Here is a 55623-nt window from a genome sequence, read left to right as displayed (position 1 = left end):
CAGTGGACCGTGTCAGCGGTGTGAGCGGCCTGCGGTGATCGGGTCCCCGAGGTTGGTGCGCGCCTGCACGGTGAACTGGCGAGATGCAAGGTCTCTGAGTAGGGCTTCCAAGTGGCCAGCGCTTTTGTTGGTGAAAACGAGAAGGTCCAAGAGATGCTGGGCAAGCCGCTCGGAGGCGACTTCCTCCCGCAGCAGGTCGTGCATGATGCCGTTGAGGGTGCTGCTGAGGCTCTTGATGAGTTTTAGCTGGGGGTACAAGCAGCGTACGGAGCCTTCGATGTTGGCCAGGGATTTGCCGATGACGGAGACACTGGGGGAGACCTGGATGCCCCGTTTGCTGGAGTGCTGGAGCACAGACATGAGGGCCACGCCGTAGTGGAGCTCATCGAGGGTGGCGTTTGACCATAAGGGCACCTTGCGGGAGAGATCTTGGACGAAGCCGGCGATGTTGCTCCACGGAGTGGCGGCTCCCATGTGGATCCATTGGCGGGCGAGGGCTTCTGCGTCGTTGCACATCATGCCGATCAAAACCCCCAGCATGGCCATACGCGTGCTGCGGTCGAGGCGGCCCACCATGCCCCAGTCGATGACATGGGCGATGGCATCCTGGCTGATGAGGATGTTGCCGGGGTGCGGGTCGGCGTGAAAGCGGCCGGTGACGAAGTATGAACGGAACATGAAATCCATGAGCTGCCGGGCTATCTGCTTGCGCTGCTTGACGGTGAGCGCATCGACCTTGACGTGATTGATGCCGACGGCCGACCAGCGCCGGTGGCGCTCGTATACGGTCTTCCATGGTCCGTAGCGTTCAGGCAGGTCACGCCACTGCACCCCGGTTCGCACCCGGTGCAGGATGCCGTTGACCACCTGGCGATGATCGCGCCACCGCCCGCAGCGCTTGTTGCCCGTGGGCAAGAGCGGCTCCAGACGTCGCCACTCCGCCTCTGTCAGATCCCTCCGACCAGTCACGCAAGAGCCAACGAACCAGTGGGCGACAGGGGTACGGTCAGCACCTGCGATGCCACCACGCCAACTCCGGCTCTTCTGCCGGTTCGTGATGCGTTCGCCCGAGGAGCACCGCGTCCAGGAGCTCGACCTGCACCCGGAGTTCGCTGGCGGCCCTTGGCGGAAGCATGAATAGAGCGTCTTGCAGCTTGTCCCGGGCCCAACCCTCGCCGCAGCAGGAGCAGGTGAACTCCGTCTCCCGTTGCCTCCATCGGCGCCTCGTGCCGTGGACGCGCCCGGACCACACGCTCAGCGCCACCGCCACGATGCCCGGAGACAATCGCTCCCGTTCGAGTACACGGACAGCGGCATTCGCCGCTCCCGACAGACCTGGGACATCGCGATACCGCACCCAGGGTCTGCCCCAACCGCGTTCCCGCGGCCGAAGTGAAGCTGGTGTTCTACGAGGCACGGCCCCTTCGGATCCAAGACATGGACGGCATCATCCCACAGCCCAAGATCGGCCGGACAGAACCTAGCGGGGCGGCCCCACTGGGCGAGGAGCCGTCCACGTGTGGACAGAGGTCCGGCCGCAGGCTCGACCGCATCCGCGGGGTACGGCACCGGGGCGGCCGGTCGGGGACCCAACCCGCTCGTGGAGGCGCCAGCTGGTGACGGGAGTCGTATGTATGCGGTTTTCCGCAGTGCCTGTACGTAGCACCGCCATGCCATTCTGTGACCGCCACCGCACTTCGCGGTCCGGTGGTCCGGCGGCACCCAAGCGGCGGGCGACCGACCGCGAACATGTAACGCCGAGAAAGGGATTGTCATGCGAAGAGGAATTCGGAAGGTCGCGGTCAGCGCCGTGCTTGCGTCCGCTGTTCTGATCGGCGGTATCGCTCAGGCACATGCCGCCAAGGCATCGGTCGGCAACACCGACCGGGCGAGCACCTCCGCCGCACCCGCCGGCCGGGAAGGCCCGGCGGCGGCAAACATCTGGATCTATGGCGGCAATTACCCCTCATATTTCGCGGCGATGGCAGCGTACGCCACTCTGGTGGGCTTTGGAATGGCCAGTCAGTACATGATCGAGGCCACTCCATACGAGACATACGACCTCTACTACCAGTGATCCCCTCCGCGTCGGGCCATGAGCCCGTGCGTAGTGAACCGGACCAGCGCGGCGCACTCCCCGCCGCTCGAACGGAATGGGTAAAACCATGAAGAGACTGACTCGCATCACTGATGTGCGCCGCGCCGCGGCGGGCGCTCTCACTGCAGTCCTGATGGCGGCCGGGGCGGTCGCCCTCGCCCCGGCGGCGCAGGCGGTGGACGAGCGGCCCGGGACTCGGGCGGCTACTGCCGAACAGCGCCCCACGAAGTCCGAGAACAAGGCTAAGGGCCAGGTGGGTGTCACCGCAGCCCGCTCCACCCAGGTCAAACTGATCAACTATTCCGGGACCAATCTGGTCAAGACATGGGATGAACTGCCCCACGGCTGCTGGACGACCGACATGCTGCCGCCCGATACCGTCGCCAATGGCGCGCAGCCCATATGGCAGAGCGAATCCTGCGGTTTCATGACCGGAACCGAGGGGAAGGTGACCTACGCGCTCCCCGGGGGCGGAGAGGTCCGCATGCACTGGAATAACCCCTACTCGGGATCCAACAGCTACAGTTGCGTCGTCCCGGCGGGATACCAGTGCGACAAGTACGGCGGCAGTGGGAACAACGCTTCGGTGACATTCGACCTCTGGAAGAAGGCATCGGCAGCGAAGAAGGCGCCCGGCGCGACCAAGGCCCGGGGCGCGGCGGCCAATCCGCTCACGGCCAATGCCGCGCGCAGCACCAATGTCACCCTGACCAATGTCTCGGGGCGGCTGCTCACTCGCTCCACCTCGCAACTGCACTGGGGCATCTGGTCCACCAACATGCTTCCGCCCTCCATCATCCAGTCCGGTATCTCCGGCAACTGGCAGAGCGAGTCCGACGGCTTCATGACCGGCACGGAGGGCGAGGTGAGTTTCAATGTGTCCGGGGAGACCAACAAGGTCAAGGTGTACTGGAACAACCCCTACTCGGGCAGCAACAGGTACTCCTGCACCGCTCCGTCCGGATTCGATTGCACCCATCAGGGCGGTAGTGGGAACAACGCCACGGTTGCCTTCACTCTGACGAAGCAGTGACAGTGCAGGCCTGGGCGGCCCCGTCCAGGGGATGAGTGCGGCGACCCCCGCCCGGCCCCACCGTCCGGACCACTCACGGATGCGACCGACCGTTCATGAGACCTCCGTGCCCCGCCGGATCACCGGCGGGGCACGGTGTGGTGTGCGGCGGGGGCCTGCACACGGCAATCGGTGACGAAACGGGGTGTCACTCGTTCACGGGGCCCGCCTCCCGCGCCAGCACCGCCACGAGCTGGGTCCGCCGGGCGATCCGCAGCTTCCTGTAGGCGTTGGTGAGATGCATCTCCACGGTGCGGCGGGTGAGACACAGCGAGGAGGAGATCCGTGCGTTGGTATGTCCCGCGGCGGCCAGTTCGGCGACCCGCCGTTCGGCCGCGGTCAGCGCCTGTCCGTTGTTGGTCTTCCGGGCGCCGCCCCGACGCAGCGCCTCCTCGGTCAGATCCAGGAGACGGCGGGCCCCCGACTTCTGCGCGGCGAGCCGCAGCGCCACGGCGTGCGCCTCGCGCAGGGTGTCGCGGCCCTTGCGGCCGTTGCCGGCATCGAGGCGGGCACGGCCGAGATCGACGAGGGTCTCCACGAGTTCCACCGGCGCGGGGGCCGAGCCGAGCAGTTCTGCAGCCTCGGTGAGGGATTCCAGGGCCAGCCTGCCGCCGAGAGCGGCTGCTTGGGCGCGCAGCGCCCGGCCGATGGTGCGCCCGGTTCCCCAGAGGCGGGCGTGGCGGAGTTCCTCCTCGGCGAGCTCGCGCGCCTCCTCTCGGCGTCCGAGCCGCGCCAGGGCGAACGCCGCCCCCGAGCGCCATGGTGTGGCGACCGGGCTGACGAAGTCACGGGCGCTCTGGCCGGCTCCACAGGCCAGGTGACCTTCGAGGGCGGCCCGCCAGTCGCCGTCCGCCTCGTGGAGCCGGGCGCGCGCGTAGCCAAGTTCGTTCCACTCCCAGGAGGTGTCGGCGCCGGACGGCTCGGTGACGGTCACCGCCTCCCATGCCTCGGCGCGCGCCCCGATCTCGGACCGGGCGAGCGCCACCATGGCCGCCAGATGGGGCAGCCGGACGCCCTGCCCGGCGGACAGCTCCACCCAGGCGACGTTCTCGTCGATGACGCGGCCGAACTCGCCGGCCCAGAGCGCCGCCTCGGCCCGTACGCTGAGCAGGCACTGGAGGCCCATGTCCGTCAGGTCGGGGGGGATCGGCGAGGAGGGCAGGCAGCGGGCGGCAAGTGCGCGCGCTTCCTCCAGACGGTCCGCCCACTGCAGAAGTGTGGCCGCGCTGCCGAGCCAGGCGGTGCGCAGGCGTTGGTCCACCGGTGCCTCCAGGCGCCGCTCGACCCTGGCCACCGCCTCCGCCGCCGAGCAGAGTCCGGCCCCGGCCTCGTACTCGGTGATCAGTCCGCACACCAGGGGCTCGATGGTGGGGGGAGCCACCGGGGCGAGCGCGCGCAGCGCGGAGACGGCGTCGCGCCAGGCTTCGGCTTCGTGCGAGGAGACGAGGGCGCCGAGCGCTTGCAGCACATGGACGAGCTCGTCGTCGTTGTCGGCGGCCCGGCCGACCTGGCGCAGGATCCGTAACGCGGCGTCGGGGTCCCGCCCCGCGACCAGGCCGGCGCTGAGCGCGCTCGCGGCGCTCGCGCGTTCCCGGAGATCGGTGTGGAGCTCCAGTCCGGTGTACAGCCAGCGGATTCCGGCGGTCACGTTGCCGGGAAGCTCCAGTGCGCCGAGGCGCATCGCGAGACCGGCGCGGCGGTCCGGGGCGAGCGGCCCGCTCAGGGCATGGCGCAAATACCCGGCGGACTCGTCGGGCCGGCCCGCGCGCAGCGTCTCGTCCGCCGCCTCCTCCAGGGAGCGGACCATCCATGCCTCCCCGGGCCGGTCCACATACAGGAGCCGGGCGGCGACGGCGGTGGCGGGCGCGCCCTCCTCGGCCAGCACTTGGGCTACGCGGGTGTGTAGCACGGCCAGTTCCTCGGGTTCGGCGGCGGCGAGAACGGCCTCCCTCGCGAGAGGGTGGCGCAACAGGGTGCCAAGGCGGTGGCCCATCGACGGGGAGCCGGGTGCGGGCCGGGCCGGACAGAGGCCGGTGTCCCGGTCGGAGAGGCCCGAGGCTGTCTCTCCCCCGGCCGCCACGGCGAGGGCTAGGCAAGCGTGACGAGAGCGCGGATCGGGGAGACCCCGGATCCAGCCGGTGATCGTCTCCCGGTAGCGGCTGCGCTCCGGCGCCAGGGACGAGCGGGAAGACGGTCCGTCGCGGAGATCGGCGACCAAGGCGCGCACCAGCGCCGGATTGCCCGCACCCGCCTCGATGCAGGTCGTGGTCTCCTGGGTACTCAGACCCGCCGCCCGCGCGATACGGACGACCGCGGGGGCGCTGAGCGGGCGCAGCTCGGCGGAAGTGCCCGTGTCCGCGGCTAACGCCGGGGGATCGGTGTAGCCCTCGCAGGTGGTGGTCACCAGGAGGACGGGAAGCTCGGCGATGCGGCGCGCCAGATAGCCGATCCAGTGCCGGGACGGTTCGTCGGCGTGGTGCAGATCATCCACCGCGAGTAGCACCGGGCGCTCGGTGGCGAGGCGGGCCAGCTGGGTCACCAGCCGGTGGTACAGCCACTGCTCGCTGTGTCCGGTGGGCGTGCCGAAAGGGACGCCGCCTATGTCCTCGGTTAAGAGCCGGCGGACGAGACCGTACGGGAACGCGGCCTCCTCCGGCGCGCCGCGCGCGTGCTTGACACGCATGCCGTCGGCGGTCTGCCGTCGTACGACCTCGTCGAGCAGGGCCGTCCTGCCCATGCCGGGCAACGCCCCAGTGACCCGTATCCAGCGTCCGTTGCCCGCCCGCGCGGCTTCCCCCGCTGCGGTGGCCGTGCCTAGTACCTCGTCCCGCTCCCACAGCACTGATCCCCACTCTCCTCGTTCTCGGCGACAGGATCTCTGTTCGGTTCCGGTTGTGTCGTTCCGGTGTGCAGGAGGTGTTATAGAGCGGATCGGTTGTCGGGACGGCCTCTCGGACGCGGAAATGAGCGTAAGGCGTCGTGCGGGATCACTTCGTTCCTCCCTCGCTGTTGGCGTTGCTGTGGGCGCCGGGGCGGGCGCTCCCCCTTCCTGCCCATCCCCGCATGCCGCCAGACCGGCGGATGATCTTTCGGCTGGTATGCCACCCCCGCCCGCGCGAAAGTGTTCGGGGTGATCGCGAGGCGGGGGAGGGAGCGCGGTGCCGGAGCCGTCATGGCGGGCGGGCACAGCGGACGGCCAAACCGTGGGAACACGGCCTGGGCAGCCAATAGAGGCCATTGCCGCCCACCGCGCCATCTGGAACAACACCTGGCAGCACACCAGCCCCGAGATTCGAAGTGCGGCAGGGTGCCGGTCACGGAGAGGAGGAGCACGACGAGGCGGTAGCAGGGGTCCGGCCAGGACGAGTCGGCGGTCCGCCACGCGGTGGCGACGGCGTCTGAGGAGGAGGGAGTCGAGGAACGAGCTGTCACCGAAGACGCGGATGGCGCTCCCCCGGGTCCAACAGAGCTTCTCGTAGCCCCGGCCCGCAGGCGTCCGACCAGCCGGCCGGGGTAGGCGGCTGACCGGCCCGCGCATCGGCGCGGCCGAAACTCAGGAGAGGACACGATCAGCGTGAGCGACGCCGAGCACCCGAAGCAGACCCCCGACGGAGCGGCCGAACTCCTGGTTCGCTGCTTGGAGAACGAGGGCGTCGAGGTGGTGTTCGGCGTACCCGGCGAGGAGAACATCCGTTTCACCAATGCCCTCGCCCGCTCGGAGAAGATCCGCTACGTCCTCACCCGGCACGAGCAGGCCGCGTCTTTCATGGCGGAGATGCACGGTCGACTCACCGGCTCGGCGGGTGTGATGTCCGCGACGCTGGGGCCCGGCGCGATCAACCTGATGCTGGGCGTGGCCGACGCTATGACGAACAGCACGCCCGTTGTCGCGATCACCGCGCAGGTCGGCAAGGAGCGCAACTACAAGGAGTCCCACCAGTTCGTGGACCTGGTGAGCATGTTCACCCCGGTCACGAAGTGGTCGGCGGAGGTCCCGGCTACCCAGGCCATTCCCGAGATGGTGCGGCGAGCGTTCAAGACCGCGGAGTCCGAGCGGCCCGGTGCCGTCTACCTTGCCGTGCCCGAGGACGTCGATGAGGCGACGGACGGCTCGGACCTGCGTCCGCTGCCCAGGAACATCGTGCAGCCCGAGGCACCGTCCCCGAAGCAGATCAAGCGGGCGGGGGAGTTGCTGCGGGAGGCCCGCCGGCCGGTGATCCTCGCCGGACACGGCGCGGCGCGCGGCGGCGCTGAGGAGTCGCTGGCTGCGTTCGCCACCGCACTCGACGTGTCGACGGCGACCACCTTCCACGGCAAGGGCGTCCTGCCCGACGACCACCCGTGTGCGACCGGCACGTTCGGCTTCATGCGGCGCGACTACACCAACTTCGGGTTCGAGGAGGCCGACGTCGTCATCGCCGTCGGCTACGAGCTGCAGGAGTTCGACCCGTCCCGGATCAACCCGGACGGTGACAAGAAGATCATCCATATCCACCGCGTCCCGGCGGAAGTGGACGACAGCTACTCGGTCGACGTCGGCATCATCGGCGACATCTCCGCCTCCCTCGACGCCCTCGCCACGGAACTCGACGGCCTGCGCTGGACCATCGACGACGAGGACACCGCGGCTATCCGCACGCTGCTGGCCAAGGAGCTCGAGCAGGGCGCGGCTGACGAGCGCTACCCGCTCGCCCCGCAGCGCGTCATCGCCGACACCCGCGCCGCGCTCGGGCGCGACGACATCGTGCTGGTCGACACCGGCGCGCTGAAGATGTGGATGGCCCGGCTCTACCCGACGTACGCGCCGAACACCTGCCTCATCTCCAACGGCTTGTCCACCATGGGCTTCTCGCTGCCCGGCGCGCTCGCGGTTCAGCTCGCCAGGCCGCAGACGAAGGTGTTGGCGGCTGTCGGCGACGGCTCGTTCCTCATGCACTCCCAGGAAATCGAGACGGCGGTTCGGGAGAACATCCCGCTGACCGTGCTGATCTGGGAGGACAACGGCTACGGGCTCATCAAGTGGAAGATGGACTTGGAGGCCGGGGAACACTCCAACATCGACTTCGGCAACCCGGACATCGTCCAGTACGCCCGCAGCTTCGGCGCGAAGGGCTACCACATCGAGTCCGCCGGGGAGCTTTTGCCGACGCTCCGTGAGGCACTGGCGGACCCGGGAGTGTCAATCATCAATTGCCCGGTGGACTATGCCGAGAACATGAACCTCATCGAGCACCTCGGGCACCTCGACTCGGCGCTCTGACCCGCCCGCGGCTCGGCCCTACCGTCGTACGGGCCGCGTGGCGGCCCTCCTGCAGGGGCGGCGCCCTCGGATCTGCGGCATCGCGTGGCATCTCCGCGGCGCGGGGTAGATGGCCACCGTGAGGATCGGACAGTCTGGGAGAGGAACTTCTATCGTGCGTGCTCGGAGCATAGGTGCGGCAGCCGCCACGGGGTTGGCGCTGGTGGCCGCCCGCGACCTCGTGCAGAAGAAGCACGCGCTGCTGAGGAACTTCCCCCTGGTGGGACACGCCAGGTATGTGCTGGAGACGATCGGCCCCGAGCTACGGCAGTACATCGTGACGTCCAACGATGAGGAGCGTCCCTTCAGCCGTGACCAGCGCAGCTGGATCTACGCGTCGGCGAAGGGTGAGAACAACTACGTCGGGTTCGGCACCGATAACGACATCGAGCACATACAGGGTCATGCATACGTGAAGCAGCGTACGTTCGCCGATGTGCTGCCCGATCTGAGCGACCCGCAGGCGGCGTTGCCCTCTGCCAAGGTACTCGGCGGACCGCGCGGCCGCGCCAAGGCGTTCCGCCCGGCGAGCGTCATCAACATCTCGGCGATGAGCCTCGGCTCGCTGTCCGGCGCGGCCGTCACGGCGCTCAACAAAGGCGCGGCGCTGGCCGGGACGATGCAGAACACCGGCGAGGGCGGCCTGTCGCCCTACCACCTCAACGGCGGGGACCTCGTCTTCCAGATCGGTACGTCGTACTTCGGATGCCGTAACGAGGACGGGACGTTCAACCTCGACAAGCTCAAGTCCGTGGTCGCGGGCGCGCCCGTTAAGGCGATCGAGATCAAGCTCTCGCAGGGCGCGAAGCCGGGGCTCGGCGGCATGCTGCCGGGTGTAAAGGTGACCGACGAGATTGCCGGGATCCGCGACATTCCCGCAGGCAAGGACTGCGTTTCGCCGTCGCGGCACACCGCGTTCCACGACGTCAATTCGATGCTCGACTTCGTGGAGCTGTTGGCTACGGAGACTGGATTGCCGGTCGGGATCAAGAGCGCCGTCGGGGAGATGGACTTTTGGGAGGAACTCGCCACCCTGATGGAGCGGGGCGAGAGAGGGGTCGACTTCGTGACCGTCGACGGTGGCGAGGGCGGCACCGGGGCGGCTCCTCTGATCTTCGCCGACTCGGTGTCCTTGCCGTTCCGTATGGGCTTCTCCCGCGTCTACGGCGTGTTCGCCGAGCGGGACCTGACCGACGACATCACCTTCATCGGCTCCGGCAAGCTCGGCCTGCCCGAGAACGCCGTCGTCGCGTTCGCCCTCGGCGTCGACATGATCAACGTGGGCCGTGAGGCGATGCTGTCCATCGGCTGCATCCAGGCCCAGAAATGCCACACCGACAAGTGCCCCACCGGCATCGCCACCCAGAACCCGTGGCTGGCGCGTGGCATCGACGTGCCCTCGAAGGGCATCCGGGCTGCGATGTACCTGCGCACCCTGCGCAGGGAGTTGCTGAAGGTCTCGGGCGCCGTCGGTGTCCCCCACCCGTCGCTCATCACCCCCGCCGACATAGACATCCTGAACGGCGACTACGACGCCCGCAGCCTGGGGGCTGTGTACGGCTACAAGGATGGCTGGGGCTCTCTCGGCCCGGAGCTCGTCCATGAGATCGCCGAACTGCTCACCCCCTGAGCCAGCTACTCGGCCACCTGCCTTCAACCGTCATCCCCTGCGCAGCACGTCCACCGAACGGAGCGCACCGAGTCGACGATGGCGCCCATCGCGGTGCCCACCGGCTGGATTCGGTGCGCACCGGGTGCGCAGTGCACCGCGTGCGCGAGCGCCAGGTGCTCATCGCACATCGCCTCCTGGGTGTCGGCAGTGTTCGGGTGCTCGCGGTCCGGGATCACGTTCACCGTGAACCGGACGATGCCCGGCGCCGCCGAGATGGGGGATTCCCGCGCCCGGTCCCGCAGCTCGGACAGCAGCGCGCACCCGACCATCCGCTTCGCCCGTTGTCCGCACACTACGCAGGTCAAAGACCACGTTCGGGCGACTGGCGTCGCCACTTTCTGTTCTCGTACCCGACAGTTGTCGCGCACGTGTGCGCCGACGCCCAGCTGTCAGGACCCACGACGAGCCTGGCAGAGGCGTGAAGCCCCTGGCTGTTGAGGTCATATACCGAGGCGACCTCGGATGTTCCGAAGCCAGGTCGCGTGCTGCTCGGTGGCCGCCGTAAGGACATGCCGGTCATAGGCAGGGCACAGAGGTGAGGCGACTGCGGACACGACAGCGACGGGCCGTGGCTCGCGCAGGCGTGAGCGAAGGCTTGCTCAACGCTCCGGACGCAGTCGTGGAACGGATCGGCTTTCTCTGATGCGCAGGATCAAGGCGACCGCGTCCTCCGAGCGGGTTCCGGGGGTCAGGATTTCCTGAAGGAGGAGGCCGCGAATCGCGGCGATGGTGACGGTGGCCACGTCCTGCGCTTCCTTCTTCTCGAGCCCTTCGCGTTCCGCGAGTGAGGACAGCATCAGGGTGAGGTCGCCGATGGACTCCACGAACCCACGGAAGTCCTCGGGGCCGTACGCGGCCAGTCCGACGACGTAGAAGAAGCCGCGGGCGCGCGACAGCTGCTCCGGCCGGCTGTAAGTACGCCAGATCGCCACGACGAGATCGTCGAAGGTGCCCTGCTGGGCGGCCTCCAATAGTGCCTCGTTGTCACGGGATCGCTGGGCCGTGAGCATGGCGGCCAGGACGCCCGGGAGTGACCCGAAGTGGTAGCGCAACAGGGCGTGGCTGGTCTCGATCCGGGCGGCGACCTCGCGGAGCGACATCTCCGGCGGGGGAAGGGCCTCGCCGAAGGCGTCGAGAAGCCGTGCCAGGAGTCGCTCGCGCGCGCTGCTCTTGCGTTCTGAGGTTGACAGGACCACTCCCACAGTTTATCCATTGGAAAAGAAAAGGTTGGCGGTTCCGTGTTGCTTCGCACATGGTCGCAGCCGGCACGCAACGGCGGAGGATCGACTATGGGACCTGTACATGTAGTCGGAGCGGCGGTCATCGACGGATCGGGGCGCGATCCCAGCAACAACGACATCACTGTCGAGAACGGCCGCATCACCCGGCCCGGCGCCTCCAGCGCGCACGGCGAGCGTCTCGACGCCGAGGGACTGACGATGACGCCCGGCCTGATCGACGCTCACGTTCACCTGGGCCTTTCGAGCCCGATCCAGCCGCACTTCTCGTTTCAGGTAAGCGCCGCCGAGATCGCGGCGGACATCTTCGCCACGGCCGGCGCGACGCTCGACGCCGGCTTCACCACCGTCCGTGACACCGGCGGGATCGACGGCGGTGTCGTCACCGCGATCGCGAAGGGCAAGGTCAGAGGGCCGCGCGTCCTGTCGTGCGGACCTGTTCAGTGCCAGATCGGCGGACACGGCTACTACGGAGCCGAATGGGAACCCACCGAGCTGTGGAGCAGCCACCACATCCCGGGCCTGTGCGCCCTCTCCATGATGGCGGGCAACGCGGACGAGCTGCGACGCAACGTCCGCGAAGCCTTCCGTCGCGGAGCCTCCTTCCTGAAGCTCTGCGTCACCGGCGGAGTGGTGGGCGCACATGATCGACTGACCGACACCCAGTTCACCGTCGAAGAGATCGCCGCTGCGGTTCAAGAAGCTGCGGCACGGAACACCTATGTGACCGTTCACGCCCACAACAACGAGGGCATACGCAATGCGGTCGAGGCCGGGGTGCGCTGTGTCGAGCACGGCACCAGCCTCGACGAATTCACAGCGGTCCTGATGGCCGCTCGCGAGGTCGCCCTCGTGCCCACGTTCGCTGTCGTCGAGCAACTGCTGCACGACACCGCCGGAGCCGGTCTCACAGAGTCGACCCGCGACCGAGTCGAGGGCGTACGCGAGCAGATGACGAAGGCCCTCGCCGTCGCCAAGCACGCAGGAGCACGGATCGGGCTGGGTTCCGACCTCATCGGTCCGGCCCAGGGCCGCCGGGGCAAGGAACTCAGCCTGCGTGCAGCCCTCGAAACGCCGATGGAAGCAATCGTGGCGGCGACCCGGACCAACGCCGAGATTCTCGGCCTGTCCGGCCAGGTGGAGGTCATCACTCCCGGCGCGCAGGCAGACCTCACTCTCTGGAACGGCAACCCGCTCGAAGACCCAGAACTGTTCTCCGACCCCAACAACGCCGTCCTCGTCATCCAGGCCGGCCAAATCGTGAAGGACCTCAGATGAGCACCATGTGGCAGGGCTGCCTCCCCTACACCGACTACTTCGAGATGCGCTCCAGCGGTGGGCACGACTACGGCGTCTGGGTCACCACGCCACCGAACTACGATCCTGCCGCGGCACAAGCACCTGTCGTGTACGTCCTCGACGGCAACTGGACCGTGGGCATGACCGCCCCACTCATCGTCACACAATTGGACCCCATGCAGTCCATTCGGCCCTACGTCCAAGTCAGCGTGGGCTACGCGGGCGAGGAAGCAGAGCATTGGGAAAGCCTGCGCAACCGCGACCTCGTGCCCCCCGGTGAACCCATCGCGAAGGAGTACGTCGATGCGGTGGAAATGGGGATCGAAACAGGCACGATGACACGCGAACAAGCCGACGTCTACCTCGCTGAACTGGGCGACAGCCGCGGGGACATGTTCCTGAACTTCCTCACCGACGACCTGCACCCGCGGATCGAACGCGACTACGGCACAGCCCCGAGCGGTCACGGTCTCTTCGGCTACTCCTACGGCGGACTCTTCAGCCTCTATGCTTGGCTCACCAAGAGCACCTTCTTCGAGAGCATCGGCGCGGGCAGCCCCGGCATCATCAACGGGGACAGCCAGGTCTTCGCCCTTCTTCGAGCCATGGGTGACACCCTGCCTGCTGCCAAGCTTCACGTGACCTTCAACGACCGGGAGATCCTCGGAGACCTGGCGGTCTACCAGAATCTCGCGAAGAACGCGGCCACGTTCCTTCACCGCATCCCCTCACGCAGCGGATCCGTCACCAGCGCACTCATGCACGAAACGCACGTGACCGGGCTGCAGGCATCGTTCCTCAGCTATCTCAGGACCTGCCGTGCCCAGTAACCCTGACCGCCACGGCACTGCCTGACTGGCGCGCTGGGTGGCGCTCGCGGGCCCGCGCCGCCGCCCAGCGCGGGTGCCATCCATGTCGCATTCATGTGTGAGACAACTTCTCTGGAGGTGTGCGGGTGACCGAGCGGGACTTCGCCGGCGCGACGACCCCTGCCGTGGGTATCGCCGGAGTACTCAGGCGACGGCTGCCCGCCGGCCGGGTGGTGACTGATCCGGACATCGTCGCCGGTCTCTCCCACGACCAGGCGGTGTGGGCGCCTGTCGGCCGAGCGGTGGCCGTCGTGCGAGCCAAGAGCACCGACGAGGTCCGCACCGTGGTTCGTGCCTGCCTGGAGCAAAGCGTCCCGGTGGTCGCCCGCGGCGCCGGTACTGGATTGTCAGGGGGCGCCAATGCTGTCGAAGGCTGCGTGATCCTCGCGCTGGACGGCATGGATCGGGTGCTGGAGGTCGACGAGCTGGAGCGCATCGCCGTCGTGCAGCCCGGTGCGGTCAACGACGACCTGCGCGCCCACGTAGCGACGCTCGGCCTGTGGTACCCGCCTGACCCCGCCAGTTCGCCCTGGTCGACCATCGGAGGGAATGTCGCGACGAACGCCGGCGGAGTGTGCTGCCTCAAGTACGGCGTCACGCGCGACTACGTCCTCGGTTTGGAGGTCGTGACCGGCACGGGCGAGGTGGTCCGGCTCGGGCGCCGTACGTCGAAGGGAGTCGCCGGCTACGACCTTGTGGGCCTCATGGTGGGCGCCGAGGGCACGCTTGGCGTCGTCACCGAGATCACGGTCCGGCTGCGACGACTGCCCCCGGTCGGCGTGACCGCCATCGGCTACTTCGACAGCGTCGCGCAGGCCGGTGATGCGGTGCGTGCGACCGCTGCCGCCGGGCTACGGCCGGCCGCGCTGGAACTCGTCGACCGGCACTGTCTTCGCGCGGTCGACGCCTGGAAGAACATGGGGCTCTCCGCCGAGGCGGACGTGGTCCTTCTGGCCCGCTTCGACGATGAGGGCCCGGCCGCCGAGGACGGTGCCCGCCGCATCGTCGACTGCTTCCGCGAGGCCGGCTCCACCTGGGCGGACCGGTCGGAGACAGCCGAAGAGGCCGAGATCCTCTTCGCGGCCCGCCGACTGGCCTTCCCTGCGCTCGAGCGGCTGGGGCCGGTACTCACGGAGGACGTCTGTGTGCCCATCGGGGCGGTGGCGGAGATGCTGGCCCGCATCGACCGGACCGCGGAGAGGCACCGGATCACCATCGCTAACATCGCGCACGTCGGCGACGGCAACTTGCATCCGCTGCTGGTGACGGAACACGGTGACGCGGCGGCTCAGGTCCGAGCCCGCGCGGCGTTCGACGACATCATCGCGGACGCCCTTGAACTGGGCGGGACGGTGACCGGCGAGCACGGTGTGGGACTGCTCAAGCGTCCCGGCCTCACCCGTGAACTCGGCCCCGCCGTGCTGGAGATGCATCGCGCGGTGAAGCGTGCTCTCGACCCGGCCGGGATTCTCAACCCCGGCAAAGTCTTCGGGCCTGCATGATCCTGGTGAGGATCGTTGAGGAAACACGGACCGGATTCTGTCCGGGGCCGACTCCTCCGGCGGGCTTCGTCACGCCGGAGGAGCCGCAGCTGGTCGGCCCCCATCGGCGGGAAATGAAAAGGGCCGTCCCGAGCTGTCTCTCAGGTCTCCCTGATCTCTACGGTCAAACACCCCTTCTTTCCCGCAACCCGCGTCCCCCTTGTCGTCCTGCGCCAAGGACGCGGCGAGGATTCCTTCGGTGACTCGTGACGACATGTCGGCAAGCGTCCGCGAAGGAACCCTGAGGTTCCTTCGATTACCCCACACGACATGACCATAGGCGACATGGATGGGCATCCCAGGATGCCCATCCATTGATCATTTCCGCAGGTCAGAGCCCTGCGGATGGTACGCCCTCTCTATGCACTGAAAAGCCGTCACCCAGCCCTCCCGCCGCTCGGGTGGCCCTGCGGACCTCGCGCAGGCGCTCCGGTCCTCGGGGGGTGTTACTCACGCTGGCGCTCAACGCGGGTGCAGTCCCTGGCTGATGACGACAGCAGCAAGGCACGGCCGTCGCCCGACATGGTTGCGGTGGCCCTGGCGGACAGTGACCAACCGCGGGCCCAGGGACTGGCGTTCCATGGTTGATGTTCCATCAGGATGCCGTTATCGCCTGCGTAATTTCATCGCCCTCACACGCCGCGTGAGTGACGTCGTCACCCGTGCCGCCGCGCAGGCCGATCCAGTCCACCCTGGCCGTGGTGATCGGTTAATCCCGACCCTGCTGAGCTGGAGGACACGCAGGCACCCGGCCGCGGAACACGGTCTGCTCGCCATGATGTGCCTACGCTGAACGCCAGATGCGGCGCCCCTCCCGGCGCAGCACCGCTTTCTTCCCATGCGGGGCGGCTTCAGCGCGGTGGGCGGAGAGCCGGTCGAGGTCGTCCAGTGTCCAGGTGGCGGCGCCGGACTGCCTGCGGCTGATCCGGAGCGGGCCCGGTAGGCCTGGGTGATCTCACGGACGCGGGTCAAGTCGTCCAGGTCCGCGTCGGCCAGCCGCGCAGGAGGGTGCCGCGCTCGGTCGGCGGGAGGTCAGGGGCGGCGCCGTCTCATGGAAGCGACCCCCTGCATAGCCTGCCGGGGGTCGCTTTCATGAGAGTGGCACGCCGGCAGGTCGTGCTCAGTCGGCTTGGACTTCGCGATCTTCTTGATCTCGTGGCGCCTGCCCGATGCCGATCCCCGTCCACGTCGTGGGCGATCGAGTTACTGCCCGAGAAGACCGGCGGCCGCGGGATCTCCGTCGTCTACAGGTTCAACGCCGACTTGGACGCGGCGCTGATCCGCCCCACCCCGGGAAGCAGTGGGCCGAGCGCGGCGGCAAGCACAAGGATGGCCGACGCGGAGGCGCGGGTGCCGTGCCCGCAGCACAGTGTCTGGCCCGGGTCGGGGCTGTGCCCCTCCCGTGGGGAGGCCGGGAGGGACGTTCGGGCCCTGCCCGCTCTACAGGCGGGCAGGGCCCGATGGATGCGGGAAACGGGGAATCCTGCAGGACCAACGATGCACCGGTTCAGGCCACATGGACAGTGCTGTGACCGAAATCAATCCACCACGTGTCTCCCGCTCGACAGCCTGACGGCTCTCGGTGTTCCGGCCGAAGCCGTGGTGGTGTGTCATGGGGAAGGTGCTGAGACGACCGCTCAGGAGGGCGCTCGGGTAGCGTGAACGTCCTGGGCAGCCCGCCCTTGTATTTCGGGTAGAGCGAGTCGAAGTCGTTGGTGTTGAAGTTGTGGATCACATCGCGGACCCGGTCGTCGCTGGTGAACGACACTTCGGCGATCTTCGCCAGGGGGATCCCCTGCGCGGACAGCAGAACCATCTGGGCCCGCCGCCAGGTCACCACCGACCCGGTGCCCCTGCGGACAATCCGCAGCAGTCGCCGGCCCTCGTCATCGTCGATCTCCCGGACCTGCACTCGTTCAGCCGCGTGATCATTCTGGCCGTCCGGTTGCCGCGCCGGGCGACACCGGCCTGTTGACCGGACTACGGGAGGACACGCCGGGCGGGAGCGCATCCCCGCTCAGGCGCCGACGGCTTCTACGACTGGGCGGTGGCGTCGGACCGCCGCTCGGCCAGGGTGCAACCGGTTCCCGCCCGGAGCCGGCCGGGTGGTCAGTCCAGTGCGGGACGTGTGCGGCGTGGTGCTATGGCCGCCCCCGGCCCGCCCCCGCTGCACCCGGCCAGCAGCCTCGGAGCCTGCCCGGCCACCGAGGCTGCCGGACCGGCCGGTCACGTTGGGCCCCCTCCCGGTCCGGCAGCCCCATCCTCGGCACTGCGTTCTCATGGTCCGCCCAGACGATTGCGGGTTGCGGCATTGCGCGGCGCAACGCCGCGGCTTCGACGGCCTTGCCGATTCGGGAGCCGAGGCGTTCGCGTCGATGGGCGTGCAACGGAAGCCGCCGCCTCGTGCTTCCACCGCGCGGCGATGACTCCCGGCGAACTCCCGCACCCGCCCTGGCCCGTGAGGACCAGGGCGGGCCCGGTGTAAGCACGGTGAGATGCCGGATGGGCCGTGCTGGTAGGGAGCGCCGGTTGCGGCTTATGCGCGGTGGAGTTTCCAGTCGGCGACGTTCTGGGCCCGGTTGTAGTAGGCGTTGGTGCACACGTCGTACTTGCCGCCGCCGGGTCCGCCTCCGTTCGTCTCCAGGAAGCCGCCGTTGTCGCCGTAGGTGTTCCACAGGTGGATCACGTCACCGGTCCGGACCTGTTGGTCACCGGGAGTGGAGGACTGGGCGAAAAGACGCCAGCGGCCGGTGCCGGGAGCGCGGTCCTGGTCCTTGGACGTCGAGACGTTGTACTTGCCACCGCTGTTCTTCTGGTCGACGGTTGCGTGCCCGTTGGTGTCGAGGTAGCCGCCGTCACTGCCGTACAGGTTCCGCAGGTAGATGAGGTCCCCGCTGACCACGGTGGCACCCACGGCCTTGCCGGCGGCGGAGAGGACCTCCCAGGTACCCGTGCCCTCTCCGCGAGTGCGCGAGTCCGCCGTGGACACTGCGTACTTCGCCCTGCTGTCGCTGCTGTGGCCGTTGGTGTCCAGGTAGCCGCCCGCCTAGCTGTTCTAGCCGTTCTGCAGGTGGACCTTGTCCCCGTACTTCAGCTCGTTCGCCACGCTTTTCCTCTGGTCGATGTAAGGCATGCGAACGGCTCTGGCCCCGGTGGCCAGGTCATCCCTCCGCAGCGATCCGAGGGCGCCCCCTTCCAGGCCGAGCAGGGCCACGTTGACGCCGCGGGCAGCCAGTTCCTTGGCGATGGCCTTGCCGAGTCCGCGGGCGCCACCGGTCACGACGGCTGTGCGACCGCTGAGGATCCGCTTGCGGTCAGTCATGGCGGTTCTCCAGGTGTATGCGCGGATGGGCGCCTGCTCGGAGGCTCACCAGATCGCCGGTCGCCGACCAGAGCCTGGTGGTTCCGGCTGGGGCGACAATCTCGTCATGTCAGGAATGAATACCCGCACATGGTGGATATGACCATCGTGGCGAACCCCTCGCTGACCACCAGCCCCGTGCGTTGCGGCCTCAGCGCTCGCAGCGGCGGGCAGGAGGTGGTGGAGGCAACACAGAGCCGAGCAGACGTCCCGATCGCCCCGGATGCGACGCATCGGCGCAGTGCGGCGACGGGCCCGGGCTGCGCGCCCGACCACACGCCAATACTCGCGACACGTCGGTCGAAGCGGTTGCGAAGGCCCTGCCCCTCTCCTGGCCGAGCACGAGCGCATGGTCATGGGAGACGCGTTCGCGCACAGCGCCTGTCAGCTTTGAAAGGGACCGAGGCAGGAGAGGCGCCTGGTCCTGCGTGACACCAAGACCTGCGGGAGTCCCGTACCTCCACTGTGGGAAAGGTAGCTCCTGCTGGGGGCTCCGGCTGGCTCTCGAGCGCTATGGTGCGGTGCTGAGGGCCCGATCAGTGGATCATGGGTTCGTCGGGATGCGGATGGCGAGCACGGCGACGTCGTCGTCGTTGTCGGCAGGTCGTGAGTGTACGAGCAAGTGGTCGACCAGGTCGTCGAGTTGTCGATGGCGCAGGTCGGCGGCGTCGTTCTTCAGCGTTGCAGGCCCGCGTCCATGGGTTGGCGGCGGGACTCGATGAGGACGTCGGTGTAGAACAGGATCGTCGTGCCGGGGTGCAGGTGGACGTGGCCTTGGGGCCGCGGCCGAGTGCCGCAGGTGCCGAGGAGGATCCCTTTGCTGTCGCCGAGGAAGCGTGTCCTGCCGGCGGGGTCGAGCAGCAGGGGAGGTGGGTGGCCCGCGTTAGTCCAGTTCAGGGCCCTGCCGCCGGATGGGGCGGTCTCCAGCCTCGCGAGGACCAGGGTGGCCATGGAGACGTCGGTGATGTGGCCCATGGCCTGGTCCAGGCGCTGGACGGTGTGGTGCGGCGGGCCGTCCTGGGCCCAGGTGTAGGCGCGCAGCATGTTGCGGAGCTGGGCCATACCGGCAGCGGCTTCCAGGTCGTGCCCGACGACGTCTCCGACGACCAGTGCGGTGTCCCCGTTGGGGAGAGGGAAGGCGTCGTACCAGTCGCCACCGACGTGGGAGGCGTCCGGGGCGGGAATGTACCGTGCCGTCATCTCCACGCCGGTCAATTGCGGAAGCTGGGGCAGCAGGTAGCGCTGCATGGTCGCGGCGACCTGGCGTTGGCGCTGGTAGTGGCGGGCGTTCTCCAGGGCGATGCCGATGCGTCGGCCGATGTTCTCCAGCAGGTCCAGGTCGGCCGGCATGAACGGCTCCTCGGCAGCCGTGCGCCCGAGAGTGATGGCGCCCAGGACCTCGCTCGGCCCCTTTACCGGGGCGATGGCCGCCGTCTCGATGCCGGTGACGGCGAACAGCTTCCGCTGCGCCACTGCAACTGCGCTGTCGGCCGGTCCGGCATACGTCTTGGGTCCGGCGAGGGCGGAGGACACGCCGCGCAACGCCTTGGACAGCGGCGTGGGGGCTTGCGAATACGCAACGCACTTCCCCCGTTGTTGTGCGTTCCTCGGGCCAAACACTGTGACTGGTTCGGGGGGGCGGGCTGTTGCGGAGGGGGAGAGCGAGCGGTGCCGGAGCGCGAGTACCAGCGGCTGATGGAGCGCTACCGGAGGCGGCGGACCCGGCGGGAGCTCGGGCTCGAACCCTGGTCGCTCCCCTTCGGCCGGGGCGGGCGCGGATCCGAGCGGGTCCGGCAGGTCGACGTCGACACCGCGCTCCAGGGGTGCGCGGGCACGTACCAGAAGATCCGCGCGGGCCGGTTGCGTCCCTCGCCGGACCTCTACCTGCGTCTGGCGCAGCTGCTCGGCTTCAGCCACGAGGACACCGCCATCGGGCACCTGGAGCTGTTCCGGACCGAGCCGGTGCTGCCTCCCGCAGTGCCCTCGCCGCACCTGGGCCGCCTGATCGGCGGTCAGCGCGAGATCGCGTGCGCGATCACTCCCGACGGGCGCCGGGTGGTGGCCAACGCGGCCTTCGCGGCGCTGTTCCCCGAAGGCGGGCCGCCGGCCAACCTGTGGCGCTGGGCGCTGTTCAGCCCCGACGCGGAGGAGCTGCTGCTGTACTGGGCGCAGGCATGGGCCCCGCGCCTGCTAACCGAGGTCAAGCTGATGTGCCACCGCGCGCAGCGGGACAGCGCGGCTCTGAGCCTCCTGTCCGAGGTCGCCGACGACGCCCGGCTGCGGACGGTCGAGGAGACCGGCAGAGGGCTCGACGGCGCGTCCCTGCCACTGCGCCACCCGGCGCTCGGCAGCGGGACCGCGCACCTGCTCACCTCCCGGACCACCGGCGCGAGCATCCTGACACTCATTTTCGAACCCGACGCTGAGGAGCTGTGATGGACATCCTGATACCGGAGGACCCGGTGTTCATGACGCGGTTCCTGGAGATGGAGGAACCCCTCCTGCACTCCCTATACTACCTCCACCTCGATTACCTGCTGATGGACTAGGCCGAGACGATCCGCCGGGCTTACGAGGGCTGGGGCAGCATCCAGGCCGCGATGCCGAAGTTCCTGAGCTGGCACACGCCGACCGCATTCGAGCTCGCCAAGCCCCGCTGGGAGTCGGAGGGCTACCGCCTCCACAGCCCCAAGGGTGAGCAGCTGATCAGCCTGTTCACGGTGGAGGTGAGCGTCGAGAGCATCAGCGACCTGACGGCGTGCCTCGCCCTGCTTGAAGGGGCCGAGAACGACCTGGGTGGGCCGCTGGCCGGCGCGCTTCAAGAGATCAGGGAACCACGGGAGCGGGACCTGGTCGACAACTTCCGCCGGGTCCTGCGGGCGTTGCAGATACCGGCACCCCCCGCCCTGCTCGCGGCCCTGGAACAAGCGGCACCAGCCGGACCGCAGCGGGAAATCTCCCTCGATGGTGGGCAGCACGCCGAGTACGTGGCCTACCGCGACAAGTTCTGTTTCGCCCTGAGCACCGGCGAATGGTTCATGTACACGATGCACCGGTCCCTGTACCTCTGACCCGTCACTCCGGCCGCCGCCCCGCTCGGCGGCCGGGAGCCGATTCCCCCCTTCACGGCGCTGGTCAGGCGCCGAGCATCGGGTGCGTCGCCAGAATCTCCTCGGATATACCGAACGCCCCGGTCAGGGTGAGCGCGTGCGGCTCCAAGGTGCCGAGGACCTCCTCAACGGCGTCGGGCAGGCTCTCGACCTGATCGGCGGTCACCCTCCCCCGTGCCAGCAGGTCCCCGCTGTGCGCGGCGATCCGGCGCAGGGCGAACAGGGCGTGCAGAGCGCGCAGCAGATCCGCCGGGAGTCCGGAGGGCACCTGGGCGGCGGCGGTCAGCAGGGCCTCGGCGGCGAGCCGGTGCACGTGAGCGTCGGCCAGGGCCACCGCGGGCGTCACCGTGGAGTTCCAGCGGGCCAGGGGGGAGGTGGCGCGCTTCCTGAGGCGGGCCTTCGCGCGGGTGTGGGAGATGCGCTCGATGTCGGCCAGGAGGTCCTGGAGGAACTGGGGGTCGGTCAGCTCCCGGTCCTCGGCCGCGATCTCGCTCTCGGGTTTGAGGTCGACGCCGCCTAGCAGCATCTCGCCCCCGGCCTTCTGCATGATCACCGTGTTGTCGCCCTCGGCCGTGATCGTGCCCTCGATGGAGGCGAGCTGGAGCGCGATCCCGTTCGCCTGGATCAGGCCCTGCGCGCCACAGCGCTCGCGGCACTCGGACATGACTGCCCGCGACTGCCAGGTGATCCAGGCCTTGGTGATCGCCGTCAGCCGCTCGTACGCCTCGCGCTCCTCCCCGCCGGCCCGGCCCCACTGCCGTACCACCGAGCGCTGGAGCAGCGTGGCGGCGTAGGTCGTCGCCACGGCGTCGAGCAGGGGCGTGTGGTGCCCGCGGTGGGCGATCAGGGGCACCCGCTGGCCCTTCGTCATGCCGGAGGTGTGACGGGTGTGGGCGTAGCGCATGGCGACGTCGAGCGCGTGTCGCATGACGCCGAGCCCGTGGGCGGTCATGCAGAGCTTGCCCATGGTTACCCGGCCGATGGACTCCAGGAACCGGCGGCGGGAGCTGCCGAGGCCGCTGGTGAACTCCCCCTGCGGGGTGAGGCGGCCGTGGTCGCCCTGGAGGAGCGCGGCGTGCGGCAGGCGAACGTTGTCGAAGGTGGTGGCGCAGTGATCGACGGGGCTGCTGGTCGTCTGGGGAAGAGGCCGCACGCCGATACCCGGCAGGGGGCTGCCGTCGCGGTCGCTGAGCGGCACCAGGAAGAGGAAGACGCCGTGGTCGGCGCCCTCGACGATGAGGCGGGCCGCGACGACGGCGCCCTTCGCCCCGCCGGCCGGGCCGGTGTTGGGCATGAACTTCGCCGCGGCGGGGTGCGGGGTGTTCAGCACGAACTCCCGGGCCGCCGGGTCGTACGTCGCGGTGGTCTCCATCTGGGCGGCGTCATTGCCGTGGGCCACCTCGGTGCACAGGAACGTCCCGATACGGTCCCCACGGACGTACTCGCCCAGGTCCCGCCCGGCCGCCTCGTGGTCGGCCAGGCTCCCGAAGAAGAGGTTGTAGTGGATGGAGACGATGGTGGCCATGCCCGGGTCGACCGCTCCGGCCCACTCGTGGATCGCGGTCAGCTCGACCGGATCGGCCGCGAGCGCCTGCGGAGCCTCGACGGCCTCGTTGACGATCCGCAGTCGGTCGTAGCTCAGGCGTATTCGCTCCCGGTGGGTCAGTCCCTCCTGGAACTGGAACGGGGCGGAGCTGAACAAGCTCCTCCACCGGTCGTGCGTAGCTTCCAGCTGACCGTCGAACAGGACGTCGGCGAGAGCGGCGGAAACGGGGACAGAACAGACGGACACGGAATCCGGAATCTGAGAGTCAGTCACACCGGAGAAAACTAGCCTGATCGATCACGTCTGACGGCGTGAGGATCACCACGATTGAGCAGGGCAAAAACACGGTAGGTGCCCGCACCGCCACTCACTTTCACCTGCTCGGCGGTCTGTTGGACCACAGGACCGGAACGCGCGAGGAGGCCGTTCCGGTCCCCGCAGAACGGCGTCTTGTGACCTTAGAGGGGGCACCGCCGGGTGGGCTGCCTTTCGACTGCTTTCGGAGTTCTGCCCGCCGCGATCAGATTCCCGCCTCGTGCAGCTGGTCGAGCGTTGCGACCTGCGCCGACCACGCCTGGCCCTCTGGCACCGGCCGCCATCCGAGGAGCGCGAGTCGGAAGTGATGCTGTCGGGCCAGATCATGTAGCCGAGCATGATGAGTTCGGCCCCTGCGGCGTGTGCGGCGTCGAACGGGAAGGTCGGCCAGTCTGGCCAGTGCGAGAGGTCCTTCTCGGCGAGTGGCTCACTGTGGCCGGCGCGTACCACGTGCAGGATGTAGCCGCTGTCCGCAGCCGCGCAGATGGCAGTCAGGTCCCGGGTGCCGCTCTCGGTCGTCATGCCATGACGCTAACGGAGCCCGCCATGGCGGGCTCCGCCGCACCCTGCGATCAGCGAGCGAGGCCAGCACCGGGCGCGTCACCGCTTCCCTTCTACGTGTGCGGCGGCCCGTGCCGGGAGAGTGCTCACCGGGCGCGGACGATGGTGAGCACGCCGTGGCGCCCGGATCCCGCCAGCACCTCGACCACGAGGTTGGTCTCCAGTCCGGTGTACAGCTCGCCGCCGTGCGCCACGGCGGGGCCGTTGTCCTGCGCTCCGGCGAGGGCCTTCCCGAGGTGTGCGGCGAGGGCAGAGGGGAGCTGGGTGGAGAGCCGGGCAGGCCCTCCGTCGAGCGACAGGGCCAGGTGGCGGGAACGGGCACGCGGGCCGGTGAAGCCGAGCACCGCGGCGTCAGCGGTGTCCGCGTGGCGGACCTTGGTCCTTAACCACACCACTGGGAGAGCGGACGCTCGGTGCGCAAATCGGAGTGCCGACGGGCCAGATTCGCAGGATGAGATCACTGCCGCCGCTTGCGTCGGCGGGCCGACGCAGACGTGCTGCCTTCGTGCTGGGACTCGTGCCAGCGCAGCCGCTACCGCCGAAGACGCCGCCGCAGTCTCTCTCGCCGGATTCGCTTGCCGCACGCGCTGCCTGCGACCAGGAGTAGCAGCAACGCCAGCAGGGCGGTCATGACCGCCTGGGCCGTGCAGGCTATTGGCAGATCAGCCCAGGACAAGCCGTAGGCAATCGCTGCCGTACATGCCGAGCCCGTGCTCAGCACCAGCACCTGCCGGCCCGTCGGATCAGACACCGACTGCCCCTTGGCGGCCCACTGCTTGAGGCCTTCCACGAACCAGAAGCCGACCAACCCCAGGTCCACAAGGAATGCCATGTTCGCCATGCTCTGGCAGGTGACCAGCAGTCCGTCAGAGTACGGCTACTCAGATACGCGGCTTGCACGGCTGGCTGCGTAGGTCATCTCCAAGAATGGTTGTCCGCGGCTTCCAGGAACGCTTCCCGATCACCGGCGTCCACATGTCGGCGAGAAATAGGAATGCCGCCCGACACGGGAGCGCACTGGTTGCAGGGCGTATGGGACGGGCACGGCCGGACGGCCAGGACTCGGGCATCGGGTCGCCCTCGATCAGCGACGGTTGGGGGCCAGCAGCGTGGCGGCTGCGGCGATGAAGGCGACGGATGCTCTCTTGGCCGCATGCCGCCGGGCGTCCAGCTCGGTCCGGTCGATGACCTTGCGCAGCGCGTACGTGGCATCTGCAGCCTGCTGGGCGGGGCCGGCCAGCGCGGGCACCAGGACCTGAAGGCGGATGTGGGGCGCGGTGATAGCCGCCCGGGTGTCGTGGGACCTCGTCTGGGCCTCCAGCTGGTGCTCGGTGCCTGCCTCGGTCAGGGCCAGACGTTCCCGATGGAACATCGCCGAGCGGTGCGCGTCCAAGGCGGCCGCGAAGTCGGTGACGGCGCCGAGTTGGTCCTGGCGGTGGCTTTCGGTGCGCTCCTCAGCGCGTGCAGTGCGTGCCAAACGGTGCTGGAGGAGTCCGGCGGTCAGGGCACCAGCGAGGGTGCCGAGTACGGCAACGATCGAAGGCCATATGGACATCAGGCAGCGGGTCCTCTCGGGCAGTCGGTTTCCGTGGTGAGGTCAGCGGACAGCAAGGCGCACGGCGGCGCTACGCCTGCGGCGCTCCCGGACCTGCTCTGGCAGCCATGATCACTTGTCCCGAGCCGACCTGCACGCGAGACGGCCGGAATCGAGTGCCGGCGCGTTCCCAGAACTCAGCACCATGCCTCCCGTCGCTGACGGAGTGTCTCCAGCGTTGACCAACGAACGTTTCTGGCTCTCGGCGACAAAGCCACACGGCTTCACCGAGTGGTGCAGTCAACACACCAGCCGTACCCGGCCGGGTAGGCGCGGTCCGGCTTGGCGACGATTCCTTCCACCCCGACCGCGACGAGGTCCTCGTACCAGCGGCGGGCGACCTCGATGTCGTCGCTGGCCATGGTCGCCTGGGTCCGGGGGCCTATGTCCTTCAGCAGGGTGATCAGCAGTGCCCTGCGGGCGGTGTACGGGCGGGAGCGGACGTCGCCGTGGACCGGGTGCTGAAGGCCGTCGAAGGCGATGTAGGAGGCCGGGTCGGTGATTCTGGCCCGCGGGGAGGACGCGGCGCGGGACTGCACGGCCCCGAAGTCCAAGCGCCCGTGGCGCCACACCACCGTCTCGCCGTCCAGCACCGTCGGCGCCGGCAGCGCTTCCCCCGCCTCGGCCAGGTAACGCCAGTGGCCCGTGACCTCCCGGCCCGAGCGGGAGAGCAGCCGTACGCCGTCCTCGCGACGCCACACAATCATACGGTGACCGTCGTACTTAGGCTCATACCACTGGCCCGCCGGGAGACGGGGGGCGCTACGGGGCCAGGGCCAGGGGGACGGGGAGCTCCACCTCTCCACCGTGCCGCCGGTGACCACGCGAGGCGACGCCGCGCCCGCGCGATTTCTCGTACGGGGCGCCTACGAAGGCCGGGTCCGAGTCAGCCGACGACGGAGAAGAAGACCGAGGCGTCGGCGCCATCCTGCCAAAGGGGGGCTGGGCAACTGCTGCGCGTACCGAGGTCGGCATCGGAGGGGTATGGCCCCGGTCGTCGGCCTGTCGCCGACGGTGGGCCTCCTCCTCGGACTCACCTCTTAAGAGGTGAGTCCGAGGAGGCGAGGGGTCGCGCTCGTCCTTCACTCACCTCAGGAAGGGGCAGTCGTCCTCCGTGGCGCCGGTGAGTTCGAGGACGACGGAGGCGCGGTGCTGGGTGGCGGCGTTGGTGCGGGTGAGGTGGCGGGCGGTGCGCATCCCCATCTCGGTCAGCTCGTCGGGGGTGTGGAGGGCGGCGTGGAGGGCGGCGGCGGCCTGGAGGGTGAGCGGCGCTGAGGGCCGGTAGCCGAGGGTCCAGTCGACCGGGAACAGGGCCATGACCGCTCCTGCGCTGTCCGGATCCCAGTTGAACTGGTTGATTCGCTCCGCGAGGTCCATGCCGACGGAATCCTCGTCCTCGACCATGTAGTGGCTGGGCGTCCGGTCCTCGGTGGCCATGGCCGCCTCCTTACGTCGGTGGGAAATCCTTCTCCTCTCAGAGGTGGCGCGGGCTCGATCCGACAACGAACCCAGAAGTTCTTCTGTGGCGTGCTCCACATGGCTCGGCCGGGTGGTCGGCTCACAACCCCCGGTTGTGACTGAGCGTAGTAGTTGGCCTGCCTGGCCAACTACGCGCACACCGCGGGACGGGAGGCGGAGGTGCGGGCTGGCGTGTCGGTCAGAGCTCCCAGTCAGCCGAGGCGAAGGTGACCTCGCTGATCGCGGTGTCCCCGGCCCGAGTGGTGTTGATGTCGCATTGGAGCCCGGGGGGAATGGGACTGCCGCTGGGAGTGAAGAGCAGACCTAGGTCGTGATTCTTGATGTGCTGAGACATGGCCTCGTCGAGACGGGAGGGCGTTGCCCCGATGAGAGGGATCCCGGCGTGGGCAATCTGCGGTCCGGTCCGGCCGTGGACCGTCACTGCTCCCAGCACTGGGAGCCCCTCCGGATACCAGTAGTGCGCGGTCACCCCGGTCTGTTTCGAACCTGTCATCGGTCAGCGTCCATTGCCCGGCTGCTCCCCTGCCCCACCACCAGTACGGAAAGTGTCCCCGCCGGCCGGCCGGGACCTCGCCGCCCAGTGCGTCTGCTACCTGCCGCGGGTCATCCCGAACCGCAGCGGACCGACCGCCTTCAGCGGAGACCAGGCCCAGTGCGAGCGCTCCTGGTCGGTCTTGACCGGCCAGGAGCCGCTGTTCTTCTCCCGCTCTCGGACGTCGCACCAATGCAGGACCGGCCCGGTTTCGTAGGGCGATTCGGCGAGCTCGGCGCTGACGAACAGGGCAGAGGTGATCATCCTGTCCTTCCGCTCCGGGTTGTGCCCATTGGAGGAGATCCCGTACTCCAGCGCGGTGCCCATGGACACCCCCCACGCCGCGATTTCGGGATCACCGCTCCAGTTCACCCGCACTGTGGCATCCTCGCGGCGGGCGAGGTGTCCGATCTCCGCGCGGGCCTGGGACGGCACCCTGGCGATCAGCTCGACCTCTCGGAACCGGACCAGCGGGCCTTCCATGGCATCGATCGCGACGCCGACCAGGATCATCTCCGGGCCGTAGATACCGGTCACTCCGATGTCCTGGTAGCGCACCCAGGATCCTCCGTCCGCTGCGACCTGCGAGTGACCGTCCCTCGCCCCGCTCAGAGCCGCGTCTACCTCGTCGGAGTCCATCCCGAACCGCAACGGTCCCAGCCCCACCAAAGGATCGAGCGCCCACCGCTCCCGATCCTCCAACTTTCTGCCCCACCAGCTCATCCGGCCCTCACGGTCCTGTCTCCCGACGATCTTGTTTGGAGCCTATGGGCAGCCTGTGACAGATGCGCTCCGCGGCCAACTTCGGCGCTCGCATCGGCCAGGTAGAACGCTCATTGGCCAACTACGGCGCTCAGTCACACCGGTCCCGGTCCGTTTCAGGTAGGAGCCGGCCGCAGATGCGTGTTCGAATATGTGTTCGGTAATGTGGGGGGTGGAGGTGCCCCCGATGCCCGGACAGCACGATGCGACGTTGCCCGACAGTGCGCTGCGGATTTTGCACGTGCGCTGCCCGGCCGATGTGGACCCGCAGGTGTACCGCCTCCTGCTGGGCCTGGTCGCCGAGGTCACCCCCGTGGTGCAGGCGCTCCCTCCGTCGGCTCTGGTCGCGGACGTGTCGGGCAGCCTGCGGTACTTCGGCCGGGACCCTTCCGCCCTGGCCCGGATGATCCGGACCCGGGCGCTCGCCCGCTACGGCCTGGACGTGAAGATCGGCGTCGCTTCGACCTGGGCGCTCGCCGCGATGGCATCGAACGAGACCGGCCCCGGCGGCATCCGCACCGTCGGCGCCGCCCGCGCGGAGACGGAAGCGTTCCTGTATCCGCGACCGGTGGCAGAGCTGTACGGCATCGGCCCCGCCCAGGCCCGCACCCTGACCACGTTCGGTGTCCACTCCGTCGGCATCCTCGCCGCGCTCCCGGAGCCGACCGTGCAGCGCATCCTTGGCGGCCGGACCGGACGACTGATCCACGAACCGCCCGGGGCATCGACCGCCGGGCCGTCGTCCCCACCGACCTCCCCTACAGCGCGAGCGCCCGGCGCCGCTTCCCCATCGACACCCTCGACCCCGCCACCGTCCGCGCCGCCCTGCTCGCCCTCGCCGTCGAGCTCGGCGACCGGCTCCGCAACCGCCACCAGACCGCCCGGACCGTCACCCTCACCGTGACCCTGGCCGGCCGGGGCCAGGTCATCCGCTCCCGACGCCTGGACGGCGGGCCCTCCGCACACACCGACGACCTCCGCCAGATCCTCGCCGACTGCGGCTTCCAGCGCGCCCGGATCCGCGCCGTCACCGCCCGCTGCGAACAACTCCAGGACGCCGCCCGCACACCCGAACAGCTCTCCCTCGACCCCCACCGCGACGACCAGCTCCGCACCGAGAGCGCGATCGACGCACTCAACCGCCGCTTCGGCGCCGGAACCGTCGGCCCCGCCGCCGCGTAAGGACGAGCCGTTTGACCCGTCGGGCACCCGTCGCCAGGGCATGCTGGTCGACGGTTCTCGCACGGCACCGTGGTCTCGCGAACCGCAGCCTGACCGGTGCCTTGCGAGGCTCTGAGGAGTCTGTGTGGCTCCGGTCGGCAATCGAGCTGACTGCACATTGCAGTTCAACATTGCTCACATTGCCCGAGAGCATTGCGCGGGGTGGCGGTCGAAATGATGCGAGCAACATTCACCACCCAGGTGGGAAGTAAAAGTGGTTGGCATGATTTCTGGGCCATCCATGGCTACATTGGGCACTGGCCACGTCAGCGTAAGTCGATGGACACGCCTCGACGGGGCAAAGGGGTGAGGCGTGCCTGGATTGGCACGCCTCACAAGGTGCGGCCGCCGGGTGGCTACTGGCCGTTGAGGACCTGTGCGAGATGCAGTGACAGCTCCATCATCGCGATGTAAAGGGTCCAGCGGCTGAAGCTGTCCGGCGGTTCGTAGGTACTGATGATGCTTCTCCGTTCTTCCGAGGGACGGAAGGTTGGGCCTTCCCGGCCCGGATCTCCCTGCCGGCCGCGGCCCGGTAGGGAAGTGGGAGACATCGTCGGTACTACGTCGCGCTGCCGAATCTAATCGCACTCGCACCCGACTCGGCCGGGATCAGAGAAACTTCATCCCTGCAGGGGAACAATCCCTCGGCGTGGCCATCTCTGCAGGCGCGGGAAGCAAGACAATCGGTGTAACTCCCGGGCAAGGGAGATGCATCCGCCACAGAAGTTGAGAGCCGACCTCCGCGACGCTGCTCGTCTGAGTGCCTGCGGGCTCGATCCTGTGCCGTGTCGTGTGCGCCTGGCAGGTGCAGCCCTGTCGGACAACGCCAGGTCGATGAGCTGTTCGGTGACGGGTTCGAGGGAGATGTCGTACGTGCGGGCGATCTGCTGGAGGCGGGCGATGGCCTTGCGGACTCCGGCGGTGTTCCCGGCGCCCCACTCGATGTTCATCCAGTCCCGGTAGAGGACCTCGGAGGTCTCGTCGATCTCCAGTCCGCGTAGCGCTGCGCGGCGGGCGGCGTCCAGGTCGGGCTGGTCGCCTTCGGTGTGCCGGACGGCGAGAGTGTGGGCGGTCGACGATGCGGGAGATCATCTCCTGCTGCACGGCGTCGGCCCACGCGAAGTCCCGGCTCTCGAACGGCTTGCCCCGCAGGAGACACAGGGCGTTCGTGAGGGCGGCGGAGACGGCGTCGGCGAGCTGACATGCCTGCTCGGTATCCACATCACCTGCGCAGATCAGGATCCACGGCAGCGGCTCCGGTGCGCCCGAGTCGTCGGGCTGCTGGTGACTTCCAGGAGGAGCGCGCCGAGGTCGGCGACGACGGCGGAGACGTGGGGCATGGGCCGGACCCGGCCCCGGGGCAGCAGGGTGGCCAGGCGGGTGCCGAGGCTGACCGTCATGATCTCGGTGTGGTCGGTCCACCCGCACGTCCCGGCTTCCAGGGCCATCGCCCGGCCGACGGCGAGAACGTCGTCGGCGGTGCCTTCGAGGAGCAGCGTCCCGGTGTGCAGGAGGTCGGCGAGGAGCAGGTCACCGTTCTCCGTAGCCCCCAGGGTCACCAGCCCCGGGTAGGGGGCGTCCGGAACGTCGGGAGCGGTCTCGGTGTCCAGGAGTCGCGAGGACCAGGCCGTGGACGGCGATGCCGCTGCCCGGCTGACGCTGGTCGACGGTGAGGGTGGCCCGCTGCGCGGGGAACAGCTGATGAAGCTCCCGGTCGTCGAAGGCGGGAAGGATAGCCGCGAGCCGGTGGCCGGTGGCAGCGTGCGGGGCCTGGAGGACGAAGGTCAGGGCAGGCAGCAGCAGGGGAGGGGTGGCTCTGCCGTCGCTGGATCTGCGGGCCGTTCTGGCCCCGGTCAAGCTGGTCTGGGCGCGCCTGGAGAGCCGGGGTGCCCGGTGTCTGGTGGAGGCCAAGGTCCGTACCGAGCTGGCCCGGGTCGTCGGGTTCGCCGGTCCCGCCAACGCGCCGCAACTCCTCGCCGACCGGCTCGCCCGGCGCCTGGACAACCAGATGCGGCTGGGCGGTCCGATCACGGACCCGGTGGGCTGGCTGATTGAAGCTTCCCCGTGATCTTGGACACTCGATGGTTATGCCGCGAGGGTGTGCCGTTGGCGGGTCTCGGTCGGGGTGAGGTAGCCGAAGACCTGTGTCTGCGCAGTCGGCGCCGGTTGTAGAACGTCTCGATGAAATCGAAGACGTCGGCACGGGCGGTGGCCCGGTCAGGCCAGACGCGGGTGCCGATCTCTTCTTTGAGCAGGACACAGAAACTCTCCGCGGCGGCGTTGTCGAAGCAGGACCCGGTGCGTCCGCAGCTCTGGCGGAGTTCCAACTCCCTTATTCGGTAATGGAATCGGGTCGAAGTGTATTCGCTGCCGCGGTCGCTGTGGATCACGCAGCCGGGTTGCAGTCCACCGCGGCCGTGGGCCATGTCCAGTGCATCGATGACGAGATCGGCGCGGTGGTGATCGGCCATCGAGTAGCCGACGACCTCGCGGGTGGCCAGGTCGAGCCAGCAGGCGAGGTAGAGCCAGCCCTCGCCGGTGGGCAGGGCGGTGATGTCGCCGACCAGTTTCGTGCCGGGCGTTTCGGCGTGGAATTCGCGGCCGATCAGGTCCGGGGCCGGCCTGGCCTTCTTGTCCGCTCGTGTCAGCGAACGGCGCTTGCGGCGGGTCAGGCCCTGGATGCCGTGCTCGCGCATGAGACGGGCGACCCGCTTGCAGTTCACCGCCCGTTCCAGACAGCGCAGTTCGGCATGGACGCGCGGTACGCCATAGGTCTGGCGCGAGCCGACGTGGATCACGGTGATCTCGTGCACCAGGGCCTGGTCGGCGGCCCGGCGGGCGGCCCGGGGCTTTGCCTCGGCGAGCCAGGCATAGAACGAGGAACGGGCCACCTTGAGCAGGCGGCAGAGGAAAGCGACGCCGTGGGTGGTCTTCTCCGCCTCGATGAACGCATACGTCTCGTTCACCGATCGCTCTCCTTCGCGAAGAAGACCGCGGCTTTTCGCAGAACCTCGATCGTCTTGGCCTGCTCGGCGTTCTGCCGACGCAGGCACTTGAGCTCCTCGCGCTCGGCGGTCGTGAGTTCTCCCGGGGCGCCCTCACCACGGTCGGCCTTGGCCTGGCGGTACCAGCCGCGCAGGGACTCGGAGCTGATGCCGAGTTCCCGGGCGACGGCGGTGACCGTCTTGCCCGTGGAGTCGACGAGCGCAATGGCGTCCCTCTTGAACTCCGCGGTGTACCGCTTCGTGTACTCGCTTCCCACCTGGTGCTACTTCCTCTGGAACCTCAGGTCCCAGTCTCCAGGTGTCCACGATCAAGGGGAAGGTTCAGGTCGATGATGCGATCCAGGGCCGGAGTCACGGTGGCCGTATCGACGGGTGGGAAGGGGAAACCTACCGCGCCGCCGACGTTGGTGACCTCGATCCAGCACTCGGTAAGAGCTCGCCGAAGTTGTGGTGTGGCTTCGTTTGGCGAGGTGAGCTACTGAAAGACGAGAGAGACGGTGGTCATCCCGGAATCATGGCATCGACCTTCAACTCCTCGCTAGCGGCCATTGCGTCTACAGAGTGTGATGCCATGGTGATGGCATCGGTGTGCGCCCTCGTTCATGACGGCCGCCCTCCAAACTCCCAGTTGTGCACCTCGATGTCGGCGTACAGGTCCTGGGTGAGGATGGTGCGTGCGGTGTCAGGGTCCGGCGCCTGGATCAACGCCGCCGTGCCCAGCCAGAGGGCGTCATCGTCGGACAGCAGCGGTCCGTAGGCGATCAGCTCGTTCTGTTCGGGCGGCAGCGCGAGGTCGGCGGCCTGCCCTGTGCCGAGGCCGAGCACCAGGTACCGGTTGCCTCCGGCCCGGCCGCCGGGGTAGTCCCACATGGTGCGCCCCAAGGTGTTGCGCCACCGTCGCAACAGCACGTCCCGATAGGCGCCGGCCTGGTAGTTCGGCTCGTCGAAGGCGAACGCGCGGGCAGTATCGGGATCGGGCAGGTCGAGCATGTGCACGCTGCCGGTAAGAGTGTCACCGTCGTCCGCGAAGGTCGGACCCCGGGCGATCATCTCCTTCGCGTATCCGTCCATGTAGGACAAGTGCGCTTCGTTCAGTTCGTAACGCAGCGGCAGGGAGCCGGTGCGGTCGCGGTGAAAACAGAGGAACTCCATGGCCGCAGTGTCCCCTTGAAGAGGTGCCGATTGCGAGGGGGGTTTCAGCGCGATGATCGCTCGGCGGACTCACTCGAAGCATGGCGCCGATGGCGACGACGAAGACTGGCAGGGCGGAAACTACCGAGTGTGACAGTCGGGTGGGGAATCGAGCTGGCCGTACGCGGGGATCCACCGGCCGCCGACAACCGACGCTGGTCAGGAGCGTAAAGGGGTGGGGCTGGTAAACGGGGGGCCGGGGTCATCGGGGGCGGGGCGGCAACGTGGTGACTGTGCCGGCCGTCGTGTGCTCGGCCCTCAGCAGCTGGTTGTCATGGTGCAGTGCGGCGATGACGGTGGCAGCGGCGGCCAGCTGCTGGTGCAGGTCGGTGATCTCTCTTTTTGCCTGTAACAGTTGGCGATTCAAGTCGTGAATGGCGGTGTCCCGGCGGGCCTCGCCGGGGGGCACGGTGCCGTGGACGGCGGTGTGGACGTCCCAGTCGCCGAGCACGGCCTTGGCCCGGAACATCGTCGCCGGGCTGACGCCCGCCTCCTTGGCGAGGTTGTCCTTGGTCAGCCATCCGTCGGTGCGGGACGGCTTGCCGGCGAAGAGCCGTGCCATGGCTTCGCGCACGTGCGTGCGGGTGTCGGTGTCCGCGCCGCTGCTGCTGGAGATGGCCCGGTCCGAGGACGCGGCCGGGTGGCCGGGCGAGGTGGCGCGGGAGGGTGCGGAGTCCCGGCGGACGTACGCGGCCCGGTGCGCGCTGGCCGAGGCCCAGGACACGGTCCACCGGCCCGGCCTGGGGGCCGGTGCCGCTGCCGAGTGCCGGGCAGGGGGCCGCGATGGGTCTGGTGAGCGCCGGGGGCGAGGTCGCCGCCAGGTGGCTGGCGGACCCGGCGGAGTGTGCCGCCCTGGTGCTGGAGCTGATGGCCGGCGGCGAGCTGGGCGTCGATGAGGCCCTGGACGCGGCCGTGGACGGGACGGCGGTGTGTGGGCTGCTGGCGCTGGGCAAGGCCCGGACCGCCGCCATTGCGGACCCGAGTGCGGCGGCCGAGCTGTGTCTGGCGGCCGTACCGCACTTCGCGCACGCCGTCGCCCTGGCCAGTGCCGATCTCGGCTGAGCTGGACTGGCCTCAAAAATCGAACATGGGTTCTACTGAAGCCATGGCCCGCCACCTCTTCCCCCACGACTTGATCCACGCCCAGCAGCAGTGGCACGACACCTACCGCGCTCTCGCCGAACCCCGCCCCCGCCGTACCACCGAGCTGCGCCGCCGCCTGCTCCTGCTGTCCGTACGGATCCACTGGCATCCGTACTGGACCACTCCGGAGGGCCGTACGCCTGCGGCGCGGATGGAGCTGCGGCAGCGGGCCGCTGAGAGCCGGACCCGGGGCGCGGCGTGAGGTTCGACGGCGCCCTGTCGGAGCGGCAGGAAGCGATCATGCGCGTCATCCGGTCCTGGATCGTCGAGCACGGGCAGGCCCCGACGATCCGGCAGATCGGTGAGCGGGTCGGCCTCTCCTCCACCAGCTCCGTCGCCTACCAGCTCGGCCGGCTCGAAGGCTGGGGACTGATCACCCGTACCGGCAGAGGCTGGAAGACCTGCCACCTGGGGAGCCCGGCGGCGCCCCGGCGCGGCCTGAGCCGCTGACCGGATAGCCGGCCGCGCTGGATAGGGTCGGGTCCAGACCGCGCCGTATGGGTGTGCGGGACAGGTTCGGGTCTCCTGGAGTACGGCTCGGACCCCTGGTGCCGGTGGCGGCCCTGCCCCCGGCACCAGGCACCCCCTCGGTGTGGCGGTGTCAGTCGTCGTCGGGGGCGCTGCCGATCCAGGCGACCGGCTCACCGTGCGGGGTGATGCCCCAGTGCGGGGTGCGGGTCTCGTGGCCGGTGCTCTGTACGCAGATCCTGCCCCACCGCCCGTGCTTGCCCGCGCAGACCTGGGCGAGTACGGCGGTGTCGCCGGTGCGTACGGCGCTCTCGTACCGGTCCTGGAACGCCTGGAACTCGGCGCGGAGTTCGCGGCCGGCTCGGGTCTCCTCCTGTTCGATCAGCGCCCGCAGCCGCTGTACCTCCGGGTCGGCCAGTACGGCGCTGATCGCGGTCTCCGCCTCGCGCCAGGCCCGCCTGCGGGCGTGCCCGGCGACTGCCGTACGGATGCGTTCCTGCTCGTCAGCTCCGGGCTCGTGGGCAGGAGAGGCGGCCGGTTCCTGCCCGTGGGCGTCCGGAGCAGGGTTCCCTGCCGGGCTCACGTGGTGCCTTCCTGATCGGTGGTGGAACGGGTGCGGTTGGCGATCCACTCCGGATCGCGTACGGGGGCGGGCTCCCGCCCGCCGGTGATGGGGGTGCGCACGATGCGCCAGCTGGTGCGCGGCGCGGTGAGGACCTGGGCCAGGGCGACGGCGGCCTGGCGGCCACGCCCGTTCCTCACCCATGGTCCGGTGTGGCGGATCTGGTCGACGGCCCAGCCGCCGAGCCGCCGCCAGGGCTGTAGGCGGCCTGCGAGGCAGCCCGCGGTGAGGGCGGACACGATCACGAGGATGTCTGTCAGGTGCACCGTCGTCTCCGAGTCGCGGATGCGGCGTCCTGGCCCGGTGCCGGGGGGATCGGCGGTGGTCCGGTCCGCGTCCCCGGGCGGCGGTCCCGGGGACGCGGGACGATGGGGTCATGGACCGGGTGTCAGGTGGTGGCCCAGTCGATGCCGAGCGCGGCGAGCTGCTCGCGCTGCTCGGTGCTGAGCTTGGCGCGCCTGCTGCGGGTGTTGCTGACCCAGGTGCCGAGCGCGACCGGTCCTTCCGGAAGGTGTTCCACATGGGTTCGTGGTACGACGACCCGTCCCTCCCTGGCCGCGTACTGGGTGAGCGCGGCGATTCCCCGCTCGAAGGCCCCGCCCTTCCGGGCCGGGGCGGTCTCGGTCCGGCGCTTGAGCCCGAGTGCCTCCAGGCGCGTGCGCTGCTCGGGGAGCAGGGCGTCCCAGACGGTGGGGTCGGTCTGGCGGGTGGTCCAGGTGCCGACGTCGACCCCGTTCACGGTGACGCCGGGCAGCAGCTCGGCCGGTCGGCCTTGTTCCTCACCGAGGAGGTGGCGGGTGGCGGCGTAGTGGCGCTGCCAGTCGACCGGCCACTGGGTGGGGTTCCATTCCGGGTCGATCGCCTCCAGTGCCCGGCGGCGTTCGTCGGCGCGTACGGGGTCGCTGCCCAGGCCGCCGGGGCGGCGGAGGTTGGAGAGCCACTGTCCCACCGCCACCCCGTCCCAGACCGTGTTCTTCGGGCAGGCCAGGGTGGAGTGGACGGCGTAGTAGGCGCGGGCCGCACCGAGGTTCTTCCAGAATCCGGCGTCGCCGACCGACCAGACCATGCCCACCTCGTTCAGCAGGTCCACCCGCCACGCCTTCAGGGTCCCGGCCTTGAACGCGCGGCGCTGCTCGCTGACCCAGGTGCCCAGTCCGTAGGTGTCGCCCTCGTCGCCCAGGCCCAGTTCGACCGTGGTGTCGCGGGGGACTTGCGCGTGCCCGTGCTCGGTGACCCAGCCGCGCAGGGCGTTGTACCCCGTGAGCCAGATTTCGGAGTCCGGGCGCAGGACGCGGGTACGCAGGAACAGGGCGACGGACTCGGGGTCGCGGGGGAGAGAGAACCGCAGCAGCGGCGTCGTGACGGGCGCGATGCCCGGGGCCGCGTCGTCCTCGTCGCCCTGGTCCTCCTCACCTTCTTCAACGCCCCCCTGTTCGTGGCCGCCTTCATCGTCGGTGCCGGCCGCCGCGGGCTCCTGCTCCTCGTCCTGCTCCTGGCCGTCGCCTACGCCGTGCTGCTCGCCGTCCTGGTCGTCGTGCTGGGCGGCCGTGGCCTGCGGGTCGAGGGCGAGCACGGAGGTGATCTGGCCGCGCGCGGTGGTGGTGGGCAGGGCCATGCGCTCGATGACCCGGTCATCGTGTGCCCGCAGGCCTTGGAGGATCGCGACCAGGCCCCGATAGCTGGAGGACGCCATCATGTCGCCCGGGTCTTCGCCGGGCTCCAGGAAGACCGGCACCAGGATGCGGCTGATCTTGCCGTCGCCGGGCTCCTGGCGCAGGGCCCGCCCGATGATCTGCACGATCTCCACCGGGCTGCTGCGGGTGTCGGCGAAGACGACGGCGCCGACACCGCGCTTGCCCCTGATGTCGACCCCTTCCCCGAGGACCCGGCAGGAGGCCAGGAAGCTCAGCTCGGTGACCCACCCTTCGGCGTCCAGGCCGTCGGCGTAGCGGTGGAGGACGTCGCGGCGGTGGGTGGCGGGGTGTTCACCGGAGAGCCACTCCGCCCCGATGCGGGCCGGGTAGGCGGCGGGGTCGGCAGCATGGAGGCGGGCGGCGGTCTCCGGCATCGCGCGGGCGAAGCTCATCGCGTCCAGCGTCCGTGAGTGAAACGTCATGTAGGAGCGCACGCCGGTCTCGTCGGCGTGCTTGAGGAGGGCTGCCTGGAGGGCGGCGAGCTGGCGGCCGCGCCGCTCCTCGTCGGTGGCCTTCTCGCTGAGGGGGGCGGGGTCGCGGATCTCCAGCACGTCGATCTCGAAGCGGGCGAGTACGCCGCGCTCGACACTTTCCATCAGCCCGAACTCGAACAGCACCTCGCCGTACAGCTGGTGGTCGTCCATGGAGGCCACGAGCCTCCCCCCGAGCGCGTCCCCGCCTTCGGCAGGGAGCTCCTGGCTCTCGTCCTGCGCTAGGTCGTCGGCCGCCGTACGCGGGCCCGCTTCCCATAGGCGCGGGGTGGCGGTCATGTACAGGCGCCGCTCGGCCGGGATGCGGGCCTGGTCGTGCACGCACGCCCACGCCTTCGAGGCGTTCCCCGAAGTTCGGTGGGCCTCATCGACCACCAGGAGGTCGAAGGGGTGCATGCGCTGGCCGTAGGAACCGTGCAGTGCCCGCTCCAGCGCACCCAACGCCATGTCGTCGCCCTCGTCGCCCTCGTCGCCTTGGTCGTCGGCCAGGCCTTGCGGGGCGAGGGAGGCGTAGGTCGCGAACACCAGCATCGGCCCCTCGGCAGCCCAGAGCGCGAGCTGTGTCGGGTTGGTCGTGCAGCGCACGCCGAGTGCTTCCAGCAGCGGGTCGGCGCCCAGGCTGCACACCGCGACCGCCGGGCCGCTGTGCCCTACCCGGCGCCACGCCTCCACGGTCTGGGTCAGCAGGTCCAGCGTCGGCACCAGGACAGCGATCACGCCGTGCGGGACGAGTTTCATCGCGGCCGCGGCGGCGGTGATGGTCTTGCCGGATCCGGTGGACATGTGGACCTGGCCGCGCAGACCGCTCACGGGCATCGCTCCGCCCCACGGGAGGGAGAGCCCCGCCACGATGCGTTCGACGGCCTCGGCCTGATGCGGCCGGAGGGTGATCTCCTGCGGCGTCGTGGTCGTCTCCATTGTTGTTACTCCCCTCCGGGCGCGTGGCCCGGCACGAACGGTGCGACGGACAGTGTCCCGTCCTCACCCGAAGAAGCCCGCTCGGTCAGCTGGGCGAGGACCTCATGCGGGGTCAGCCCGGCGCGCTCCGCCACGGCGCGGATCCGCCGCCCGGCTGCCGCGCTGAGCCACACCTCGGAATGCAGCTCGTCTCGCTCCTCCCGCCGCCGCTCCGCGTGGGCCGCATAGGCCCCCAACGCCTGCGCGCGCCGATCGTCCCGCTCCCGCGCCCAGGTGCTGCCCTCTCCGTCGTGGTCGGTGTCGTAGGTGTCGGCGCCGGTCGCGGCGAGGTGGGCTGCGACTCGCTGCCACTCCGCGAGCCTGGCCACCCACCGCTCGGCCAGCTCCTGCGGATCCGGCGCGAACTCCGCACGGCGTACCTGTGAGGGGGAGCGCAAAGCTTCCTGGGTCTCCCGCACCCGCACCACCGCTTCGTCCACGGACCGCGCGATCTGCTGCTCGGTCATGCCCGCCGCCTGGCGGCGCACCTGGTCACGCGCCACATCCTCCGAGCTCCAGATCATTTCACCCTTCTCATAGCCTGTAACGAGATGCCTAATGTATGTCCAACATAGCAGTATCAATTGCCCAGTTGTTGTACAGTGGCCGTATGAGTGAAGAGAACAGTGTGGAAGCGCTGCTGGAGGAAGCCCGTCTCGCCGCCGCGATGCCGCCCCCCGAGGAGAGGCTCCGGCTTCGGGAAGCAGCCGGCTTCTCCCGCGCGCACATTGCGGCCACGGTCGGTGTCGGACGGCAGACGATCGCGAACTGGGAGAGCGGCGCCACCGACCCGACCCCGCCCGCCCGCCTCCCCTACCTGCGCATCCTCAAGGGCCTCGCGGAGATCTATCCGCCCCCCGCCGCCCACGGAGATCCAGTCGCGGCGTTGTTCACCCAGCAGCCCTCCGGGCCCGCTCCAGCACCCGCAGAAGCCACCGCCCCGGTGCCTGCGACGTTCACCGGGCTGGAGACGCTGCGCGGTCCGGACGGACGCGCAATCGAGGGTGACCCGGGCCCGTGCGTCCAGTGCGGTGTCGAGACGACCTACCAGTCCACCGACGGCCGCCCGCTCCACTCCGGGGCCCTGTGCCAGCCCGCCACCTCCACCCCGCCGGCCCCGGACCCTGCCGCCACCGCGCCGATTCCGGCTCCAGTCGCCCCTGCCCCGGCTTCGGCTCCGGCCGCTCCGGTCCGGGTCTCGCCGGTCCCATCACCGGTGCCGAACCGCCCGCAGCGCCGCGCCAAGTCCGCCGACCGTGCGCAGGCCGAGCTGGCCGCGCTCATCAGCCGCGCGGTCCAGGAGGAGGCCGAGCGTGCCGGGGGCGACGAGGACGCGGCACTCCAGGCGCTGATCAAGCGGGCGATCCCCGACGTCATGCACCTGTTCGACGAGACCCGGGCCACCGCCCGCTACGACTACACCGCCTACCCGGCGCTGCCGGACATCCTGAAGAAGCCGTCGAAGAAGGACCCGGACCAGATCTGGGAGGCCCGCCCGCGGTTCCACCACCCCGGCTACTCCCTCAAGGCCCCCGGCAGCGTCCAGGTGACCGCCCTGGATGTGAACGCCGCCTACCTGTCCGCGCTCAAGGTGTGGCTGCCGATCGGGAAGCTGGAGCACACCAACGGCGGCGACGGTGTCGGCCCGAAGCGGTCAGGCGTCCACCTGATCACCCCCGCCCTCTGGATCCACGACCACCTGCCCAACCCGCTGGGCGACCGCGACGAGCCCGGCGCCCTGTGGGTCACCGACGCCACCCTGCGCCTCCTGCTCCGCCTGTCCGGCCCCAAGTACGGGCTGACCGAAGCCCCCGAGGTCCACGAGTCCTGGACCTCCGGCGCCACGGAGAACTTCCTGGACGCCCTGCGCAAGCTCCTGGGAGCCGCCCGCGAGGAAGCCATCGCCGCCGGGGACACCCTGACGCTGGAGTACATCAAGGCCATGTACTCCAAGTTCATCAGCACCATGGGGGAGTCGATCCACAACCGGGAGATGGTCCGCCCGGACTGGATGCACAACATCCACTCCCAGGCGTACGCGAACCTGTGGGGCAAGGCCTACAAGGCCCACCAGGCCGGGCTGAAGGTCATCGCGATGATGGGCACCGACGAGCTGCACGTCACCGGCGACTGGCGACAGGTGTTCCCCGAGGGCCGGGGCGTGTCCCAGATGAAGGTCAAGCACGGCGACGGCAAGGCCTCCGGTGAGTACACGGTCGGAGTCGCCCTCTGATGGCCGGCCGCTGGATGGACTTCGGCCAGTACGGCGCCAAAGGTGCCCCCGGAGCCGAAGCCCTCGGCACCGCCATCGAGAGCATGGTCACCGGCATCGCCTCACCCGTCGACAGCGAACGCGGTCTCGCCGCCCGGCTGCGCTACCTCACCGCCACCGACGCCGGATACGAGGCGATGGACCGCGCCGGGATCCACGTCTCCCCCCGCACCCTGATGGCGTGGCTCGCAGAGGAACGTTCCCCGAACCGGGCCAACCTCGGGCGGCTGGACGCCGCGTACTGGGACCTGCGGCGCCGCAACGTCGCCGCCGACATCAAGCGCCGCCTCCACAACGACGGCAGGGGAACCCGGGTCGAGATCAACCCGGTCAACCAGTCCGCCGTCGACCGCAAACACCAGCGCGACCTGTCCACCCGCAGCGTCAACGTGCGCGACCTCGACCTCTGGGACCGCGCCGTGGACGCCTGGATGGACGACGACCTCGAAGAACTCGACGCCGTCTGGGACGAGATCATCGAAGACCTCGGCTCCGACTACGACGCCTACAGCAACGTCTCCTCCATCGGCTGGGCCGCCTGAATCACCACCCCAGGGGCAGTGGCGTTCTCCCGGCACTCGAATTGCCGGGAGAAACGCCACCCTCCAACTCAACCACCCGCACCCCAGCTCCTATGGAGTACCCCTCATGCCGCCCCGGCCGGGGCGGCATCCTCTGCCCTGGGAAGCAGCCCCTTGCGCAAAAGGCGCCCCTCACGGGCCTCAACAGCGAGGTGTCCACCAGCATCTCCACGGAGGACGCACCCACGCCTCAGGGCTGCGCAGGGACGATCCGTACGTCGGAAACGCCCTCCTCGGCCTCCTTGTACCCCTTGTAGTCCTCAGCGGCCGAGGGGCTGTAGGTGACGGCAGACTCCCGCTGCTCCCCGCCCTGCACCCACGTGATCCTGACGTTCTCCATACCGCTCCCTCGCTCCACTGGGTCCTCAGATGTCTGCCGCACCAGTCTCCGGTAAGGGAGCTGCGCGTCCCCGTCACCAACGACGTCTACGAGCAGCTCCAGGCGCTCGCGGCTGACGTCCCCGCCGAGGAGTACACCGCGCGGATGCTCACCGACGACGTGAGATCTCTCCTTCACCTGTGTCGGCATAGCGGGTGAGGTCGACACCGGCCGAGCGGGCTTCTCTGAGTCGGATGGACACCAGACCGGCGGAGACAGACAGCTCACGTGCGATCTCGTACCCCTTCAGTCCTTGACGGTGCAGCTCGACTATCCGGTCCCGACGCTGCCTGGACCGGCCCTCGTACACCGACCGCTCCTCAGCGACCATCCGCAGCACCGTCCGCTGAGACACCCCGAACCGGTCGGCGAGCTCACGGGCCGTCGCGGTACGGCGCTCGCGCATGGGCTTCTGCGTCACGACGTCCCCCTCATGTACTCCAGCATGGCTGCTGCACGCTCGTCCCGGCGCGCAGCACGCGCTTTACCGCTCTTCTTCCCGCGGGCGGACTGGATGGACACGAAAGTGGCTTCGTAGACGGCCGCGCCGTCCTTCCACATCCTGGACCGTGTCGTGATCCACCGGTGGATGCTGTTGGCGATAGCCCGCGCCTCCACGGCCGGCAACGGCTCCGTGAACTCGGCGTTCCGGGTGTGCACTTCCGCATGGATGGCGGTGTGCAGGGTGCCAGGGTTGCCGAAGTGATGGCGTACCTCGCGGTACGCCCAGGTCCGGGCCGTCTCGAAGATCGAGCAGTTACGCCCCAGACCCGTGATGTTGGTACGGAAGCGCTTGGTCTCCCGCCAGCGCGCCGACGGCATATGACCGCTCAGCGCCTCCTCCAGCCCGCCGAGCGTGTGGAGACCACCGTGGAGCCACTCGGTGCTCCAGTCCACGTGCAGCGGATTCTTCGTCATCAGCCCCGAGTACGCCGCATCCCCGTCCAGCGCCCGGCGCAGCCCCTCCGTGACGGCGGCAGCGTAGGCCAGCGGCTTACGCCGGGCGTACTCGGTCCGCGTCACCGCCTCCGGCGATGGCCAGGTGGGCGCCTTTCTCCGGGACCAGGCGGCCCGACCAGACGAGGTAGGGCCCGCCCGGGCCGGCAGCGGCCCGCCAGGCCGGAATGCCTCTGCGCCTCGCAGGTCCGATTGGTGACCGGCAGTACTTCGTCGCCCAAGTCGTACAGCTGGACCGCGACGCCGCACGACCCACAGGTGGGTGTCGACGCCGTTGCGGATCACTCGGGCCGCCGGTGCGGTGGCGTGCCAGGCAGCCGCTGTATGGGCACTGACAGCGGTGAACGTCACCGGGCAGGCGTCCTGCCCTTGGGCCTGGACGGCCGACTCCATCCAGGGGGTCGGCGGGGTGTGCAGGGTGGTAACCACCGGTAGCGGCAGCGTCGGCGCCATCGCCACCGGCAGGTAGTGAAGGCTGTTGTTGTGGACCACGTCGAAACGCTCCTGGCCGTCCCGGGCCAGGTCCAGCATGAGCCGGAGGTAGGCGTGGTGCTCGGCCATCCACAGGGTGTCGGGCATGCTGACATCCGCGCGGGCGGCGTCGCTGAGCACCGGCCGGTGCACGGGAAGCTCGCGCACTCCCAAAGCTGGGTCGGAGCCGGGTGCGGCGAACGGCTCCACCTGGTGCCCGCGGTCGGCCAGCGTCTTCGCCAGCGCCCAGGTGTGGGCTTCCAGACCACCGGCGAACGGCTCGCTGACAGGAAAACGAGCAGACGCAATCAGAGCAACCCGCACACAACTACTCATCCGATGAGCTCGCGGTACAGAGCGAACGGCGGCCACCATTGCTGCGAAGTGCTAAGCCCGACATTGGGCCGCGGGGCGGCACATGCCGAAGGGAAGCCTCGTTCGCGGCGGCGCCGGAAGCGGTCTGGTCCCTCATGAGTCTGCTAGCTCCCGCATGGATGTCTATCTCCGGCAGCGTTTGTGCCCCGGATTATTGCACGCACACGTACAACGCGCGAGTATGTAGGTCATCATCCAGAAAGCGTCTAAGCCACTCATTCGCCGAGTTCTCTCTTCAGCCGCTTTCCACCGGAGAGCTTTCTCTGTAGGTAGCGGCAGGTATGTTCGTCGGCAGCACCGAAAGCGAGTTGCTTTAGCAGAATCCTGTTACGGAGGGCGCCTATCGGGAACACGTGTCGTGCCGATGCCGGTATGACGAAGTACCGGAACCTCACGAGCGGAAGGACTGTGTGATGACGAAGGCACGCGACATCATGACTGGCGGCGTCGAGTGCGTCCAAGCCCGGGAGACGGTGCTGGACGCGGCGCGCAAGATGAAGGACCTCGGGGTCGGAGCGTTGCCGATCTGCGGTGAGGACAACAAGCTCAAGGGCATGCTCACCGACCGCGACATCGTGGTGAAGGTGTTGGGCGAGGGCAAGGACCCCGCCACCTGTCCGGCCGGAGACCTGGCGCAGGGCGAAGCGGTCACGATCGGCGCGGACGACGACGCGGAGGAGATCCTGCGCACGATGACCCAGCACAAGGTCCGACGACTGCCGGTGATCGACGGACACGACCTGGTCGGTGTGGTCGCCCAGGCCGACGTGGCCCGCGCACTGTCCGACCCGAAGGTCGGCGACCTGTTGGAAGCCCTGTCCACCGACTGAGCCGGCAGTCCCCTCGCCGATGCCCCGGGACGTGCGGTTATCTTCGCGCGTGCCGGGGCAGACGCTCGGCACGGGACGTATATCCCCGGTCGGAGTAAGGAGAATGCTGATGTTGATGGCCCACCCCCTGGTGCTGAAGAACCTCATCGAGCAGTACGAGACGCTGCAGATCCTGCACGCCGAGGACGGCTCGCCCGAAGCACGCCAGCGGTTGGAAGACATCACCTACACCCTGTGCGTGTCCACCGGCACCCGGGACATCGACGCCGCTCTGACCACCGCCCGCCGCCAAATGGAGCGTGCCGACCTCCCCAGTGACTACGCACTCACCGGCTGACTTCCAAATGGGCGCTACCTGCCCGCCTTGGTAGGTGCCCGGGCACTCTTCTGCGGAACACGGGCCGTCGGATGACACCGCGGTGCAGGCCCTACGGGCGGCTGCCCCGGCCCCGCGAGACAGGTGCAACCTGTGGTGCGCTGCCGTTGACGTGGGCGCCGTTTCCGATCGAACGGTGGAAGCGTTGGTCGCGCCGCGACTTATCGCTTTCGTCAGCCGCATCTCCTCGAATAATGTCGAGGAGATGCGGCTGGCAAACTCAGGCGGCATGCATTCCCCCTCTCAAGCGACAGGCCGCCCTCATTCGTGCCCAATGGAGGTTCTCGCCGTGGAGCATGACATGCACAAGCACGAGACACATTTGAGCAGATTGGTTAACGTTTTCCGGCGGATGGGCAGGAATTACTCGCCGCAGGAAGAGCGTCGACTTGCCGGTCACCTCGGGGCCCTCGTCGCCTTCGGCGCGTACACCGCCGCCTGGGGCACGGTGATCGGCATGCGGAAAACTGAACTTCCCGGCGCCCACCGGCCGACCGATGTCGTAGTCACGGCGGCCGCCGTGTTCCGCCTTGGTCGACTGCTCAGCAAGGGGTCCGTCACAAGCCCGCTCCGGGCTCCGTTCACCCGGTACGAGGAAGCGACCGGCCCGGCCGAAGTGCAGGAAAGCCCCCGTGGAGGCCCCATCAGGTCGACCGTGGGCGAGCTGGTCACCTGCCCGTTCTGCCTCAGCGTCTGGCTGACGACCACCTTCACCGGCGCCCACCTGCTATGGCCCAAGGCCACCCGCACCGTGACAGGGGGACTGGCCGCCCTGGCTCTGGCCGACACCATGCAGCTCGCCTACGACAGCCTGACGCAGAAGAACGCCGAGTAGGTCCTCGGCGACGAACTTCGCTGATGCGCCAGCAGCTCCGCAGCCCCACCGGAGCCAACCTCAAGGCCCTGGAGACGGGGCTGCGGCGCATCGCTGCTGACCCGAAAGGATCACGTTACGGGAAACGGTCACCGGTCGTTCACCCGGATGCCGGGTCCAGCGGCTCAAGGCCACGTGATCGGGTAGGCGTACCGGGCGGCGCACGCCGTTTCTATCGGGAGGCTGCCTTCATGGATGCACCGGAAAATCGGCACCTTGGACGGCAAGGGAACTCTGAGCCTCGACGGTCGATGGTGGTGTGCGGGGTCATCGGAGTGGCGGTGATGGCGGCTGTCGACGAGATCGTCTTCCATCAGATTCTGGGATGGCATCACTTCTACGACCGCTCCACCAGCGGTGTGGGACTCATGTCCGACGGGCTGCTGCACACCGCCGAACTGCTGGCACTGATCGCCGGGTTCTTCCTCTACGCAGACCTCCGGCGCTCCGGCACCCTCGCTCCTGCCTACGCCTGGGCCGGCTTCTTCCTCGGTCTCGGGATCTTCCAGGTGTTCGACGGGATCGTAGATCACAAACTCCTTCGGCTGCATCAGATCCGCTACGGCGTGGACATCGCCCCTTACGACTGGGCGTGGAACATCGGCGGCCTGGTCCTGGTCTTGACCGGTCTGCTGCTGGGTCTGCGCGCCAGGCGATCAGGCCGAACCGGATCAGCAGTGTGATAGCCGTGCATGCCCATCCGGTCTCCGCCGACCCTGGCCTGTTCGCCCACGGACTGGCTCTGGCCGGGACGGCGGCAGCCATCGCTTATTGGTGGGCCGCAGGCCGACTGCTGCGGCGAGGTGATGCCTGGCCTCGATGGCGCACCATTTCCTTCACCGCCGGAAGCGCCGGTGTGGCGTGGATCGCGGTGAGCCCCCTGCCGGGAGACCCGTTCACCGCCCACATGATGGAGCACCTGATCCTGGGCATGGCGGCCCCGCTGCTGCTCGCTCTTGCCCGACCTTTCACGCTCACCCTGCGCGTACTGCCACCCGGCACAGCACGCCGCAGCCTCCTGACATTGATGCACTCGCGCCCCGCGGCCTGGATGGTCTTTCCGCCAGTGGCAGCACTGCTCGATCTCGGAGGGTTGTGGCTGCTCTACCGCACGGAACTCTTCGCAGCCGTACAGCACCATCCCTTGGGGCACGCCGTCATGCACGGGCACGTCCTGGCCGCCGGGCTGCTCTTTACCTTCTCCGTCTGCCAGCTGGACCCGGTACGCCATCGCCGCAACCTGCCCCTACGCGGGGCGACGCTCCTCGCTGCTGGCGCCGCGCACGCCGTACTCGCCAAGACCCTCTACGCCACTCCACCGCCCGGCACCGCCTTCACCACCGCCGACCTGCAGACCGGCGCACAGATCATGTACTACGGCGGTGACGTGGTGGAAGCCGCACTCGCCGTTGTACTCGCCGCCTCCTGGTACCAAGCAGCAGCCCGCACCCGCCAACAGCGCCACCGCGCGTACTCTCCTCGAACGGCAAGCACGAGAACCAGCCCCTGAGGCTCACTGCGACGGACACGTCTCGCGCACTACCGCGGCCCGGGCACACGAGACTGCGGCGCTTCAGGGCGTCAGGGGTGTGCGTAGGGCGGAGCGCCCGTCTCGCCATGCCGTCAGCAGGTGGTCGCCAAGGAGGGCTTCTAGGTGTCCGGTCGCCTCGATGCCCATGACGATGTCGGCCGCCAGTGCGGGCTCGTCCTCCAGGAGGCCTCCGATCACCTCGTGACGTACGACCTGTTCGTGAACGGCGTCGGCCTCTACGTGCTCGTCGTAGAACCGTTGGGCGGCCGGTCCAGCGCCGACGCGGCGCAGGGCCGTGGCCAGCCCCCTCGATCCGGGGGAGGAAGTGATCTCGACGGCGGCGAAGTGCCCGACGAGGGCACCGCGAAGGCGACGGTGCAGGCCGAAGAGAGACATCATGTTGACGGTGGCCAGGGCCTGGGCGGGCGCGGCGTCAGGGTAATGGCCGTACTGCGCGTTGAGGCCGAGGTCGGTCATCAGGTCGGCGAAGAGCCTGGCGTGGATGTTCTCGGCCCGCCCCGCGCCGAATTCGTCGAACTCCACGGCGACCATCCCCGCTTTCGCCCGGCCGGTGAGCCTGGGCACGACCCACAGGTGCGGGTCGGCTTCTTTGAGGTGGTAGAGGGAGCGAAGGGCGGCATACTCCCGTAGTTGCCACAGCTCTCCGTCCCGCTGGAGGTGGTGGCTGACGCTGTGGCCGTCAAAGCCCACGGGTTCCACCTGGAGGGCGTCCACCACCCCGGTCACGTCCTTCGAGCCGGTGCCGCCATCGCGGCGCAGTGCGTCGAGGAAGACGTCTTCGGCCGCCGCGCGCACGCCCAGCAGGGCGGGGTTCCACTCCAGGTTCTCGTCCACACCTGAGAATCCTCGGTAGTGGAGCTCGTACAAAACGTATAGGAGGAGCTGGATGTCGTCTCCGTACGGGTCGCAGCGGCGTACTGCGTCGGTTTCGGGCAAGCAGGTCCCACTGCCTGCCAGTACGGTGAGGACGTTCTCGCTGAGAGGACCGCGCGCGAGGGAGACCGGGGGAGACGGCGGGGCTTCTGTAGGTGGTGGTGGTCTGAGTAGTCACGGTCGGGACTTCTCCTCCTCGTCTTTCTGTGCTTGTCCATCGCCCCGGCGATCTCCGGCGGGTTTGCGGTGGCGGTGGCTGGTGTCACACCAGGGGTAGGTGCGGCTGCGGCGGCAAGTGCAGATTGCGACGAGGAAGCGGTCGGACCGCGCTGTCGTGCCGTCGGCACTCTCGACCTCTACCGGCCCTTCGACGAGGATCGGTCCTTCCCGGTTCACCGACACGCGGCGCGGTGTCTCATCCCTTCCGGGCACGGGTCACCACCGATTCCTCGGGGAGCAGCGAGCTTGGTCTCTGGTCATGTAGTCCAAATAACCGCTGGGGCCTCAAAAGAACGGCCCTTAGCGGGATGTTCATAGGGCGCACGGCGAGTCCGGCTGTTGGTGGCGGCCGTCGAGAGTCCTTGGACAGCACGTGCCGGGAAGGAACTTCCCCGGGAACCAGCGGAGCCTGCTCAAGGCGCCGCGACGGCCGGTCCGGTCGTGCCTGGCGCGTAGCGGCAAACGCTCGGTCTACCGGCCATACCCTCGTCAGTCCCGGCACCCGGCGGCAGGTCTGCGGCAGCCGGTCGTGGTGCTCATTGATCCCGAGCTGCCCTTCCGCGCCCGTGCGGATCTGGTTTGCCGGTCGAAGCATGAGGTTGGAAACTGGGATCAGCGGGGTCAGCCGTCGTCCATAGTTGCGGGAGCCTAGGGATGGATCGTCTGACTGCCCGGTGGTCTTCTGCGCGCTGGTTGCCGCTGGGGCTGATCGTTGTCGCGGCGATCGGCGATGCGCTGACGCCGATCGGCTATACGTGGGTCCCTCTGATCGCGGCGGCGTGTGTGCTGGCTACCCAGGTCGGTCCGCTGCGGGTAGCTGCCCGCTACGAGGCGGCGGACGCCGAGGCCCGCATCGGTGGGGACGCGTACGCCATCCAGGACACCCCATTCGGAATCCGCATTCTCATCGGCGACATCAGAGGGAAGGGGATCGGCGCCGTCTCCATCACCACCACACTGATCGGCGCCTTCCGCGAAGCCGCTCACCATACATCCAGCCTGGAGGAACTTGCTGAACGGCTGGAGCAGTCCCTCGGACGCGATCAGGCCCAGCACTCCCACACCAGCCATGACGAAGAGTTCACGACCGCCCTGATCGCCGAGATCGACCACGCGGGCCGCACCTTGCGACTGCTCAACCGAGGCCACCCTGCCCCGTACCTCATCCGTTCCGGCCGCGTCATCGAACTGCTCCCCGCCGAGCCCGGTCTTCCCCTGGGCATGGGAGACCTCATCTCCCAACCCGCGACCACCGACACGTTTCCTCTTGTGGCCGATGACATCCTGTTGTTCGTCACCGACGGAGTCACCGAAGCCCGCGATGCCAGCGGATCCTTCTACGATCCCACCCGTCTCACCCTTCCTGACAGAAGAGCTGTCACCCCCGCCGAGGTGCTCGATAGGCTTGCTGACGCCGTCTACCGGTGGGCCGGCGGGCGACGTGACGACGACATGGCCACCCTCGCCATCAGCCTCAGCAAGTCCGACAGGCCATCCCGCGCAGACGCTTCCCCCTCCCCCCGATCACCGGCTCACCCGTCCACGCCCCGCTAGCCGCAGCCCCGTTGCCCGACGAGGAGGTCAGCTCGTCCAGGTCTTGATCTGAGCAGCGACCTCCCGGACTGGGAGACCGTCCCGGGCGGCGCGGGCCAGGGGGAGGACGGTGTCCAGGCCAGGGCTCACCGGCTTCCCGCACGCTGACAGGTAGGCCGCGGTCACGGTGGCTGCGAACAGCAGGTTGCGCTTCTCCAGGCTCGGGTTTCGCGCCAGCTCGCACAACAGGGCCGCGGCTTTGTGATGGGGCTCGGGGTATACCTCGTGGTCCAGGACTTCCGCCCGGTGACGTGCTTCGGCTGCTACCGGCACTCCGTAGTCGACGACCTGTGGATCCCCCGGGATCTGCTGCGCCACCGCCAAGATCCAGGCGAGATCGATGCGAAGATTCACGCGGCGTCCCGCGGCGCGCTCTCGGCCAGCCCTTCCGGAAGGCCGGGGTACCGGTCTTCACCGGCTTCCGCCTCGAACTCGTCCGCGTACTGGGCCAGGAATGTCGCAGCGCCGGCCATGAACGCGGATCGTGCCTGATTAACATCGGCCTCGATCAAGTCAGCCACGTACCCCTGCAAGGTCAGACCGCGGCGCTTGGCCCGGTCCTCGGCCGCCGCCTTGACGGCGTCGTCCAATCGGATATTCGTCTGCTTTGCCATACCCACCATCATAGCTAGTTCCTGATACCAACAGCTAGCAGTCGGCTTCGAAGCTCCTGCCGCCACGCACGAGCACCTCTCAGACGACCTGGCAGAGAGCAGGCCACCTTTACCTGCGGCCCGCCCCGGGGACGGGCCGCAGGGCTCTGCCGTCGACGTCCGGCGGCAGCACACGTTCTGCGGTTGCATCTGGACCAGGCGGTGGCCCCGGTGTGGGGTAACGCGGTGGAATCGGTGCTCGGCACCACGGTCCCCGTGGACCGGCACATGCTCGTCCGCCGCTGCTACGTGCACCGGATCCTTCCGGACAGCGAGGGCACGGTCCGCCGGGATCAGATCGGGACCGATGTCTTCGGCCGACTTACCCACATCTGCGCTCGCTCGGAGAGCACGGGTTATCCAGGCTGCCGACGAACTCGCGGTGCGGCTCACCTGCGCTCGAGCAGAGGTGAGCGTCGGCGGGGCGGTCAGAAGCGGGGGGAGAAGGAGCTCTCCGCGTGAGCGGAGGTGAGCCGACCGAGACCCGCATGCAGATCACCCGGGGCAGGTGCTCTCCGCGCGGGCGGAGGTGAGCCGATCTTCGGCCGTGAGCCCGTCGTCGTCCTCTGGTGCTCCCGTTGGCCGAGAACCGGTAGTTGCTGGAGGATGCGGCCGGCGTACGGTATGGACCGAAACGAGGGTTCCGTCCACGATCCACAGCCGTTCGACGTCCGCTACGGGCCGCGGCGCCGGCACGATCGCCAGGAGCGGCCGCAGGCGATGGATGACTCGGCAGACGGTGGTCGGGGAGATCGCGAAGAGCGGGGGGAGCTGCCGCGTCGTGAGGTTGGTGCGGTAGTGGACGGCCACCAGCAGGACCCGGTCCGCCAGCGGCAGGCACCACGGTCGGCCCGCCAGCGGGACCGTTTCCGCCCCGCTCCCGTACCGCCTTCTCCAACCAACCGCGCCCCCGGGGACCGGCGCCCGTCCGCTCCCCATGGCCCGTCCGAGGCGGGAACCGCCGGGCGGCGAGGTCATCGGCGTACCCCCTCGATCGTGAGGCTTTCTGCGGGTGCGGGGAGCAGGGCGGGCAAGTGGACCGCTGGGAACATGCACGGGGATTATCCCGCGGGCGGTGGAGGCCCCCCGGACGACTACCGCTGAGGGTCTCCTCCGGAGTGCCACACGCACGCGTACGCCCGTGCGTACTCCGGGAACCCTTCCCTCATCCCTCCCGTAGGCTCGTGATCAGTTCGCGCGGCAGCCCGTGGGTGTCGTGGAGGTAGTGGAAGTCCTCCTCGGACAGGGGCCCTTGGAACCGGGCTTGGGCGAGCACCTGCCGTCCGCGCTCCAGGAGCTGGCCGAAGCGGTTCTCCTCCTCGCGCAGCATGCGGAACACGTATTCCGGGCGCATCTCCCGCGTCTCTTGGCGGAAGTGGTCCAGCGTGTGTCGGACCAGCTCCTCCGGCAGGTCACCGATGCTGCGCGAGGGGTCATCCCGCCGGAGCGCGGTGAGGACCCGGCGTACCAGGCGGCGCAGCACGTAGCCCCTCCCGGTGTTGGCCGGGCGTACGCCGTCGCCGAGGATCACGACGGCCGAGCGCAGGTGGTCGCAGATCAGGCGCAGCGAGGGCTCGTCCAGCTCCCACAAGGCGGGAACGAGGTGGCGCCAGGGGTCGAAGAGGTCGCAGGCGAAGACGGACGGTTTGCCTTGGAGCAGCGAGGCCAGCCGCTCCAGGCCGAGTCCGGTGTCGACGTTGCGCTGGGGGAGAGGGACGAGGGAACCGTCGCCGAGCCGGCGGTGGGTCATCGTCACGTGGTTCCACACCTCGACCCAGCGGTCGTCGCGCGTGGGCGTCGACTGCGGTGGGCCGTCGCCGCTCCACAGGAAGATCTCCGAGTCGGGCCCGCATGGCCCGACCATGCCCTCGCTGCCGTTCGGCCACCAGTTGTCCTCAGCGGTGGGTTCGACGGGAACACCAAGGCCCTGCCACAGCTCAAGTGAGGCGTTGTCCGGCCCGGTGCGCTCGTCACCACCGAAGACGGTGGCGTGCAGCAGCCCGGGGTCGACGCCCAGACCCTCGGTGAGCAGCTCGTACCCCCATTCCAGGCTGGCCGGGCCCTCGTAGTCGCCCAGTGACCAGGTGCCGAGCATCTCGAAGACGGTCAGATGGGTGGTGTCCCCGACCTTGTCGAGGTCCGTGGTGCGCAGACAGCGCTGCACGTTGACGAGCCGCCGGCCCAGCGGATGGGGGCGGCCCTCGAGGTACGGCGTGAGCGGGTGCATGCCGGAGGTGGTGAAGAGGACGGGGTCGCCGGGGGGAGGCAGAAGCGTAGATCCGGCGATCCTGCGGTGGCCGCGTTCCTCGTAGAACTCGACGAATGTGCGGACCAGTTGTTCCGTACGCATGGGGTGGCTCCTTCGCGTCGCAGCGGGGAGGCGCCGGAGAACGGGACCGTTCGGTCACCCGGCCTGACCGAAGGGCCACGGCACATCACCGACGGACCGTTTCCGGTCGCCGGGGGAAGGGGGGAAGGTCAGGCGGCGGCAACCGGCGAGCTGGTCGCTCGCGCGGTCGCGCTGGTGATGAGGCCGGTGACGTTCATGCAGGTGACGATAACGCGCCGAGCGCACTGCGGCACGCGAATTTACGGTCAGGCCCCCGCCCAAGCGTGTCAGCCCCCGCCTTGGTGCGCCGCCCGCCTGATGCCAGTAACGCCGCCATCCGTGGCCTTCCCGGTTCGGCTGGCTCGGTCCGTGGGGCCCGCAGGGGACCTGGACAGCTTCTACCGCTTCCCGCGGGGCGGTGTCGCTGCTGAAGGATTCGCTTCAGCGCGAGCCTCCCGGCCGGCGACGCCGCCAGGAGCGTGTGGCTCGGGGCGGTTCTACGGCGGCATGGATCAAGAGGATGCCGGGCCTGGGTGGGATTCTCTGGGGTGGTCCATCAGCTTTCCCGTGACCGCGGTCCTCGTCTACGTCCTGAGCCGTATGTGGGCGGGCGAGCGGGTCCCACACCACGGGGAAGGCGTTGGGCTGGTGACGCGTGCACCGAATATGAGCCTTCACGGCCTGTGCGGTCCGCGGCCTAGATACCCGGCCGGTGTCGGGGCCGTGTCAGCTTGCCCGAGGCGCACGAAGGTCCCGGCCTGCCCCGGGGGGTCAGGCCCTTCGTCGTGCTGGTGCCGTCGGCGCGGAGATCGAGGGCTGCTGCTCTGGCGCACCGGCCAGGGTCAGGGGCGTGTGAGGGCGTCGAGCTGGGCGGCGAGGTCGGGGTGGGCTGCGGCCAGGTGGGGGCGGGTGGCGACGAGCGGGGCGATGATGTCGGCGGGATTGTCGTGGGCGAGGGCTGCCGATGTCAGCCGGCGATCTCCTTGCTGCCGGAGCCGACGCCAATGGAGATCTTGCGGGGCTTGGCGCGCTCGGCGATTGGGATGTGGCGCCACACCCTTGGGCACCATCCAATCCCGGCTTTGATGAAAGGCATGCACCGACAGTGATCACCGACGTGCGCGCACCGCTTGAGCAGCAGCGGCCGAATGGAACGGCGTATGAGCAGATGCTGGAGAGGGTCCGCTATGAGGGCGCCTACCCCACCCGCGAAAAGGCCGAAGAGGTCGTACGCCTGGTCCTTTCGGGGCTGGGGCGGCAGCTGACCGGCGACGAACGTGTCGACTTGGCCGCCTGCCTGCCCGTGGAGGCCGCACGCGTGCTGACCGCACAGATCCCCGACCCCCAGCCCTTGACCGGCTGGGCCTTCGTCAAGGACCTCGCCGCCCGCTCCGGAGCCTCCCCGGCCACCACGCGCTGGAACACCGGCTCCGTCTTCGCCGCCGTCACTGCCCACGCCGGCCCCGACCTGATCACCCGCATCCTGAGTCAGTTCCCGACCGGCTGGGCCCTGCTGTTCGGCCGCGCCGAACAGCAGGGCCCGCCGCGTAATCGGCTCCCAGGCGAGACAAAGGGGAGGACGCCGGCCGGGCCCGTTGGGCGCCCGGCCGCAGGCGGCTACTTGGCGAGGAGCACAGCTCGGCACCGGAAACATCGGTGGCCTGACCAGAAAGATTCACCCGGCCTGGGACGGCGGGGACCGGGCCTCTCGCTTCCGTCGTCACAGGCGGCAACACCAACGACTGCACCCGGTTCACGACCGTGATGGACGCGATCAGGGTGCCCCGGACCGGGACGGCCCCGTACCCGGCCCGATCACGTCCTGGGCGACAAGGGCTGCAGCTCCAAGGCGATCCGCGCGTGGCTTGCCGCCGGGGCATCCCGCACACGATTCCCGAGCGGGCCGACCAGATCGGCAACCGGGCAGCACGGCGAGGGCCTGCTCGCCGACGTAGAGGATCTTTGCGTGACTGCTGTTGTGCCGTTGTTTCAGCGTTTGAGTCGGTGGCGGCGAAAGGGGACTCGAGTGTGCCGACCGGCGCCTTGGTGGGTGCCGCTTGTGTTTTCCCGAGTAGTAGAGGGTGGCGGCGGCGATCCGGTCGATCGGCAACAGCGTGCCGTCCAGGATCACGTGACAAGCACGCGGAGC

54 protein-coding genes and 7 pseudogenes are annotated in these 55623 nt (G+C 69.0%); 24 read left to right on the top strand and 37 right to left on the bottom strand.

Annotated features, from left to right (window positions below; genetic code table 11):
- Positions 1 to 12: 12 nt before the first annotated feature.
- Positions 13 to 729: pseudogene (locus IF17_RS0112795) on the bottom strand (AarF/UbiB family protein); the annotation flags it as partial.
- Positions 730 to 750: 21 nt separating this feature from the next.
- A pseudogene (locus IF17_RS1000000138515) lies at positions 751 to 969 on the bottom strand (transposase); the annotation flags it as partial.
- Between the two features lie 805 nt (positions 970 to 1774).
- On the opposite strand from IF17_RS1000000138515, the gene IF17_RS0112785 reads away from it, so the two are divergent.
- Positions 1775 to 2077 carry a hypothetical protein gene (locus IF17_RS0112785; protein WP_157851152.1) on the top strand — a complete coding sequence of 101 codons (303 nt, stop codon included), beginning with the start codon at positions 1775 to 1777 and terminating at the stop codon, positions 2075 to 2077.
- Positions 2078 to 2165: 88 nt separating this feature from the next.
- Entirely contained in the window at positions 2166 to 3131 is a 966-nt protein-coding gene (locus tag IF17_RS1000000137725; protein WP_167344516.1) for an aegerolysin family protein, read from the top strand.
- A 187-nt stretch (positions 3132 to 3318) separates the two neighbouring features.
- On the opposite strand, the gene IF17_RS0112775 is transcribed toward IF17_RS1000000137725, so the two are convergent.
- Positions 3319 to 6408, bottom strand: a complete 3090-nt coding sequence (locus IF17_RS0112775) for a LuxR C-terminal-related transcriptional regulator (RefSeq protein ID WP_244890487.1) — start codon at positions 6406 to 6408, stop codon at positions 3319 to 3321.
- 336 nt (positions 6409 to 6744) lie between these two features.
- On the opposite strand from IF17_RS0112775, the gene IF17_RS0112770 reads away from it, so the two are divergent.
- Complete coding sequence (locus tag IF17_RS0112770) at positions 6745 to 8430, top strand: acetolactate synthase large subunit (RefSeq protein WP_030565237.1); 1686 nt, start codon at positions 6745 to 6747, stop codon at positions 8428 to 8430.
- Positions 8431 to 8584: 154 nt separating this feature from the next.
- On the top strand, positions 8585 to 10099 hold the full coding sequence (locus IF17_RS0112765) for an FMN-binding glutamate synthase family protein (protein ID WP_030565235.1): 1515 nt from the start codon (positions 8585 to 8587) through the stop codon (positions 10097 to 10099).
- A 23-nt stretch (positions 10100 to 10122) separates the two neighbouring features.
- On the opposite strand, the gene IF17_RS1000000138950 is transcribed toward IF17_RS0112765, so the two are convergent.
- Positions 10123 to 10410 (bottom strand): hypothetical protein, encoded by a 288-nt coding sequence (locus IF17_RS1000000138950; RefSeq protein ID WP_030565234.1) that lies wholly within the window; start codon positions 10408 to 10410, stop codon positions 10123 to 10125.
- A 330-nt stretch (positions 10411 to 10740) separates the two neighbouring features.
- A complete protein-coding gene (locus tag IF17_RS0112755; RefSeq protein WP_030565233.1) occupies positions 10741 to 11337 on the bottom strand; it encodes a TetR/AcrR family transcriptional regulator in 597 nt (198 codons plus the stop codon).
- Positions 11338 to 11379: 42 nt separating this feature from the next.
- Here IF17_RS0112755 and IF17_RS0112750 point away from each other — a divergent pair, with 42 nt between their 5' ends.
- From IF17_RS0112750 to IF17_RS0112740, 3 genes are all read left to right on the top strand, one after another.
- Positions 11380 to 12657, top strand: a complete 1278-nt coding sequence (locus tag IF17_RS0112750) for a metal-dependent hydrolase family protein (RefSeq protein WP_244890469.1) — start codon at positions 11380 to 11382, stop codon at positions 12655 to 12657.
- Entirely contained in the window at positions 12654 to 13508 is an 855-nt protein-coding gene (locus tag IF17_RS0112745) for an alpha/beta hydrolase (RefSeq protein WP_030565231.1), read from the top strand. Before IF17_RS0112750 ends, IF17_RS0112745 begins: the two co-directional genes overlap by 4 nt.
- 170 nt (positions 13509 to 13678) lie before the next feature.
- Positions 13679 to 15049, top strand: a complete 1371-nt coding sequence (locus IF17_RS0112740) for an FAD-binding oxidoreductase (protein WP_051883998.1) — start codon at positions 13679 to 13681, stop codon at positions 15047 to 15049.
- A gap of 1684 nt (positions 15050 to 16733) precedes the next feature.
- Here IF17_RS0112740 and IF17_RS1000000139750 read toward each other — a convergent pair.
- From IF17_RS1000000139750 to IF17_RS01000000136375, 4 genes and pseudogenes are all read right to left on the bottom strand, one after another.
- Positions 16734 to 17000: pseudogene (locus tag IF17_RS1000000139750) on the bottom strand (helix-turn-helix domain-containing protein); the annotation flags it as partial.
- A gap of 624 nt (positions 17001 to 17624) precedes the next feature.
- Positions 17625 to 18077 (bottom strand): hypothetical protein, encoded by a 453-nt coding sequence (locus tag IF17_RS1000000139465; RefSeq protein ID WP_237667267.1) that lies wholly within the window; start codon positions 18075 to 18077, stop codon positions 17625 to 17627.
- Positions 18078 to 18143: 66 nt separating this feature from the next.
- Positions 18144 to 18410, bottom strand: coding sequence for an SDR family NAD(P)-dependent oxidoreductase (locus IF17_RS1000000140355; RefSeq protein ID WP_032771887.1), 267 nt, complete (start codon positions 18408 to 18410; stop codon positions 18144 to 18146).
- 714 nt (positions 18411 to 19124) lie between these two features.
- The gene (locus tag IF17_RS01000000136375; protein ID WP_342342160.1) at positions 19125 to 19982 is read right to left on the bottom strand and encodes a PP2C family protein-serine/threonine phosphatase; all 858 of its coding nucleotides are present in this window, start codon (positions 19980 to 19982) and stop codon (positions 19125 to 19127) included.
- A 135-nt stretch (positions 19983 to 20117) separates the two neighbouring features.
- Between IF17_RS01000000136375 and IF17_RS0112720 the strand changes: the two genes are divergently transcribed.
- Both IF17_RS0112720 and IF17_RS01000000136370 read left to right on the top strand, forming a co-directional pair.
- Positions 20118 to 20885, top strand: a complete 768-nt coding sequence (locus IF17_RS0112720; protein ID WP_030565226.1) for an MmyB family transcriptional regulator — start codon at positions 20118 to 20120, stop codon at positions 20883 to 20885.
- Positions 20886 to 21049: 164 nt separating this feature from the next.
- The gene (locus IF17_RS01000000136370) at positions 21050 to 21520 is read left to right on the top strand and encodes a hypothetical protein (protein ID WP_244890468.1); all 471 of its coding nucleotides are present in this window, start codon (positions 21050 to 21052) and stop codon (positions 21518 to 21520) included.
- Between the two features lie 64 nt (positions 21521 to 21584).
- On the opposite strand, the gene IF17_RS0112710 is transcribed toward IF17_RS01000000136370, so the two are convergent.
- The 8 genes from IF17_RS0112710 to IF17_RS0112675 all read right to left on the bottom strand — a co-directional run bounded on the left by IF17_RS0112710 (position 21585) and on the right by IF17_RS0112675 (position 28144).
- Positions 21585 to 23378 carry an acyl-CoA dehydrogenase family protein gene (locus IF17_RS0112710; protein ID WP_030565224.1) on the bottom strand — a complete coding sequence of 598 codons (1794 nt, stop codon included), beginning with the start codon at positions 23376 to 23378 and terminating at the stop codon, positions 21585 to 21587.
- A 689-nt stretch (positions 23379 to 24067) separates the two neighbouring features.
- On the bottom strand, positions 24068 to 24376 hold the full coding sequence (locus tag IF17_RS0112705; protein ID WP_157851151.1) for a hypothetical protein: 309 nt from the start codon (positions 24374 to 24376) through the stop codon (positions 24068 to 24070).
- A 137-nt stretch (positions 24377 to 24513) separates the two neighbouring features.
- Positions 24514 to 24813: a hypothetical protein gene (locus IF17_RS0112700; protein WP_157851150.1), complete on the bottom strand. Its 300-nt coding sequence runs from the start codon at positions 24811 to 24813 to the stop codon at positions 24514 to 24516.
- Positions 24814 to 25065: 252 nt separating this feature from the next.
- Positions 25066 to 25536 carry a hypothetical protein gene (locus IF17_RS0112695; protein ID WP_030565218.1) on the bottom strand — a complete coding sequence of 157 codons (471 nt, stop codon included), beginning with the start codon at positions 25534 to 25536 and terminating at the stop codon, positions 25066 to 25068.
- A gap of 263 nt (positions 25537 to 25799) precedes the next feature.
- Complete coding sequence (locus IF17_RS0112690) at positions 25800 to 26381, bottom strand: ATP-dependent DNA ligase (RefSeq protein ID WP_272932862.1); 582 nt, start codon at positions 26379 to 26381, stop codon at positions 25800 to 25802.
- A gap of 280 nt (positions 26382 to 26661) precedes the next feature.
- A complete protein-coding gene (locus tag IF17_RS1000000137115; RefSeq protein WP_051883976.1) occupies positions 26662 to 27012 on the bottom strand; it encodes a hypothetical protein in 351 nt (116 codons plus the stop codon).
- Between the two features lie 220 nt (positions 27013 to 27232).
- Complete coding sequence (locus tag IF17_RS0112680; protein WP_051883975.1) at positions 27233 to 27547, bottom strand: hypothetical protein; 315 nt, start codon at positions 27545 to 27547, stop codon at positions 27233 to 27235.
- 96 nt (positions 27548 to 27643) lie between these two features.
- Positions 27644 to 28144: a hypothetical protein gene (locus IF17_RS0112675; RefSeq protein ID WP_157851149.1), complete on the bottom strand. Its 501-nt coding sequence runs from the start codon at positions 28142 to 28144 to the stop codon at positions 27644 to 27646.
- A gap of 391 nt (positions 28145 to 28535) precedes the next feature.
- Here IF17_RS0112675 and IF17_RS1000000139745 point away from each other — a divergent pair, with 391 nt between their 5' ends.
- Positions 28536 to 29252 (top strand): Y-family DNA polymerase, encoded by a 717-nt coding sequence (locus tag IF17_RS1000000139745; RefSeq protein WP_244890493.1) that lies wholly within the window; start codon positions 28536 to 28538, stop codon positions 29250 to 29252.
- Entirely contained in the window at positions 29138 to 29530 is a 393-nt protein-coding gene (locus tag IF17_RS1000000139740) for a DinB/UmuC family translesion DNA polymerase (protein ID WP_244890486.1), read from the top strand. The genes IF17_RS1000000139745 and IF17_RS1000000139740 overlap by 115 nt, the downstream gene beginning before the upstream one ends.
- Before the next feature lie 1274 nt (positions 29531 to 30804).
- On the opposite strand, the gene IF17_RS0112660 is transcribed toward IF17_RS1000000139740, so the two are convergent.
- Positions 30805 to 31128 carry a hypothetical protein gene (locus tag IF17_RS0112660; protein ID WP_030565209.1) on the bottom strand — a complete coding sequence of 108 codons (324 nt, stop codon included), beginning with the start codon at positions 31126 to 31128 and terminating at the stop codon, positions 30805 to 30807.
- Between the two features lie 251 nt (positions 31129 to 31379).
- Between IF17_RS0112660 and IF17_RS0112655 the strand changes: the two genes are divergently transcribed.
- Positions 31380 to 31637 carry a hypothetical protein gene (locus IF17_RS0112655; protein ID WP_030565207.1) on the top strand — a complete coding sequence of 86 codons (258 nt, stop codon included), beginning with the start codon at positions 31380 to 31382 and terminating at the stop codon, positions 31635 to 31637.
- On the opposite strand, the gene IF17_RS01000000136360 is transcribed toward IF17_RS0112655, so the two are convergent.
- From IF17_RS01000000136360 to IF17_RS0112635, 4 genes are all read right to left on the bottom strand, one after another.
- Positions 31597 to 32535: an IS3 family transposase gene (locus IF17_RS01000000136360; protein WP_157851147.1), complete on the bottom strand. Its 939-nt coding sequence runs from the start codon at positions 32533 to 32535 to the stop codon at positions 31597 to 31599. The genes IF17_RS0112655 and IF17_RS01000000136360 overlap by 41 nt on opposite strands.
- Positions 32532 to 32831 carry a transposase gene (locus tag IF17_RS0112645; RefSeq protein ID WP_030565205.1) on the bottom strand — a complete coding sequence of 100 codons (300 nt, stop codon included), beginning with the start codon at positions 32829 to 32831 and terminating at the stop codon, positions 32532 to 32534. Before IF17_RS0112645 ends, IF17_RS01000000136360 begins: the two co-directional genes overlap by 4 nt.
- 343 nt (positions 32832 to 33174) lie before the next feature.
- Positions 33175 to 33726 carry a YciI family protein gene (locus IF17_RS0112640; protein WP_030565203.1) on the bottom strand — a complete coding sequence of 184 codons (552 nt, stop codon included), beginning with the start codon at positions 33724 to 33726 and terminating at the stop codon, positions 33175 to 33177.
- A gap of 241 nt (positions 33727 to 33967) precedes the next feature.
- Positions 33968 to 34489: a hypothetical protein gene (locus IF17_RS0112635; RefSeq protein WP_244890467.1), complete on the bottom strand. Its 522-nt coding sequence runs from the start codon at positions 34487 to 34489 to the stop codon at positions 33968 to 33970.
- A 59-nt stretch (positions 34490 to 34548) separates the two neighbouring features.
- Between IF17_RS0112635 and IF17_RS1000000137110 the strand changes: the two genes are divergently transcribed.
- The 3 genes from IF17_RS1000000137110 to IF17_RS0112620 are packed head-to-tail and all read left to right on the top strand — an operon-like array spanning position 34549 to position 35358.
- Positions 34549 to 34827 (top strand): hypothetical protein, encoded by a 279-nt coding sequence (locus tag IF17_RS1000000137110; RefSeq protein ID WP_157851146.1) that lies wholly within the window; start codon positions 34549 to 34551, stop codon positions 34825 to 34827.
- Between the two features lie 25 nt (positions 34828 to 34852).
- The gene (locus IF17_RS0112625; RefSeq protein ID WP_244890466.1) at positions 34853 to 35110 is read left to right on the top strand and encodes a hypothetical protein; all 258 of its coding nucleotides are present in this window, start codon (positions 34853 to 34855) and stop codon (positions 35108 to 35110) included.
- Positions 35107 to 35358, top strand: coding sequence for a LexA family protein (locus IF17_RS0112620; protein ID WP_030565199.1), 252 nt, complete (start codon positions 35107 to 35109; stop codon positions 35356 to 35358). Before IF17_RS0112625 ends, IF17_RS0112620 begins: the two co-directional genes overlap by 4 nt.
- 151 nt (positions 35359 to 35509) lie before the next feature.
- On the opposite strand, the gene IF17_RS0112615 is transcribed toward IF17_RS0112620, so the two are convergent.
- The 4 genes from IF17_RS0112615 to IF17_RS0112600 form a co-directional block, all read right to left on the bottom strand.
- A complete protein-coding gene (locus tag IF17_RS0112615) occupies positions 35510 to 35959 on the bottom strand; it encodes a hypothetical protein (RefSeq protein ID WP_237667270.1) in 450 nt (149 codons plus the stop codon).
- Positions 35956 to 36264 carry a hypothetical protein gene (locus IF17_RS0112610; protein ID WP_030565195.1) on the bottom strand — a complete coding sequence of 103 codons (309 nt, stop codon included), beginning with the start codon at positions 36262 to 36264 and terminating at the stop codon, positions 35956 to 35958. The genes IF17_RS0112615 and IF17_RS0112610 overlap by 4 nt, the downstream gene beginning before the upstream one ends.
- Before the next feature lie 122 nt (positions 36265 to 36386).
- Entirely contained in the window at positions 36387 to 39101 is a 2715-nt protein-coding gene (locus tag IF17_RS0112605; RefSeq protein ID WP_030565193.1) for a DEAD/DEAH box helicase, read from the bottom strand.
- Between the two features lie 5 nt (positions 39102 to 39106).
- Entirely contained in the window at positions 39107 to 39664 is a 558-nt protein-coding gene (locus IF17_RS0112600) for a hypothetical protein (RefSeq protein ID WP_244890465.1), read from the bottom strand.
- Between the two features lie 86 nt (positions 39665 to 39750).
- Between IF17_RS0112600 and IF17_RS0112595 the strand changes: the two genes are divergently transcribed.
- Both IF17_RS0112595 and IF17_RS0112590 read left to right on the top strand, forming a co-directional pair.
- Positions 39751 to 41373 (top strand): helix-turn-helix domain-containing protein, encoded by a 1623-nt coding sequence (locus IF17_RS0112595; protein WP_030565189.1) that lies wholly within the window; start codon positions 39751 to 39753, stop codon positions 41371 to 41373.
- Entirely contained in the window at positions 41373 to 41954 is a 582-nt protein-coding gene (locus IF17_RS0112590; protein ID WP_030565187.1) for a hypothetical protein, read from the top strand. Before IF17_RS0112595 ends, IF17_RS0112590 begins: the two co-directional genes overlap by 1 nt.
- A 229-nt stretch (positions 41955 to 42183) precedes the next feature.
- On the opposite strand, the gene IF17_RS1000000138945 is transcribed toward IF17_RS0112590, so the two are convergent.
- From IF17_RS1000000138945 to IF17_RS1000000139460, 3 genes are all read right to left on the bottom strand, one after another.
- Complete coding sequence (locus IF17_RS1000000138945) at positions 42184 to 42333, bottom strand: hypothetical protein (RefSeq protein WP_157851145.1); 150 nt, start codon at positions 42331 to 42333, stop codon at positions 42184 to 42186.
- 148 nt (positions 42334 to 42481) lie between these two features.
- Entirely contained in the window at positions 42482 to 42793 is a 312-nt protein-coding gene (locus IF17_RS0112580) for a hypothetical protein (RefSeq protein WP_209437759.1), read from the bottom strand.
- Complete coding sequence (locus tag IF17_RS1000000139460) at positions 42790 to 44124, bottom strand: glycosyltransferase (protein WP_209437758.1); 1335 nt, start codon at positions 44122 to 44124, stop codon at positions 42790 to 42792. The genes IF17_RS0112580 and IF17_RS1000000139460 overlap by 4 nt, the downstream gene beginning before the upstream one ends.
- Positions 44125 to 44588: 464 nt before the next feature.
- Here IF17_RS1000000139460 and IF17_RS0112565 point away from each other — a divergent pair, with 464 nt between their 5' ends.
- The 5 genes from IF17_RS0112565 (at position 44589) to IF17_RS0112545 (ending at position 47765) form a co-directional block, all read left to right on the top strand.
- Positions 44589 to 45005, top strand: a complete 417-nt coding sequence (locus IF17_RS0112565; RefSeq protein ID WP_030565184.1) for a CBS domain-containing protein — start codon at positions 44589 to 44591, stop codon at positions 45003 to 45005.
- 109 nt (positions 45006 to 45114) lie between these two features.
- Positions 45115 to 45342 (top strand): DUF5133 domain-containing protein, encoded by a 228-nt coding sequence (locus IF17_RS0112560; protein WP_030565182.1) that lies wholly within the window; start codon positions 45115 to 45117, stop codon positions 45340 to 45342.
- Positions 45343 to 45682: 340 nt separating this feature from the next.
- Positions 45683 to 46216: a DUF1360 domain-containing protein gene (locus tag IF17_RS0112555; protein WP_032771895.1), complete on the top strand. Its 534-nt coding sequence runs from the start codon at positions 45683 to 45685 to the stop codon at positions 46214 to 46216.
- A gap of 290 nt (positions 46217 to 46506) precedes the next feature.
- The gene (locus IF17_RS0112550) at positions 46507 to 46938 is read left to right on the top strand and encodes a DUF2243 domain-containing protein (RefSeq protein ID WP_106980172.1); all 432 of its coding nucleotides are present in this window, start codon (positions 46507 to 46509) and stop codon (positions 46936 to 46938) included.
- Positions 46939 to 46943: 5 nt separating this feature from the next.
- Positions 46944 to 47765: a cytochrome c oxidase assembly protein gene (locus IF17_RS0112545; RefSeq protein ID WP_244890464.1), complete on the top strand. Its 822-nt coding sequence runs from the start codon at positions 46944 to 46946 to the stop codon at positions 47763 to 47765.
- A gap of 63 nt (positions 47766 to 47828) precedes the next feature.
- Here IF17_RS0112545 and IF17_RS0112540 read toward each other — a convergent pair whose 3' ends face one another.
- Together IF17_RS0112540 and IF17_RS1000000137690 are read right to left on the bottom strand one after the other, a co-directional pair.
- Positions 47829 to 48764 (bottom strand): iron-containing redox enzyme family protein, encoded by a 936-nt coding sequence (locus IF17_RS0112540; RefSeq protein WP_051883972.1) that lies wholly within the window; start codon positions 48762 to 48764, stop codon positions 47829 to 47831.
- A gap of 90 nt (positions 48765 to 48854) precedes the next feature.
- Positions 48855 to 49076 carry a CDGSH iron-sulfur domain-containing protein gene (locus IF17_RS1000000137690; protein ID WP_244890485.1) on the bottom strand — a complete coding sequence of 74 codons (222 nt, stop codon included), beginning with the start codon at positions 49074 to 49076 and terminating at the stop codon, positions 48855 to 48857.
- Between the two features lie 477 nt (positions 49077 to 49553).
- Between IF17_RS1000000137690 and IF17_RS0112535 the strand changes: the two genes are divergently transcribed.
- Positions 49554 to 50453: a PP2C family protein-serine/threonine phosphatase gene (locus tag IF17_RS0112535; RefSeq protein WP_030565173.1), complete on the top strand. Its 900-nt coding sequence runs from the start codon at positions 49554 to 49556 to the stop codon at positions 50451 to 50453.
- Between the two features lie 27 nt (positions 50454 to 50480).
- On the opposite strand, the gene IF17_RS0112530 is transcribed toward IF17_RS0112535, so the two are convergent.
- The 5 genes and pseudogenes from IF17_RS0112530 to IF17_RS1000000140225 form a co-directional block, all read right to left on the bottom strand.
- Positions 50481 to 50846, bottom strand: a complete 366-nt coding sequence (locus IF17_RS0112530) for a hypothetical protein (protein WP_030565171.1) — start codon at positions 50844 to 50846, stop codon at positions 50481 to 50483.
- Complete coding sequence (locus tag IF17_RS01000000136345; protein WP_244890463.1) at positions 50843 to 51106, bottom strand: hypothetical protein; 264 nt, start codon at positions 51104 to 51106, stop codon at positions 50843 to 50845. Before IF17_RS01000000136345 ends, IF17_RS0112530 begins: the two co-directional genes overlap by 4 nt.
- Positions 51107 to 51722: 616 nt before the next feature.
- Positions 51723 to 52043: pseudogene (locus IF17_RS1000000137685) on the bottom strand (helix-turn-helix domain-containing protein); the annotation flags it as partial.
- A gap of 267 nt (positions 52044 to 52310) precedes the next feature.
- Positions 52311 to 53495, bottom strand: coding sequence for an alanine--tRNA ligase-related protein (locus tag IF17_RS0112520; protein ID WP_030565168.1), 1185 nt, complete (start codon positions 53493 to 53495; stop codon positions 52311 to 52313).
- Between the two features lie 946 nt (positions 53496 to 54441).
- Positions 54442 to 54519: pseudogene (locus IF17_RS1000000140225) on the bottom strand (Hsp20/alpha crystallin family protein); the annotation flags it as partial.
- Between the two features lie 60 nt (positions 54520 to 54579).
- Between IF17_RS1000000140225 and IF17_RS0112510 the strand changes: the two are divergent.
- Positions 54580 to 55005, top strand: a pseudogene (locus IF17_RS0112510) (DUF2267 domain-containing protein); the annotation flags it as partial.
- A 519-nt stretch (positions 55006 to 55524) separates the two neighbouring features.
- On the opposite strand, the pseudogene IF17_RS1000000138490 reads toward IF17_RS0112510, so the two are convergent.
- Positions 55525 to 55623, bottom strand: a pseudogene (locus tag IF17_RS1000000138490) (IS5/IS1182 family transposase); the annotation flags it as partial.

The organism is Streptomyces cyaneofuscatus (assembly GCF_000718135.1).
Lineage (GTDB): Bacteria > Actinomycetota > Actinomycetes > Streptomycetales > Streptomycetaceae > Streptomyces > Streptomyces cyaneofuscatus.
The sequence above is the reverse complement of the archived record's forward strand: the minus strand, read 5'-3'. Positions and strand labels throughout refer to the sequence as shown.

Bases quoted from the DNA above. Each gene is read 5' to 3' on its own strand.
- IF17_RS0112785 (WP_157851152.1), top strand. From the start codon at position 1,775: ATGCGAAGAGGAATTCGGAAGGTCGCGGTCAGCGCCGTGCTTGCGTCC.
- IF17_RS1000000137725 (WP_167344516.1), top strand. From the start codon at position 2,166: ATGAAGAGACTGACTCGCATCACTGATGTGCGCCGCGCCGCGGCGGGC.
- IF17_RS0112775 (WP_244890487.1), bottom strand. From the start codon at position 6,408: ATGGCCTCTATTGGCTGCCCAGGCCGTGTTCCCACGGTTTGGCCGTCC.
- IF17_RS1000000138950 (WP_030565234.1), bottom strand. From the start codon at position 10,410: ATGGTCGGGTGCGCGCTGCTGTCCGAGCTGCGGGACCGGGCGCGGGAA.
- IF17_RS0112745 (WP_030565231.1), top strand. From the start codon at position 12,654: ATGAGCACCATGTGGCAGGGCTGCCTCCCCTACACCGACTACTTCGAG.
- IF17_RS1000000140355 (WP_032771887.1), bottom strand. From the start codon at position 18,410: ATGACTGACCGCAAGCGGATCCTCAGCGGTCGCACAGCCGTCGTGACC.
- IF17_RS01000000136370 (WP_244890468.1), top strand. From the start codon at position 21,050: ATGCCGAAGTTCCTGAGCTGGCACACGCCGACCGCATTCGAGCTCGCC.
- IF17_RS0112700 (WP_157851150.1), bottom strand. From the start codon at position 24,813: ATGGCATTCCTTGTGGACCTGGGGTTGGTCGGCTTCTGGTTCGTGGAA.
- IF17_RS0112695 (WP_030565218.1), bottom strand. From the start codon at position 25,536: ATGTCCATATGGCCTTCGATCGTTGCCGTACTCGGCACCCTCGCTGGT.
- IF17_RS1000000137115 (WP_051883976.1), bottom strand. From the start codon at position 27,012: ATGGCCACCGAGGACCGGACGCCCAGCCACTACATGGTCGAGGACGAG.
- IF17_RS0112680 (WP_051883975.1), bottom strand. From the start codon at position 27,547: ATGACAGGTTCGAAACAGACCGGGGTGACCGCGCACTACTGGTATCCG.
- IF17_RS1000000139745 (WP_244890493.1), top strand. From the start codon at position 28,536: ATGCCCGGACAGCACGATGCGACGTTGCCCGACAGTGCGCTGCGGATT.
- IF17_RS0112640 (WP_030565203.1), bottom strand. From the start codon at position 33,726: ATGGAGTTCCTCTGTTTTCACCGCGACCGCACCGGCTCCCTGCCGCTG.
- IF17_RS1000000137110 (WP_157851146.1), top strand. From the start codon at position 34,549: ATGGGTCTGGTGAGCGCCGGGGGCGAGGTCGCCGCCAGGTGGCTGGCG.
- IF17_RS0112625 (WP_244890466.1), top strand. From the start codon at position 34,853: ATGGGTTCTACTGAAGCCATGGCCCGCCACCTCTTCCCCCACGACTTG.
- IF17_RS0112605 (WP_030565193.1), bottom strand. From the start codon at position 39,101: ATGGAGACGACCACGACGCCGCAGGAGATCACCCTCCGGCCGCATCAG.
- IF17_RS0112600 (WP_244890465.1), bottom strand. From the start codon at position 39,664: ATGATCTGGAGCTCGGAGGATGTGGCGCGTGACCAGGTGCGCCGCCAG.
- IF17_RS0112595 (WP_030565189.1), top strand. From the start codon at position 39,751: ATGAGTGAAGAGAACAGTGTGGAAGCGCTGCTGGAGGAAGCCCGTCTC.
- IF17_RS0112590 (WP_030565187.1), top strand. From the start codon at position 41,373: ATGGCCGGCCGCTGGATGGACTTCGGCCAGTACGGCGCCAAAGGTGCC.
- IF17_RS1000000138945 (WP_157851145.1), bottom strand. From the start codon at position 42,333: ATGGAGAACGTCAGGATCACGTGGGTGCAGGGCGGGGAGCAGCGGGAG.
- IF17_RS0112565 (WP_030565184.1), top strand. From the start codon at position 44,589: ATGACGAAGGCACGCGACATCATGACTGGCGGCGTCGAGTGCGTCCAA.
- IF17_RS0112560 (WP_030565182.1), top strand. From the start codon at position 45,115: ATGTTGATGGCCCACCCCCTGGTGCTGAAGAACCTCATCGAGCAGTAC.
- IF17_RS0112555 (WP_032771895.1), top strand. From the start codon at position 45,683: ATGCACAAGCACGAGACACATTTGAGCAGATTGGTTAACGTTTTCCGG.
- IF17_RS0112550 (WP_106980172.1), top strand. From the start codon at position 46,507: ATGGTGGTGTGCGGGGTCATCGGAGTGGCGGTGATGGCGGCTGTCGAC.
- IF17_RS0112535 (WP_030565173.1), top strand. From the start codon at position 49,554: ATGGATCGTCTGACTGCCCGGTGGTCTTCTGCGCGCTGGTTGCCGCTG.
- IF17_RS01000000136345 (WP_244890463.1), bottom strand. From the start codon at position 51,106: ATGGCAAAGCAGACGAATATCCGATTGGACGACGCCGTCAAGGCGGCG.
- IF17_RS0112520 (WP_030565168.1), bottom strand. From the start codon at position 53,495: ATGCGTACGGAACAACTGGTCCGCACATTCGTCGAGTTCTACGAGGAA.